The sequence below is a fragment of the Aquabacterium soli genome (assembly GCF_003933735.1).
Lineage (GTDB): Bacteria > Pseudomonadota > Gammaproteobacteria > Burkholderiales > Burkholderiaceae_C > Aquabacterium > Aquabacterium soli.
Window position 1 is genome coordinate 284,084 of record NZ_RSED01000005.1, and the last position, 51,794, is coordinate 335,877.

Here is a 51,794-nt window from a genome sequence, read left to right on the forward strand (position 1 = left end):
CGATCCGCAATGGGGCGGCCAGGGCATGCCCATGCTGGTCAACCAGGCCGTGTACGAGATGCTGAACTCGGCCAACCAGGCCTGGACCATGTACCCCGGCCTGAGCCATGGCGCCCACGCCGCCCTGGAAGCCCACGGCACCGACGAGCAGAAGAAGCTGTACCTGCCCAAGCTGACCAGCGGCGAGTGGACCGGCACCATGTGCCTGACCGAACCGCATTGCGGCACCGACCTGGGCCTGCTGCGCACCAAGGCCGTTCCGCAGGCCGACGGCACCTACAAGATCACCGGCGCCAAGATCTTCATCTCGGCCGGTGAACACGACATGGCCGAGAACATCGTCCACCTGGTGCTGGCCCGCCTGCCTGATGCCCCCGAAGGCTCGAAGGGCATCTCGCTGTTCGCCGTGCCCAAGTTCAACGTGAACGCCGATGGCTCGCTGGGTTCGCGCAATGGCATCCATTGCGGCGGCCTGGAGCACAAGATGGGCATCCACGGCAACGCCACCTGCCAGATGGTGCTGGAAGACGCCGTCGGCACCCTGGTGGGCAAGCCCCACCGCGGCCTGCCTGCCATGTTCGTGATGATGAACGGCGCCCGCCTGGGCGTGGGCAACCAGTCTCTGGGCCTGACGCAAGTCGCCTACGAGAACGCCGTCAACTACGCCAAGGACCGCGTGCAGATGCGTGCCCTGTCGGGTCCGAAGCGCCCTGACCTGGCCGCCGATCCGATCATCGTGCACCCCGATGTGCGCAAGATGCTGCTGACCGCCCGTGCCTACGCCGAAGGCGCCCGCGCCCTGATCTATTTCGTCGCCGTGGAACTGGACAAGGCCCACAACCACCCCGACGAAGCCGTCCGCAAGGCCTCCGACGACACCGTCGCCCTGCTGACCCCAATCGTCAAGGCCTTCATCACCGACAACGCCTACATCGCCACGACACACTGCCAGCAGGTGTACGGCGGCCACGGCTACATCCACGAGTGGGGCATGGAGCAGTTCGTGCGCGATGCGCGCATCAACATGATCTACGAAGGCACGAACACCGTGCAGTCGCTGGACCTGCTGGGCCGCAAGGTGCTGGGTGACGGCGGCGCCAAGCTGACCGCCTTTGGCAAGACCATCGCCCGCTTCGTCAAGGCCAACGCCGACAACGAAGCCCTGCAAGAGTTCACCAAGCCCCTGTCCGACCTGGGCCAGAAGGTGCAGGCCTTCACGATGGAAATCGGCATGAAGGGCATGCAGAACCCCGACGAAGTCGGCGCAGCCGCTGTCGATTACCTGCGCGTGGTCGGCCACCTGGTGTTCGCCTACATGTTTGCCCAGTCGGCCAAGATCGCCCTGGAAAAGCAGAGCGACAGCGACCCCTTCTACAAGGCCAAGCTGACCGTGGCCCGCTTCTACTTCGCCAAGCTGCTGCCTGAAGTGGAAACCGCCATGATCACCGCCAAGGCTGGTCTGAAGCCCCTGACCGAGCTGGACGAAGCCCTGTTCTGATCCGACAGACCGTGAAGGGAGGTGGCATGGCCGCCTCCCTTCGCTTCACGCCACACCCTTAGAGTTCCGCTAGGAGAGAACAATGAGTCGATTCAATGTCCGCAAGGTCGCCGTGCTCGGCGCCGGCGTGATGGGCGCGCAGATCGCTGCCCATCTGGTCAACTGCAAAGTGCCGGTCGTGCTGTTCGACCTGCCCGCCAAGGAAGGCCCCAAGAACGGGATCGTCACCAAGGCTGTCGAGAACCTCAAGAAGCTCAAGCCCTCGCCGCTGGGCGTGACCGATGACGCCGTGCTGATCCAGCAGGCCAACTACGAAGAGCACCTCGAAGAGTTGCGCGGTTGCGACCTGATCATCGAAGCCATCGCCGAACGCCTGGACTGGAAGGAAGATCTCTACAAGAAGATCGCTCCCTTCGTGAACGACCACGCCATCCTGGCGACCAACACGTCGGGTCTGTCCATCACGGCCATGGCCAACGTGCTGCCCGAGCAGCTGCGCTCGCGCTTCCTGGGCATTCACTTCTTCAACCCCCCGCGCTACATGTACCTGGTCGAGCTGATCCCGACCCAGTACACGGATGCCGTGGTGGTCGACCAGCTCGAAGCCTTCGTGACCACCGCCGTGGGCAAGGGCGTCGTGCGCTGCGAAGACAGCCCCAACTTCATCGCCAACCGCGTGGGCGTGGCCGGCCTGTTGTTCACCATGATCGAAGTGAAGAACTTCGGCCTGGGCTACGACGTGGTCGACGACCTGACCGGCAAGCGCATGGGCCGTGCCTCCTCGGGCACCTACCGCACCTGCGACGTGGTCGGCATCGACACGATGGCCCACGTGATCAAGACCCTGCAAGTGGGCTGCGCCAGCGACCCCTTCGCCGCCGCCTTCGCCACGCCTTCGGACGTGCAGGCGCTGCTGGACAAGGGCAACTTTGGCCAGAAGACCAAGGCCGGCTTCTTCAAGAAGGAAGGCAAGGTCATCAGCCAGTTCAACGAGAAGACTGGTGAGTACGTGCCCGCCGGCAACAAGGCCGACAAGGAAGTCACCGACATCCTGCGCAAGCCTGCCGCCGAGCGCCTGAAGGCCCTGCGCGAGTCGGGCAACCCGCAAGCCCAGTTCATCTGGGCGATGCTGCGCAACAGCTTCCACTACGCTGCCGTGACGGTCGAGAGCATCGCCGACACCTGCCGCGACGTGGACCTGGCCCTGCGCTGGGGCTACGGCATGAAGCAAGGCCCCTTCGAGATCTGGCAAGAAGCCGGCTGGAAGCAAGTGGCCGAGTGGGTCAAGGCCGACATCGATGCCGGCAAGGCCATCACCAGCACGCCGCTGCCCGCCTGGGTGTTCGACGGCCGTGACGGCGTGCACACGCCGCAAGGCTCGTGGAGCCCCGCCAAGAAGACCTACGTGCCCCAGCGCGAACTGCCCGTGTACAAGCGCCAGTTCTTCCGCGAAGACGTGGTCGGTTCGGGCGCTGTCTCTGCCGACACCGCCGGCAAGACCCTGTTCGAAGACGCCGCCATCCGCCTGTGGACGCTGGACGACGAAGTCGTCATCGCCTCGATCAAGTCCAAGATGCACACCATCTCGGGCGAAGTCACCGCCGGCCTGGCCAAGGGCCTGCAACTGGCAGAAGAAGGCTACAAGGGCCTGGTGATCTGGTCGCAGGACGGCCCGTTCTCGGCCGGCGCCGACCTGCAGTCCATGATGCCTGCCTTCATGTCCGGCGGCGGCAAGGCCATTGCCCCGTTCGAGAAGCAACTGCAGGACTTCATGCTGAGCCTGCGCTACAGCAACGTGCCGTCCGTGGCCGCCGTTCACGGCCTGGCCCTGGGGGGCGGTTGCGAGCTGGCCGTGCACGCCTCCAAGCGCGTCGCTGCCATGGAAAGCTATGTCGGTCTGGTCGAAGTCGGCGTGGGCCTGATCCCCGGCGGCGGTGGCCTGGCCTACCTGGCCCGCCGTGCCGCTGAGCAGCTGGAGCCGTCCAAGGGCGTGTCCGGCCAGGTCGGTGGCGACCTGATCGGTTTCGTCAAGGAAGGCTTCCAGGCCGCGGCCATGGCCAAGGTGGCCACCTCGGCCATCGAAGCCCGCAAGTTCGGCTACCTGCTGGACAGCGACGTGATCGTGCCCAACAAGGACGAGCTGCTGTACGTGGCGATCGCCCAGGTCAAGGCCATGTTCGATTCGGGCTACCGCGCCCCGGCCAAGCGCACCTTCCCGGTTGCCGGCCGCAACGTCAAGGCCACGCTGCAGTCCTCGCTGATCAACATGCGTGATGGTGGTTTCATCTCGCAGCACGACTACTACATCAGCTCGGCCATCGCCGATGTGCTGACCGGTGGCGACGTGGACTACGGCACCCTGGTGACCGAGGAATACCTGCACGCCCTGGAGCGCAAGCACTTCTGCACGCTGCTGGACAACCCCAAGACGCAAGAGCGCATCATGGGCATGCTGTCCACCGGCAAGCCTGTCCGCAACTGATCGATCGGAGCATTCAAATGACTCAACTTCGTGACGCCTACATCGTCGCCGCCACCCGCACCCCGATCGGCAAGTCTGGTCGTGGCGTGTTCAAGAACACCCGCCCGGACGACCTGCTGGTGGCCGTGATCAAGAGCGCGCTGTCGCAAGTGCCCTCGCTGGACCCCGCTGCCATCGAAGACGCCATCATCGGCTGCGCGATGCCCGAGGCCGAGCAAGGCATGAACGTGGCCAAGATCGCCGCGCTGCTGTCGGGCCTGCCCAAGACCGTGGCCGGTGCCACCGTCAACCGCTTCTGCGCCGCCGGCATCACCGCCGTGTCCATGGCCGCCGACCGCATCCGCGTGGGTGAGGCCGAGGTCATGATCGCCGGTGGTGTCGAGTCCATGTCCATGGTGCCGATGGGTGGCAACAAGCCGTCCTTCAACCCGGCCATCGTGAACCTGGAAGAGAACGTGGGCATCGCCTACGGCATGGGCATGACCGCCGAGAAGGTGGCCGAGCAGTGGAAGGTGACCCGCGAAGAGCAGGACGCCTTCGCTGTCGAATCGCACCGCCGTGCCATCGCTGCGCAGCAAGCCGGTTTCTTCAAGGCCGAAACCACCCCGATCGAGATCGAGGTGCGCACGCCCAACCTGGAAACAGGCGAAGTGACGGTCACCAAGAAGACCATCACGCAAGACGAAGGCGCCCGCCCGGACACCAGCCCTGAAGGCCTGGCCAAGCTGCGCCCCGTGTTCGCCGCCAAGGGCAGCGTCACGGCCGGCAACAGCTCGCAGACCTCCGACGGCGCTGGCTGCCTGATCCTGGCTTCGAAGGAAGCCTGCGAGAAGTACGGTCTGAAGCCCCTGGCCCGTTTCGTGAGCTTCGCCGTCAAGGGTGTGCCGCCCGAGATCATGGGCATCGGCCCGATCGAGGCCATCCCCCTGGCCCTGAAGTACGCCGGCCTGAAGGCGTCCGATCTGGACTGGATCGAGCTGAACGAAGCCTTCGCCGCGCAATCGCTGGCCGTGCTGAAGGACCTGGACGCCAAGGGCTACGTGCTCGACCGCGCCAAGGTGAACCCGATGGGCGGCGCGATCGCCCTGGGCCACCCGCTGGGCGCCACCGGTGCCATCCGCGCCGCCACTGTGGTGCACGGCCTGCAGCGCACCGGCGGCAAGTACGGCATGGTGACCATGTGCATCGGCACCGGCCAAGGCGCTGCCGGCATCATCGAACGTCTGTGAACGTTTGATCCGCGACGGCCATGAGCCTTGCCAGAAAGCCCGCCACCGTGCGGGCTTTTTTCTGGGCCATGGGTTGTGACGACAGACATTGCACGGAGCACACATGGGCTTTCAGGCACTGACGATCACCACCGACGACGGCGTGGCGCTGGCGGCCCGGGCCTACGAGCCTGACGGTCCGCCACGGCGCGCCGTGCTGATCTCGCCCGCGATGGGCGTGGGCCAGCGCTTCTATGAGGCCTTCGCCACCTGGCTGGCCTCGCAGGGCGTGGCGGTGCTGACCTTCGACTTCCGCGGCATGGGCGATTCGGCCCCGGCGCGGATGCGCGGCTTCAAGGCCAGCATCACTACCTGGGCCACCCAGGACCAGCCGGCCGTGGTGCGCGAACTGGTGCGGCGGTGGCCCGGCGTGCCGTACAGCTACCTGGGCCACAGCCTGGGCGGCCAGATCTTCGGCATGCTCGACGAGCAGGTGCATTTCGACCGCATGGTGACGGTGGCCAGCGGCAATGGCCATGTGGCGCTGAACAGCCCGCGGACACGCCGTGCCGCACCGTTGCTGTGGTGGGTGCTGGCACCGCTGGGCATCGCCGTGGCGGGCTACTTCCCGGGCAAGCGCCTGGGGGCCATTGGTGATCTGCCGGCCGGTGTGATGTGGCAATGGCGCCGCTGGTGCCTGCACCCCGAGTACCTGGCGGCCGAAGGCCAGGCCATGCGCGATCGTTATGCCCAGGTGCGCACGCCCATCCGTGCCGTGATCCTGGAAGACGACGAATTGCTCTCGCCCGAGGGCATTCGCCGCCTGTACCGCCTTTACAGCCAGGCACCGGTACAGTTCGAATCACTGGCGCCCAAGGCGATGGGCCTCAAGCGCATCGGCCATTTCGGCGTGTTCCAGTCGCACGCCAAGACCGTGTTGTGGCCGCGCGTGCTGCATTGGCTGGACGCCTGACACCCCGTGCCGCTGCCCATCACGATTCCCCACTGAATTTTCCCCGAGGAGTAACTCCATGTCCGACGACATCCTGGTCCACCGCGAAGGCGCGGTGCTGACACTGACCTTCAACCGCCTCGACAAGAAGAACGCCATCACGGCGGCCATGTACACGGCGCTGGCCGATGCGCTGGAATCGGCCGCCAAGGACGAGGCCGTGCGGGCCGTGGTCATCCAGGGCCACGAGCAGATTTTCACGGCCGGCAACGACCTGCAGGATTTCAAGGAGCGCCCGCCCGTCAACACCGACGCAGGCCCGGCACCGGTGTTCCGCTACCTGGAAGCCATGCGCACCTTCCCCAAGCCCATCGTGGCGGCCGTGGCCGGCCCCGCTGTGGGCATCGGCACGACCCTGCTGCTGCACTGCGACCTGGTCTACGCGGGCGACAACGCGGCCTTCAGCCTGCCTTTCGTGAACCTGGGCCTGTGCCCGGAGGCCGGCTCCAGCGAGCTGTTGCCGCGCCTGGTGGGCTACGCCCGCGCCGCCGAGAAGCTGATGCTGGGCGAGGCCTTCTACGCCGAAGAGGCGCTGGACATGGGCCTGGTCAGCCGCATCCTGCCCCCGCACGAGGTCAACGGCTTCGCCCAGGCGCAGGCCCGCAAGCTGGCCGACAAGCCTTCGGCCTCGCTGCGCGTCACCAAGATGCTGATGAAGCAGGGCAACGATGCCGCGCTCAAATCCATCATGGACGACGAACTGGTGCACTTCGGCCAGCTGCTGCGCGGCCCGGCCGCCAGGGAGGCCATCAGCGCCTTCATGGAGCGCCGAAAGCCCGACTTCTCCAAGTTCTGAGGCGTGAGCCCAGGCCCTGGTGCGTTCAGCCCAGGGCCGGCTCCGGCGCGGCCTGCGCCGAAGCACCTTCCTGGCCGCCACGGATGTGCGCCACCACGCGCGCCAGGCGATCCAGTTCGGCCGGCGCTGCGCGCTCCACCCTCACGGTCATCTCGCGCTCAAGTTCGCGCAGGCGCCAGTTGATCTCGCGCAGCACCACGGCCAGCTCCAGGTGCAGCCCCTGGTTGTTCTGCAGCTCGCTTTGGTCAAGCTGCTCGCGCAGATCCTGCGGCGCCCGTGCGTCCACGCCCGTGCTGGCCAGGGCCTTCTGGATGTTGTCGAAACGCACGAAGGCCTGCTGTGTGAGCGCCTTGAAGGGCTCGCTGGCGGTCTGAACTTCTTCGCGCAACAGCTCGCGGGCCTCCCCCAGACGCTGCACATAGGCCGCGGTGGCTTCTGCCTTGCGCAGGGTGTCGTCGACGCTGGGCAGGGGGCTCAGCGTCTGCACCAGTTCATGCGTCTCGCATTGCCGCACGGTGCGGTCGACCAGGCTGGTCAGCTCTCGGTCGTACTCGCCGGGGATCAGCTTGACCGCCACGTCGGCCCGCAGCAGCGGCGCGATGCGGCTGTCCTTCAAGCTGCCGAGCAGCTCGCCCATGGCCAGCACCTGGTGGTCCATCGGCAGATCGGGGCCCAGCCGCCCGCGCGGGTAGCCGAAACCGTCGAGCCGCTCGTGGTGGTCCATCACCATCTCGGCCACGACCTTGCCCACACCGGGCATGTCCTTGAGCACACGCCAGCCCACCACGGGGTGCGCGGCCACATGCTTCCATTGATCGGGCCGCAGCTGCTGGCCGCGTTGCAGGTAGCCAGGCTCGATGTAGAGCTCGCCCACGTCGTGGCACAGGCCCGCCTGCAGCAACTGTGTCCGGCTGGCGCGGCTCTGCGGTGACTCCAGCCGCAGGGACAGGCCCAGTGTGAGCAGGGCCACGCGCACGGCGTGGTCCAGCTTGTCGGCGCCCGAGCCGTGGTACACAGTCAACAGCGACTGCATGGGGGCGCCCATCGGCATCTGCCGCAGCGCCTGAAGCGCCTCGGCGCGCAGGCCCCTGGCGCTGAACAGCTCGCGCAGCAGGCTGCACTGTTCGATCATGCCCTCGGCCTCGCCCAGCAACTGGGCGATGGTGACGCCATGCGCCACCTGCATGCATTCTTCAAGGGGCTTGTTGAGCTTGTGCTCAAGCAGGCGCTCGCGCACGCTGGCGTCGATGCGCGCGCCCTTGGCCAACAGCTTCATGCCGTTGCGGGCGACGATGTCTTCACTGGCCTCGACCCCGTGGCTGTCGGCCACGGTCATCACATGGTCCAGATAATGAGGGTTCACCTCACTGGCAGGTACTTCGGTCACGGTGATGGCGTGTCTGATAACGAGAAACGATTCTCGTCAAAAAAACGGGGCGCCAGCGGGGCTGAAGGCTGTTTTCAGCCCGTTTGGTCGCGATTCGTCAACTATGCACGACGAAACTTCGGGATTGACCGAATACCCAAGGCAGCACGCCGCTGCCTGAAAAAAGCTGAAGCTCAGGCCTGGGCCGGCCCCTGGAAACCACGCTGGCGGAAGGTGAGCACCAGGGTGTCGCGCCAGCCGTGTTCGCCCAAGGGCTGGATGGGGGTGCTCTCGTGGATCACGCGGGTGTCGTCCAGCAGCAGCAGCGACCAGGGTTCGCTCAGCGTGAAGCGCACGCCATGCGGACCTTGGGCTTCAAAGACGCGGGTCTCGCCGCCCTTGATGCCGTGTCGCTCCAGCAGGATCACGGCCACGTAGTCGACGCCATCGCGGTGGGCGCCCTCAGGCGTGGGCCGGCCGATGCCGCCTTGCGTGTCAACGCGGAACTGGTGCGCTTCGATGTACCAGGTGGGCACGGTGCCGTCGCGGGCCAGGGCCTGGCCCAGGTGGGTGAGCAGGCTGCGCCAGGCCGGTGCCTGCGCCACCGCCGGTGCGATGGGCTCGAACCAGCGTTCGATGCCGCCGTGCAGGGCGTTGTACTCCACCGGCTGCCAGTGGGCGCGGTGGGGTGTCTGCGTCAGCTCGCCACTGCTGGTGTTCAGCACGTAGCAGCCGTGGCGGCGGAAGCGGTAACGCCCCCCGTCCTTGAGGTGCGCATCGGGCGGCAGGTCGGACCAACTGGCGTGCAGATCGTCCAGTTCGCGCATCGTCGCGCCGATCCAGGGCGCCAACTGGATCGGCGTCGTGAGGGCCCAGCCGTGGGCATCGAGGCGGGCCGGGAGGTCGGCGGGAGCGGTGGCGTTGACGATCTGCATGGGCGTGATCGTCTCATGAAGCGGGGCCCAGGAATCACGCCGGGGCCTTGCCGGCGCGTCGAGCGCTTGCGCCAGATCATGGCGCAAGCATGGGCGCCGTCACGCCCTTGGGCAGGCTGTCCGTGGCGATGCGGAAAACATTGTCTTCCGGGTCGGCCAGCACGGCCTGCCACTGACCGTAGTAGGTGGCGAACGGCCCCTTGACCAAGTGGCCGCCCTGCGCAAGGACAGCCTGGACGGCCGCATCGACGGCGGCTGGCGTTGCGAGCATGAAGGTGGCGTAGGCCACGGTGGCGCGGGGCGCCGTGTCAGGAGGCTGGCGGCCATCGAGCCCGAGCAGGCCGTAGGCGGCCCGGCCATCGTTGAAACCGAGCTGGAAATCGGCCGTTTCCAGGGCCCGGTAGATGAGTGAGCGCGAGGCCTCGGCCTCCGCAAGCCCAAGCACCTCGCGGTAGAAGTGGAACTGCGCCTGGATGTCGCGGCTCATCAGGTTGAACCAGAGCTTCATGCCGTGGCCTCCTCGCCATGGGGCTTGAGGGCGTAGCTGCGGCGGTACATCTCGACCAGGTGCTCGCCGGCCGTGCAGGGGGCGTAGCGGGGCACCTCACCATCGGGCACGGTGCCCGGCACGGCCTCGATGCGGGCAAGGTAGTCGGGCTCGTAGAAGAAGGGGATGGAGTAGCGGGGCGCCCCGCCGGAATGCAGGTTGCGCACGCGGTGCGGGTTCGAGTGGTACAGGCCGTTCGTCCAGCGCGGAATCATGTCGCCCAGGTTGACCACGAAGCAGCCGGGGATGGGCGTGGCGGGTACCCAATGGCCTTCGGGTGTCTGCACCTCCAGACCGCCATGGCTGTCCTGCGCGAGGATGGTGATGGCGCCCCAGTCGGTGTGCGCGCCAGCGCCGAAAGTGCGATCGTCTGCGCCTTCGGGGTGGGCCGGGTAGCAGATCATGCGCAGCGTCACCATGGGGCTGTCGCTGGTCGGGTCGAACCAGGTCTCGGGCAGGCCGAGCGACAGGGCCATCAGCTGCATCAGGCGACGCGACAGGCCCAGCATGGCCTGGATGTAGGCCTCGCATTGCGCGGGGGCGCGTGGCACCTCGGCTGGCCACTGGTTGTGGCCGTAGGTCTGGTAGCCGGCCTGCACATACGGGTGGTCTGGCGCGTAGGCCATGCCGCAGTAGAAGCTCTCCTTCAGGTCGGGGCGAGCCTCCTGGTCCAGCGTCTGGGCGCCCATCAGTTCGAAGCCGCGCATCGAGGGCGAAAGGTGCATGGCCAGACGCTCGCGCGCGGCCAGGGGCAAGTCTAGAAGCTCGCGTGCCAGGGCGAACTGCGCGTCCACCTGGGCGGCATCCACGCCATGGTGGCGCACGTAGAAAAAGCCCGAGGCCATGGCCGCGGCGCGCATTTCGCGGGCGACCTGGGCGCTGCGCGGCTCGCCCAAGGTCAGGGCGTCCTGGAGGTCAATGATCGGGATCATCATGCGCTCCCGGGCTCAGGCCTTGAGCTTGCGATCGGCAGCAAAGGGCAGGAATCGGTCGGTCCAGATGTCGGCCACCGAGGGCGTGCTCTTGAGGCCGAAGGCAGCCACCGTTTCGTCGATGGTGGCCTGCAGTCGCTCCGGCGTGGCCGCACCCCAGCCATGGGCGCGCGTGCCGGCGGTGTTCATGCTGCCGTCGATGATGAGCTTGAGCCGTTCGAATTCGATCTCTTCGTTGGCCAGCGGCTCGCGTGCCTTGATGGCGGCGGCGCCAGCCTTCGGGTCGGCCATGGCCTCGATCCAGCCGCGCGTGCTGGCCTTGATGAAGGCCTTCATGGCTTCGGTCTGCTCCATGCTCTTGGCGTTGGCCACCAGGCCATTGCCGTAGGACTTCATCCCGAAGTCGGAGTAGCGGAACATGGTGATCTGCTCAGGGCCCATGCCGCGCAGCTTGAGGTTGAGCAGTCCGGTGAAATAGAAGTAGCCCGCGCCATCGAAATCTCCCTTGACGAAGCGGGTGTCGCCGATGTCGGGCACGACGTTCTCCCAACGCACGCTGGCGGGATCGATGCCCTGCGCCTTGGCGAAGGCCGGGAACAGCTTGCGCGAGGCGTTGAAGGGCTGGCCCAGCAACGTCTTGCCGGCCAGGTCGGCGGGCTTCTTGATGGGGCCGTCCTTGCGCACCAGGATGGCATTGGGGTTGAGGTCGTACTGGATGGCCACGGCCCGCAAGCCGGCACTGGGGTTGTTGACGTTGAACTCCACCATGGTGGCCAGGTCGGCCGAGGCGCAGTCGTAGGCACCGCTGCCGACCAGGCTGATGGCCGCGGCCGAGCCGTTGCCCGTGTCGATGGTCACGTCCAGGCCGGCGTTCTTGTAGTAGCCACGCTGCTGCGCCAGCAGGAAGCCGGCGGCGGTGGCCTCGACCTTCCAGCCCAGGTTGAACTTGAACTTGTGCAGGGAGCCCTGCGCGCGGACGAAGGGCGTGGGGGACAGCAGGAGGGCGCCGGTGGCGGCCAGCAGGGAACGACGGTCAATCATGGTGCGAACAGGAAGGATGGCCATGGAGACTCCCTGCAGCCTGGGCGATGCACCCGGTTGCAGGAAGCGCATGGAGCAATTTCCGGGCGGCCTGCGGGCCGCTGAACGCTTCTACTCCTGAGGGTGTCCAAGCAGAACTCATGCCGCACCGGGAGAGGGCGGACCCGTCCGATTTTCTCCACGCGCCTCAGGTGCCCTGCGCAAAGTCCTGCAGCACGCGCGCGGCGGGTTCGCGCAGCAGCGGGCCTTCCACCTGGACCGTGGGCGAAGCGGTGGCCAGCAGTTGCTTGGAGCTCATCGCCAATGTGGGGTCGCCCAGTGACAGGATGATGTCGTCCAGCGTGGCGGCGTAGACCACGCGCGTGATGCCGGCCCAGAACATGGCGCCGCAGCACATGGCGCAGGGCTCGCCGCTGGCGTACATGGTGGCGCCACGCAGGGCTGCACGGCCATGCACGCGCACCGCGTCGCGCACGGCCACCACCTCGGCATGGGCCATGCAATCGCCCGAGGTGACCTGCTCGTTGCGTGACACCTGCAGGCGTTGGCCATCCTTCACCAGCGTGGCGCCGAAGGGCATGTTGCCCAGCGCAACGGCCTGGCGTGAGGCGTGGATGGCGGCCTGCATGTGGGCGGTGTCGTCGTCGGTGAAAGAGGTCATGGCTCAGATCTCGTCGATGGAGGTGCTGCGGCTGGAGTCTCCGGGTTGGCCGGCCTGGTCGGGCTCGTTCGGCTCGGGAATAGCGAAGCGCTCGCGGCTGTTGATGTAGAAACTGGCCCCGAAGCGCGCCACCGGAAAGTAGTGCTGCAGGTGCACCCGCCAGCGCTCGGTGTCGATCAGGCCTTCGCGCGCATGCATCCACAGCAGGCGGCCGATGAACACGTAGCGGCTGGGCGTTTCCAGCGTTTCGTGCAGCACGCACTCGAAGGACACGGGCGCCTCGGCGATGCGCGGCGGCTTGACGGCCAGCGAGGGCAGGGTGGTGAAGCCCACGTGGTCGATCTCGCTCTGCTGCGGCGGCAGGTGCTCGCCGCAGCGGTGCATCTGCGCGGCGATGGCCTCGTCGGCCATGTGCACCACGAACTCCTTCTCGCGCAGGATGTTGGCCGCCGTGTCCTTGAGGTGCCCGTCGTGCTGGCGGTTGATGCTGACCATCACGATGGGCGGGTCCTCGCCCAGCATGTTGAACATGCTGAAGGGTGCGGCGTTGACCACCCCGCCCGGGCTGAGCGTGGTGATCAGCGCGATGGGCCGGGGCACGATCAGGCTGGCCATCAGCTTGTAGCGCTGGTAGGCCGTGAGCTGCTCGAAATCGATGGCCTGGGTGGCCGTGGGGATGGGGATCATGGCAGTGCGCCTTCCACGCCTTCGATGTACCACTTCATGCCCCACAGCTCGGCATCGCTGATGACCTGACCCGGCGCGACCTTGATCTTGCCGGCCTGGTCCTTCACGGGGCCCTGGAAGGGGTGGAAGCTGCCGGCCACGATGGCGGCCTTCTTGTCGTTGAAGAGTTTGACCACATCGGCGGGGATCGCAGGGTTGAGCGCGGCCAGCTCGATCATGCCCTCCTTCATGCCCCACTTGGTGTCTTGGGCCTTCCACTGGCCGTCGAGCACCTGCTTGACCTTCATGCGGTAGTACACGCCCCAGTTCACGGTGTTGGCCGTCAGGTGGGCCTTGGGGCCGAAGCGGGTCATGTCCGAATCCTGGCCGAAGGCGTACAGGCCCTTCGCCTGGGCCAGCTGCACCACGGCGGGTGAATCGGTGTTCTGGTAGAGCACGTCCGCGCCCTGGCCGATCAGCGCGTCGGCGGCCTGGCGCTCGCGGGTCGGGTCGTACCAGCTGTTGATCCAGATCACCTTGGTCTTGATGGCCGGGTTCACGCTGCGCGCGCCGTGCGTGAAGGCGTTGATGTTGCGCAGCACCTCGGGGATCGGGTAGGAGGCGACGAAGCCCAGCGTGTTCTTCTTCGTCATCTTGCCGGCCAGCATGCCCAGCAGGTAGGCGCCTTCATAGAACTTGGTCTGGTACAGCCCCAAGTTCTTGGCCATCTTGTAGCCGGTGGCGTGCTCGAAGATCACCTCGGGGTGGTCCTTGGCGACCTTGACGGTCGACTCCATGAAGCCGAAGGAGGTGGTGAAGATCATCTTGCAGCCATCGGCCACCAGTTGGCGGATGACGCGCTCGGCATCGGTCGATTCGGGCACGTTCTCGACGAAGACGGTCTGGATGCGCGGGCCGAACTCCTTCTCGATCAGCTTGCGGCCGAGCTCGTGCTGGAAGGTCCACCCGACGTTGGCCACGGGGCCGGGGTAGATGAAGCCGATCTTGAGCGGGCCGCTGGCGGCATGGGCCCAGGGCGTGGCGAGCGTGGCGGCGGCAAGGGCGCCGAGGAGCAGGAAGCGGCGGTGCATGGCAAACATCCGGTGGTTGATTTAATTGTATACAAACAACAATCGTGCCAGCCTTCATGTTTAATTAAATTGTTGATTTAATTGATAAATTTCAAATAAAGTAAATTGTGCACAACAATGATTGGCATTGCGGTTGCGCTACTATGGGGCATGTGCGCCCCGTTCAGGGGCTGATGTTGGCGTTTCGTCGGGCATGGGGCTTGTGGCTTGACTGTCGCCTTCCGGTACCATCGAGCCCCTCCAATGACGCTCCGGCCTGGCATCACAAGTGCTTGGACCCAGCGTGAACCGAAGCGCGCCACATGCCCGTGATCCCGCCGTCCCATGAAGCGATGGCCCGTCCTGCCGGACGGGCGGATTCGCTCGGGTGCTCGGCAGACCGTCTGCATGGCAGCCAGGAATTGAGCGCCGGCGATCTGGTGTTCTATCGCAAGCAGGCGGGTGAGGCTGCCATCAGCCATGTGGAGACTCCCGCGTCGGGCCGGGGCTTCCTGGTCGGCGTGTCCATGAAGGAAGGGCATCGTCGGCGCCTGCTCAAGGGCGCGCGCTCCAGCCTGCACGATTTCGACAACAACGCCATCTATGTTCGCGACTTCGCCGAGGACTACCGGGCCGACCTTCATGGGTCGTTCGACTTCCTGCTGATCGAGGTGCCGCGCATCTTCGTGGCCCGGATGAATGACGAGCGGAGCGGGCGTGAGGTGCGGGACATGGCATGCGGCGCGGGGCTGCACGACCCCATCCTGGCACACCTTGCCCAGGCCGTGGCACCGGTGCTTGAGCAGCCCCAACTGGCCAGCCCTTTGTTCCTGGAGCAGCTCGGCATCGCCATCGGCACCCGGCTTTATGAGCACTACGGCCAGGCCGTGCCGGAGCGCCAGGCGCGGCGCACCGGCCTGTCGAAGGGCCACGAGGTGCTGGCCAAGGACATGCTCTTGTCCCAGGGCGACGAGCCGGCCACGATCGCGGACATCGCCAAGGCATGCCGGGTCTCGCGCAGCTACTTCATGCAGGCCTTTCGCGAGTCCACCGGGACGACACCCCACCAGTGGCTGATCAAGCAGCGCGTGGCGCAGGCGTGCCGGCTGCTGCGCGAGACCGGGCTGCCCCTGGCTGACATCGCGGCGGACTGCGGCTTCTCGGACCAGAGCCATTTCGGCCGCGTGTTCGCCCGTGCCGAAGGCATGGCCCCGGGCAAATGGCGGCGCCACGCGCACCGCTGAGCGCGCCAGGCCGATCCATGTACTTTTGTTCAAAGCCCGGGCGATTGTTCTAGATCGGCCGGGTCACGCCGCCTACCCTCAGGCCAGTCGCTCACCGGACACCGCCGGTGCGCTCCCACTGTCTCCTGGAGGTCGATCGACGTGCTGCCGTGGCTTGCCACCCCTCCCATGCCGGCCACGGCACCCGTGGCCGTGGGTGAGTACGTGGTTCAACCACGCGAGCGCAGGTTGCTGGACACGCGTGGTCAGGCCGTGCCCATTGGCGGACGCGCGTTTGAGCTGTTGCTCGCGCTCATAGAGCGTGCGGGCCAGGTGGTCAGCCTTGATGAGCTGAAAGAGCTGGCCTGGCCCGGCATCGTCATCGAGCAGAACACCTTGCGTGTCCACATGGCGAGCCTGCGCAAGGCGCTTCGCGACAACCAGAAGGAGGCTCGTTACATCGCGACGATCCCCGGGCGGGGCTACAGCCTGATCTGTGGCGCCTGCACGCTCGTGCCCCACGACGAAGGCACACCGCGCGGCCAGGTCCCCGTGTCATGGCACAGGATGAAAAGGACCTTGCCCTCCAACCATGATCCGGTGGTGGGGCGTGACGACGAACTCGCCGCGCTGGTCGGGACTGTCCAGCGCCATCGCGTGACCACGCTGGTGGCCGGTGGCGGCATGGGCAAGAGCACCTTGGCGCGGGAGCTTGCTCTGCGCGTGATGCAGGCCTTCGACGACGAGGTGCACTTCATCGACCTGGCAGATGGCCCGGACGCGGCAGTGGCCGAGGCCCTCCCGGCGCTCGCCGGACTGGCGGGCCTTGCTGGCAAGAGAAGCCTGTTGGTCCTGGACAACTGCGACAAGGCGCTGGATGCGGTCGCCTCGTCGGTGCTGCAATGGGCGGCGCATGGTGATCTGGTCCATGTGCTGGCGACGAGCCGCGAACCGCTGGGCTTGCCGCATGAGCAACTGCACTGGCTGCGGCCGCTCGAGATCCCTGACATCGGATCCTTGCGCCATGAAGGGACGCCGGCGCTGCATAGCCCGGCGGTTGCGTTGCTGGCCGACAGGATCAGGGCCCACGATGGTGGGCGGTTTCGCCTGACGCAGGACAACATGGCCGATGCCATCGCGCTGTGCCGCAGGGTCGAGGGCCTGCCCCTGGCCATCGAATTGATGGCGCAGAACGCGGCCCGGTTGGGCCTGCGCTCCACGAAGAGCCTGTCTGCCGAAGAGCTGCTCGCACTGCCGCATCCCCGACGCACAGCACCGAAGCGCCATGCGAGTCTGGAAGCCTTGTGCCGATCCAGCCTGGAGCTTCTGGGCGATGTGGACCTGGCCGTGTTGCGCCGCTGCAGTCGATTGGGCGAGTCGTTCACCTTCGATGCGGCCCGGCAGTCCCTGGCGTCGCTTGAGGGGGCATCCACCTCGATGCCGGGCCACCTGATCGGCTTGCTGGAAAAGTCCCACATCGAACCAGCGCTGGATGTGGGCCCCGGCCACTTTCGCGTGCCTGCGCTGATGCGGAGTTTCTTCGCAGCTGGAGCTGAACGCCAGGGCGCATGAACAGATGATCGTGCACCGTGCCTGGCTACAACTTCGCGAGCGGTGTCTCGGCCTGTATCCTGGCCATCCAGGCGTGTTGCCAAGGTCTTCTGCCCTGTGACCGCGTGGGGATTGGCGCCACGGATGGTGCTGATGGCGCCTTGGGGTGGGGCAGGCTGGAGGCGGTGATCAAGCCCCTGGACACGGCGAGGCTGGTGGCCTGCGTCCGGCTCGATGCGCCCAGCTTGTCCAGCAAGGCCTTCACATGGGCCTTCACGGTGCTCAGGGAGATGGCCAGGGCGGCCGAGATGTCCTTGTTCGAGCAACCTGCTGCGACCAGGCCGAGCACCTGCCGTTCACGTGCGGTGAGCGAGGCGCGTGTGAGGCTGTCGGCGACGCGTTGCGTGGCCTGGGCGCACAGATACCGCCCACCTGCGGCCACGGACCTGACGGCCTCGATCAGCTCCTGCACCGGACTGCCCAGGCCGATGTAGCCTTGGATGCCGGCGTCCAGCGCCGCCCTGACGTTCTCTTCCGTGTCGTGGGGGGTGATGACAAGCAGCCTGGCCGCAGGGGCACGGACGGTGCGTTCCAGTTGCCGGCGTTCGGCGGCGATCCTCAGCCCACAGGCCAGGTCGGCGATCACGACATCCACCAGCGGCTCGACATACCGCCCGTTGAGCATTGATGCACAGACCACCAAGATGTCTGCTCGCTCGTTGAAGACCGTGTGCAGGCCGATCGACACGAGTGGGTCTTCATACGCGATGAGGACTTTCAGGCAGGGGTGGTGCAGGGGCATCGGCTACGGCTCGGTTCTTGGTGTGTCCATGGTGCCTCTGGCCCCCGTGCTTGGCGAGTGATGAGTTGTGAAATCTTGTTCAGTGCATGTTCCCCTCTCTCGATCGGAGGATGTCAAGCCGCGCATCGCTGCGCACACTGCAGGGCTTCTCACCGATCGATGTCATGTGGGCTTTGGCATGAAACGCAAGACCTGTCCCCCTTCTTTGCACCCGACCTACCGGCCACCAGTGCTCATCTTGTGGGCCACGGGGCCCGTGGCCAGGTGGTTCATGATGCTGGCGCTGTGCGCGGCCTACATCCAGGGCGGCCTGGTCAAGGCGTTCGATGTCCCGGGCGCCACGGCGGAAATGGTGCATTTCGGGATCCAGCCGGCGGCGCCCATGGCCCTGGCCACCATCGTCCTGGAGCTGGGCGCGAGCGCCATGGTGCTGTCTGGCCGGTGGCGGTGGCTGGGCGCGCTGGCCCTGGCCGGCTTCACCTTGATGGCGAACTTCGTGGCCAACCGCTTTTGGGATGCCCCGGCCGCCGAGCGCATGATGCTCGCCAACGGTTTCTTCGAGCACATTGGCCTGGTGGGGGGCTTGTGCCTTGTCGCGTGGATGGACCTGCGTGAGCGGCTGGATGCCTGAGGGTCAGTGGGCGGGCCGTGGCTTGTTCAGCACAGCGCGGGCCAGCAGCAGATCGCGGGTGCCGTGCCCTTCGGTGAACTGCGCCAGCACGCTCGCCAGCAAGGCCTGGCCTTCTTCGGCTTTCGGGCCAACAGCCCACCGCTGCGCGAGGCTGGTGGCCGAACGCAAGGCCCAGGCCAGGGCGCCTTGCTGCCTGGCCTGCCGCAGGGATTGCTGCAGCTGGGTCTCTGCCCGGCCCAGCAGGCTGGGCGAGGCCTCTTCGGTCTCCAGCCAGGCCAGTGCCTGCGCGCGCATCACCTCTGGTGCGCACCAGCCCACCAGGCACTTGTGGGCCCTTTCCAGGCCGCGTTGGTCCAGGCTGTGGCGGCTGAACGTGGCGGCATGGTCCACCAGCACCAGGTTGCTGTTGGCATGGATGGCTCGCGCACACCGGGGGTTGTCGAGGCCCAGTTCGATGATCGTGTCGATCGCCTCCAGCCAGGCGGCCCATTCGAACATCAGGCCGCGACGCACGGCCTCCTCCCGCAGACGCCTGGAGAGTGTCCGCGCATGCGCCATGTCGCCACGCCACAGGGCCACGGGCAGGGCCGCGAGGCCGATCAACTGGGACAGTGCCATGTCGTCCTCGTCGGTGGCGGCTTGCACCAGTTCACGGCACAGGGCGTCTGCGCTGTCCGGCCTGCCTTGCAGCCAGGCCGTTCGCGCCAGCACGATCTGCGCCCCGGCCTGCTGTGACATCACGCTGGCAGGCAGGTCGAAAGAAGGCTTCCAGCCCTGGTGGGCCACCACCCGGCGGGCCAGCTCCTGGGCCGTGTCGTGATGGCCCAGCAGGTGATGCGACACCGCCAGCATGCGCTCGCAGGACGATGTGGCCTGGGCGTCGCTCGGGTGGATGCTGCGCGCCTGCAGATACAGGCCATTGTCCAGGCCGCCTTTGAAGTTCCCGTTGCTCACGTTCTCGAAAAAGTTGATGAGCAGGCACGAGATGAGCTGCTCTTGCGAGCCGATCTGCTTGGCCAGGGCCAGGGCTTTTTCGCCATGGAAGGTGTCGCGCGTGCGGGGGCTGATCTGGGGGCCATCCAGGAGCACGATGATGCGGTGCATGCGCAGCTCGGCCATCGGATCGCCGCCCCGGTCTTCCAGGGCCTCGAGGATCTGCCTGGCCAGCACGACATGGTCGGCCAACTGGTGCAGCTGAAAGCCCAGCACCCAGGCGTCGGACATCAGCGCCTCGGCCCGTGCCAGGCCGTCCGGCTGCGCAAGCGTGCGGCTGACCGCGGTTAGCACATCGACCGAGAACGGGGCGTATCGGGCCAGCCATGCCTCATGGTCGAGCCGTGGCCAGTCAAGCCTGGCTTCCTGCAGTTTGCGCTGCATGTGATCGGCATGGCGCCTGGCCGCGTGGTCCCACGCACCGCTGGCGCGCAGTTGCTCCTGCGCGAACGCGCGGGCCATGCCATGCATGTGGAAGCGGACGGGTTCGGCCAGGGCGTCCGCATACAGCCAGGACTTGTTGCCCAGGGCCGCAACGGTCAGGCGCACATCGGTTGGGCTCAACCCAAGGGCATCATCACCGGCGACAAGCACCGCGCAGTCCATGCTCATGCCGGTGGTGAACACGGACAGGTGGTGCAGAACGCGCTTTTCGACGGGCGACAGGAGCTGGTGGCTCCAATCGAGCATGGCATGCAGGGTCTGGTGGCGTGAGGCCGCCATCCGCCTGCCGCCGCTCAGCGCGAGCAGCTTCTCGGCCAGGCCATCCATCACGCCGCGCAGCGAGAACGCCCGCACCAGGGCCGCTGTGAACTCGATCGCCAACGGGATGCCATCGAGCTGGCGGCACACCTCGACCACCTCAGCGAGGTTCTCTTCGGTGAGCTCGAACCGGTCGTCTCCCGCACGGGCGCGCTCGGCGAAAAGCTGGACAGCGGAGAAGCGCAGCGCCTCCTGCACGTTCAACGGCACGGCGTCGGGTGGCACCGTCAGGGGGGTCAACAGGTGGACCCATTCGCCCGCCGCTCGCACCGGCTCACGGCTGGTGGCCAGGATGCGCACCTGAGGACATTCATCCAGGATGCGCTCGATCAGCAGGGCCAGTGGCGCCAGGACGTGTTCACAGTTGTCGACGACGATGAGCGCCTGCTGCGTGGCGATGTGCTTGAGCAGGCGTGATTCGAGGTGCCCGGCCACCGTCGGCACATTCAATGCGCTGGAGAAAGCCTCGGTGACCGAGCCCGACGTGGCCACGGTGGACAGGTCCACGAACCAGGCGCCTTGGGCATGTCGCGCAGACACCGCCTCGGCCACCATCAGGGCCACGCTGGTCTTGCCCAGGCCGCCGGCCCCGACGATGCTCACGAAGCGCTGCGTCAGCAGTTGCGCCGACAGCGTGGCGACCACGTCGCCCCGACCCACGATGCGCGCCAGCACGGGGGGCAGGCGCGTCGCGCTGGGCGGCACGGGTGGCAGGGCGACGGCGCTGTCGTGGTGCGTGAAGACCTCGGCAACGAAGCTGTAGCCGCGGCCTGGCACGTTCGCGATGCGGGGCCCCTGGTGCTGGTCCGACCCAAGGGCCTTGCGCAGCGCGGCCACGTGGACACGCAGGGTGTTCTCTTCGACGACTTCGCGGGGCCAGAGATGCCGCATCAGCTCATCGCGGCTGAGCACCTGGCCGGCATGCTCGACCAGGACGATGAGCAGGTCCAGGGCCCGGCTGCCGATGCGGACAGGCTGGCCGTTGTCGAGCAATCTGCGCTGCGTGCGATACAGCAGGAAGGGCCCGAAACCCAACGCCGGCTTGATGGGTTCCAGAGCCGGTGTCGCCTGGGGCGGGGCTGCGTTCAACGCGGGCTCCAGAAAACTGACGGGATGTGTCAGATTTTAGGATGCCTTTCCTTCCGGCATGGGCCTTCTGGACAGTTTTCTGGGCGAGTGCGGTGCACCATGGCCATCCCGGCGATAGGCGTCGTGGTGGAGGGGCGTGGATCCGGTTTCCTCAGGCCGTTCAGGCCGCGAACTGCAAGGCCTCGCTGCCGTGGTGCGGCGCGGCGCCCATCACGGCGTGGCTGGCCATGTGCTCTGTGGTTACCAGGCCGCGGCGTGTGGCGATGTTCGCCGCTTCGGTGCGCCGGCGCACACCCAGCTTCTCGAGGATGGCCTTCACGTGGGTCTTGATCGTTCCCTCGCTCACGCCCAGCCGGTTGGCAATCATCTTGTTGCTCCAGCCTGCCACCACGAAGTGCAGCACCTCGGTCTCGCGGTTGGTCAATGCCTGGTACGAGAACCGGTCGGCAATGCGCTGGGCCGCGGACGAAGTCAGGAAGCGCTGGCCTCGACTCAGGGCCATGAGGCCATCGGTCACTTCATCCAGCCGGCATCCCACCAGCACATAACCCAGGATGCCCTGTGAAAGGGCTTGCTGGACATCTGCCTCGCGGTCACGGGGCGTCACCACCATGACCCGTGGGGGAGTGCTGCGGCCCCAGGTGTGCCTGAGCAGGGCCATGCCGGTGTCGTAGTCGCACACAGTGACCTGGGTACTCCCGGCGGCATTGAACAGCGCTGGAGGATCGAGCGCAGGCCTGCCATCGTGGTGGAGTCTGAAGCGGATGTCATCACGCAGCACAGCGGTGATGCCGAGCCGAATCAATGGGTCACGGTGGCACACCGCGACGGTGATCCCGGCAGGATCGACGATTCTGGTGGCTGGCAGCATCATGCGCTCCTGAGGTCTTGATGCTGCCACGATAGTGAGAATGCGCCTTTCTGCCTATTGAGCCTTGGTACATCACTCCAATGGCCAGGTAAGGCCCTGCCAGACTAGAGCGACAGGTAGTGGTGAACCACCGGCTTGTCCGGGCCGATGTGGAACTTCAGCAGTTCGCCCTGCAGATCGGCGTCGGATTGGGACACCCGGTGGTGCTGCCGCAGGTGCTCTGCCCACGATTCGACCTGGAACCACTCCATCAACAGCTCGGGCTCCTTGGTGTGCTCGACGATGCCCCAGGCATACGCACCGTCGCGCCGGCGCTCTGCGGACAGCCGCTTCAAGGCGTCAATGAACGGAGGGCGATCCTGAGACCGGACACGGTATTCGATCTGGATCAGCACCGGGCCCCGGTCGTGCGCCACCGGCTCGGCCACCAGGGGCTCGGGCCAGTGCTGGGAGGGCTGAAGATCAGCCTCGCCCTTGGGCAGGCGCAGGCGGTGGAAGACGAAGGCCATCACGGTCAGCCCCACGGCCGAGATCAGCAGCGCACCTTGCAGACCCAGGGCCTGGGCCACCAGGCCCCAGCCTAGGCTGCCCGCGGCCATCGCGCCGTTGAACACCATCAGGTAGATGGCCAGCCCGCGGCCCCGCACCCAGTTGGGCAGGATGGCCTGCGCCACACCGTTCAAGGTGGTCAGGGCGATGATCCAGCCGGCACCCAGCACCAGGAGCAGCAGCACGGCCGCCCATTGAGGCGGCGCCAGGAGCAGGGCCGCCATGACGCTGGCGGTGAGGATCGCCGCCAGCAGCACCAGGCCATCGGTGTCCAGGCGGGTGCGCAGCCGGGGCAGCAGCAGGGCGCCACCGATGGCGCCGGCCCCCACCGCGCCCAGCAGCACGCCATAGAAGCTGGCCGAACCGCCCAGCATCTGGCGCGCCACCAGGGGCAGCAGGGCCCAGACCGCGCTGGCAAACAGGAAGAACACTGCCGCGCGCACCAGCACGACATGCAGCTCCTTGCTGGCACGCGTGTAGCGCAACCCCGCACGGAAGGCGCTCAGAAAGTCTTCAGACAGGGCGTTCTGCGTGGCCGGCGGCCGCTTCCACAGCAGCAGGGCCGTGATGACGAAGGCGTAGCTCAGCAGGTCGACACCATAGGTGGTGGCGGCGCCCAGGCTGGCGAGCACCAGGCCCCCGGCGGCGGGTCCGATGGCTCGCGCGATGTTGATGCCCAGGGAGTTCAGGGCCACCGCGTTCTTGAGGTCGGCGCGCGGCACCAGCTCCGGCACGATCGATTGCCAGGTCGGCCCCATCAGCGCAGCGCCGATGCCGCCGATGAAGGTGAGGGCGATCAGCGATTCGACGGATTGCAGGCCCATGGCCGACAGGGTCAGCAAGGTGCCGCTGACCCCGGCCAGCAGGATCTGCACGCCGATCAGGAAGCGGCGGCGGTCCAGGATGTCCGACAGCACGCCGGCCGGGATGGCCAGCAGGAAGATGGGCAGGGTGGCGGCCGTCTGGATCAGGGCGACGGCGGTCGGGCTGGCCGACAGGTCGGTCACCAGCCAGGCGCTGGCCACATCGCGCATGAAACTGCCGATGTTGCCCAGCACGGTGGCCACCCACAGCATGGCGAAGACGGGCTGGCGCAGGGGGNCACCCACAGCATGGCGAAGACGGGCTGGCGCAGGGGGGCAAAGCTCCCCGATGGATTGGCTTGTTGGGTCATAAAGGTGTGTTCAAGCCCTCCACCCTGTGCGCAGGGTGGAGGGCATCATCGGGAGGCGGATGAGCTCAGACCGCCCAGCAGGCGCAACCGAGCGAGCCCCAGAAGCTCTTGAAGTCGGACACGGGCGCATCGCCACCCCACGACTTGGCGTGGTTGTGGCCGTGCACCTGGCACGACGTGGCGCAGGCACAGGCCACGCTCATCGCGGCCTGCAGCGGCTTGCCTTCGTTCTCGCCCCAGGCGCCATAGCCCTTGAAGGTGCGCACGGGCGACCAGTCGGGCATGGCCGGTGGCGGTGAGGATTCATCGTGCGTGGCGAAATCGCCCGCGCCCCACACCACCTTGCCGCCGACCACGGTCAGCACCGAGGTGGTATCGATGATCTCGCTCTCGGCACAGGCGAAGAAGTCGCGGTCGGGCACCACCAGGTCGGCGAGCATGCCTTCCTCGATCCGGCCCTTCTTGCCGACCTCGTTGCTGAACCAGGTCACGTTCTCGGTCCACATGCGCAGGGCGGTTTCGCGGTCCAGGCAGTTGCGCTGGGGGTAGAGCTGCATGCCGCCCACGGTCTTGCCGGTGATCAGCCACGACAGCGACACCCATGGGTTGTACGAGGCCACGCGCGTGGCGTCGGTGCCTGCCGAGACCTTCATGCCCTTCTCCAGCATCTTGGCCACCGGCGGCGTGGCTTCTGCCGCGCCATGGCCGTAACGCTCGACGAAGTACTCGCCCTGGTAGGCCATGCGGTGCTGCACGGCCACACCGCCGCCCAGGGCTGCGATGCGGTCCATCGACTTCTCGGAGATGGTCTCGGCGTGGTCGAAGAACCAGTTCAGGCCTTCGAGCGGCACGTCCTGGTTGACGCGCTCGAACACGTCCAGCGCGCGGCTGATGGTCTCGTCGTAGGTGGCGTGCATGCGCCAGGGCCAGCGGTTCTGCGCCAGGATGCGCACCACCTCTTCCAGGTCGTCTTCCATCTCCGGGCCCATGTCGGGGCGTGGCTCGCGGAAATCCTCGAAGTCGGCCGCCGAGAACACCAGCATCTCGCCGGCGCCGTTGTGGCGGAAGTAGTCATCGCCCTGCTTGTAGGTGGAGCCGGCCGTCCAGCGCAGGAAATCTTCCTTCTCCTGCTTGGGCTTCTGGGTGAACAGGTTGTAGGCCAGGCGGATGGTGAGCTGCTGGTCCTTGGACAGCTGCTCGATCACCTGGTAATCCTCGGGGTAGTTCTGGAAACCACCGCCGGCATCGATGGCACCGGTGACGCCAAGGCGGTTCAGATCCCGCATGAAATGCCGGGTCGAGTTGATCTGGTACTCGAGCGGCAGCTTCGGGCCGCGGGCCAGCGTGGCGTACAGGATGGCCGCATTGGGCTTGGCCAGCAGCAGGCCCGTGGGGTTGCCGGCGGCATCGCGCAGGATCTGCCCGCCCGGCGGCTCGGGCGTGTCCTTGGTGTAGCCCACGGCGCGCAGCGCGGCGCCGTTGAGCAGCGCGCGGTCGTACAGGTGCAGGATGAAGACGGGCGTGTCGGGGGCGACGGCGTTGAGCTCTTCCAGCGTGGGCAGGCGCTTCTCTGCGAACTGGTGCTCCGTGAAGCCGCCGACCACGCGCACCCATTGCGGTGCGGGCGTCACGTCGACCTGGCGCTTGAGCATGCCCATGGCATCGGCCAGCGAGCGCACGCCGTCCCAGCGCAGCTCCATGTTGAAGTTGAGGCCGCCGCGGATGATGTGCAGGTGGTTGTCGATCAGGCCGGGCAGCACGCGGCGGCCACGCAGGTCGATGACCTTGGTGTTCGGGCCCGCCAGCGCCATGACCTCCTGGTCGTGGCCCACGCGCAGGAAGCGGCCATCCTTGATCGCCACGGCCTGGGCGGTGGGCTGGGCACGGTTCAACGTGGTGAACAGGCCGCGGTGCAGGATGAGGTCAGCGGTTTCAGCCATGGTGGATTTCCTTCGAGGGTTGCGTGCCGGCGCACTTGGGCATCTCGCCAAACACGTGCGGCTTGACGTGATGATGCAGCCAGGAGACCTGGGCCGATTCGTGGCCGAGCACTTTCTTGACCAGCGGTGGCAGCTGCTCGCCGACCAGGATGCCGAGCAGCCCCACCAGGGCGATCACGGGGGGCGCCGGAGAGCGCACGTTGAACAGGGCGTAGATGACGCCCACGAGCAGGCCGATGGCCAGCGAGACGAGGTAGGGTTTCATGGCTGCATCCAGGCAAGGCGTTGAAATGAAAGAACCGCGGAGCGGCACGGCGCCGGTCCGCGGTTCCGATCCGTCGTGGTTCAGCCTTCGTGGGCGCCGAACATGGTCTTGGCGTAGATGATGCCCAGGCCATAGGCGCCACCGAACTTCTTGGCGATGCCCGTGGTCAGGTCATAGGTCTCGGTGCGGGCCCAGTCGCGTTGCAGCTCGAGCATGTACTGCAGCGAAGTGACGGGACGTGCGCCGGCCTGGATCATGCGTTCCACAGCGCGCTCATGCGCTTCGGTGGACACATCGCCGCAGGCATCGGTGATGATGTAGACCTCGAAGCCTTGCTCCAGGGCGGACAAGGTGGGGCCGACGATGCAGACCGAGGTCCACAGGCCGGCGAACACGATGCGTGGCTTGCCGATGGCATTGATCACCTTGATGACGTTGGCGTCTTCCCAGGTGTTCATCGACGTGCGGTCCAGCAGCTCCTGGCCAGGAAAAGCCTCGGTGATCTCGCTGAACATCGGGCCCGAGAAGCTCTTCTCGGCCACGGTCGTCAGGATGGTGGGCACCTTGAAGCCGGCGGCGGCGTTCGAGATCAGCGCCGCATTGTTGCGCAGCTGGACGGCGTCGATGGACTTGGTCGCAAAGGCCATCTGCGACTGGAAGTCGATCAGCACCAGGGCGTGGTTGGTGGGGTTCAGCAGCTGGCTGCCGGGCGTGGGGGTGGCGGTGATGTTGCTCATGATGATGTACCTTCAGGTGAATGGGCCGGCGGACTGGGCTCAGCCCTTCAGGAAGGCCAGCAGGTCGGCGTTCAGCTTGTCCTTGTGGGTGTCCGTCAGGCCGTGGGGCGCGCCGGGGTAGACCACCAGCTTCGAGTTCTTGACCAACTTGGCCGAGGCCTGGCCGGCGGCGGCGATGGGCACGATCTGATCGTCATCGCCATGCACCACCAGCGTGGGGATGTCGAACTTCTTGAGGTCTTCGGTGAAGTCGGTTTCAGAGAAGGCCTTGATGCAGTCGAATGTGGCCTTGTGGCTGGCCTGCATGCCCTGCACGTAGAACCAATCGACCAGGCCTTGTGAAACCTTGGCGCCCGGGCGATTGAAGCCGAAGAAGGGGCCGGAGGCGATGTCCTTGTACAGCTGGGCACGGTTGGCGCGCTCACCGGCACGGATGCCGTCGAACACCTCGATGGGCAGGCCGCCGGGGTTCTTGTCGGTCTTGAGCATCTGTGGGGGCACGGCGGAGATCAAGCCTGCCTTGGCAACGCGCTTGGTGCCATGGCGGCCGATGTAGCGCGCCACTTCACCACCGCCGGTCGAAAAGCCGAACAGCGCGGCGCCCTTGAGGTCCAGCTTGTCGATCACGGTGGCCAGGTCGTCGGCGTAGGTGTTCATCTCGTGACCGCCCCAGGGCTGGCTCGAGCGGCCGTGGCCGCGGCGGTCATGGGCGATGACACGGTAGCCGCGTTCGGCCAGGAACAGCATCTGCCCTTCCCAGCTGTCCGAGTTGAGCGGCCAGCCGTGGCTGAACACGACGGGCTGGCCGTCGCGAGGACCCCAGTCCTTGTAGTAGATCTGGGTGCCGTCTTTGGTGGTGATGTAGCTCATGTCGGGTCCGTTTGGTGAGGTGGGTGAAGAAGCGGGGGTGGCTGCCGAGGCAGAACCTGCGGCGCCTGCCAAGGGCAGGGCCAGTGCGGCGGTCAGGCCGGCGCCCTTGATCAGGGCATCCCGGCGGGCGGGGTTGGTGGGATCGGTGGATGGGGAGGGCATGGCCCAGGCTCCTGAGGCTTGGTGAACAGAAGAAAGCTTAGGTCTGCAGGCCGCCATGCAGGAGTGCAGGAAGGCGGGCGCCGGCCCCTCTCGTAAGAGAGAGGAGCGCACTTGCTGCGGGCGGGGGCTGCTGGGGTCTGACGGCTCAGTACGCAGGCAGCTCCCGGGGGCGCAGGTCGAACACCAGCACCTCTGCCTGCTCGCCATGGTCAAAGCGCAGCGCCCCGGCGTGGCGGATGCGTGCGCCGTCGCCTTCGGCGAGGGGTTCCCCATTGACCTGCAGGCTGCCGCGGGCGACGTGCACGTACACATGGCGGTCGGCGCCCACGTCCAGTTCGGCGGCTTCATCGCCATCGAACAGGCCGGCGTAGACCCGGGCATCCTGGCGCACGGACAGCGAACCATCGATGCCATCTGGGGTGATGATGGCGCGCAGGCGGCCGCGCTTGTCGGCCTGGTCGATGTGCACCTGCTGGTAGCGGGGCTCGGCGCCACGTTCGTTGGGCACGATCCAGATCTGCAGGAAGTGCACCGGATCAACTCCCGAGTGGTTGAACTCGCTGTGCTGCACACCGCTGCCGGCGCTCATCATCTGCACGTCGCCGGGGCGGATCACCGAGCCGGTGCCCATCGAGTCCTTGTGTTCCAGCGCGCCGTCGAGCACATAGGAAAAGATCTCCATGTCGCTGTGGCCGTGGGTGCCGAAGCCCTTGGCTGGCTGCACGCGGTCGTCGTTGATCACCAGCAGGTCCGAAAAGCCTTGCTGCTTCAGATCGCGGTAGTGGCCGAACGAGAAGGTGTGGCGGGATTGGAGCCAGCCATGGTTGGCGCGGCCACGCTGGTCTGCTTTGCGGATGTCGATCATGGTGCTGGTCCTGGTAGGTGATTCGATGAAATTCACACTGAGGTGTTGGGGTTTAGTGGTGGGATGGATGAAGTATCTGGCGCCATTGAAGCGTCCAGGTTGAAGGTTTGATGGCGTCATCATCGAAAAAATCGATGATTGATGCGGGGGCCGATGGACCTGCCTGTAGCGCGTGGTCCCTATCTCTTCCGGGCGATGCGGCCAGGCGGCCGGGGCTCTACGGTGATCGCCCTGAACAGCGACGCATTGAAGACGCCCCATGAGCCTCACCGAACAGAAGCAGCCTTCCCGTGCGTACGCCGTGCATGCCATGCTGGGGGCCGCGGCGTGCACCCTCTCGTCGACCGTGGCGATGGCCCAGTCCGACAGAAGCCTGACCATCTACGGACGGCTCAACACGGGCCTGGAGGTGGTGCGTGCCAGTGCAGGCGACAGCGTCACCAGGCTGAGCAACTACCGCTCGGTGCTGGGCTTTCGGGGCGAAGAGGCGCTGGGCGGGGGGCTGCGCGCGCTGTGGCAGCTGGAGGGTTCGCTGGCGCTGGACACGGGGGCGGGCTCATCGTTCACGAACCGGGACACCCGTGTCGGGCTGGCCGGTCCCTGGGGCACGGCGTTCGCAGGCGTGTGGACGCTGCCCTACAACGCGGCCACCTCGGGCTTCGATCCCTTCTACCCGACCACCGCAGGCTACATGGCGATCATGGGCAATGGCTCGGCGTCCATCTCGGACAACGTGCAGAACACCAGCTCGTTCGACCGGCGGCAGGTCAACCAGCTCCAGTACTGGTCGCCCAGGCTGGGCGGCGTCACCGTCAAGCTGGGCTATGCGCTCCCTGAGGAAACCGTGGCCGGCAGCGGCGCCAGGCCCTGGCTCGCGTCCGGTTCGCTCGTGTACGAGGCGGAGGGACTCGTGCTCGCGGCTGCGGTGGAGCATCACGAGGCCTACCAGGCCAGGGACACGGCCGACATCGGGGTCAAGCTGGGGGCGGCCTACCAATGGGCCGGTGCACGCCTGGCGGCTGTGGTGGAACGACTGAACTATGAAACGACCAGTGGCGACCTCACACGCCAGGCCTGGTATGTCTCAGGCACGTATCGAATCGGCCAGGGAACCCTCAAGGCGGGCTATGCCCGCGCGGGCAATGGGTCGGGCCGCTCACGGGCGCGCGTCGGCGCCATCCACAGTGGCCCGTCGACAGGCGCGTCGCAGCTCACGGTGGGCTATGACCACGAACTGTCCAGGCGCACGACACTGCAGGCCTTTGTCAGCCAGATCGACAACCAGCGCCAGGGGCTTCATGACTTCGCGATCAACGAGGCCGGCCTGTCGGCAGGCCAGCGCGCCGGTGTCTTCACCGTGGGCATGCGGCACAGCTTCTAGGCCGATGCGCGCGTGCTGGCCGGTGCCGAGGCCGCGCGGTCTTCTTCACGCATCTCCTGCGTCAAGAAGAAGTTCAGCGCGGTCCGGATGACGGCGATCGCGGCCAGCTTGCCGATCTGGTCCCAACTGGGCGACACGGACGTCGACAGGATGTCTGCCGCCAGCTGAAGCTCGAGCGCCAGCGTCAGGTACCGGGCGAAGGTGATGCGCACCTCACCGAAGCCGGTGTCCCGGTCGATGGTGATTTTTTTCCACAAGACACGGAGCGTGGCCAGCAAGCCCACGCAGATGACCGCCGCCCCGAATGCCTCGACAAACAGGCGAAGCCATTGGACGCTGGAAAGGACAAGGTGCTCGGCGTGCTCAAACATGGTGCTGGCGAACGCCCTGATCGGGCGAACGGTAGAGGGCGACAGCGCGCATCTTCATCCGGTGGCGCGCCTGGCGCCTCTCTCTTTCGAGAGGGAGGACGGGCGGCTAGTGCACCGCCAGCGCCGGGATGGTCACGCAAAAGACCGTGCCCTGATCGCCCGACGACACCTCGATGCTGCCCTGGTGGGCCTGCACCACCTGAGAACAGATGAAGAGCCCCAGGCCCAGGCGTTCGGCATCGTTCTTCGCCGTGGTCGAGAACGCGTCGAACAGCTTGGGAATCAAGGCGGCCGGGATCGGGTTGCCCTGGTTGGCCACCTGGATGTGCAGGGCATCCTGGGACAGGTGGGCGGTGACCGAGACAGGGTGCCCAGGCGAACCATGCACCAGGGCGTTGCTGACCAGGTTGGAAACCACCTGCTGCAGCCGTGCCTTGTTGCCCCGAACCGGCCGCGGGATGTGGACATCGACGGTGATCTCGCGCGCGGGGTGGCTCTCCTGCAGTTCCTCGACGGCGTGGCCCAGGGCGTCTCCCAGGTCGTGGATGCTGGACATCTCCAGTTCCACGCCCTCTCCCAGCCGGCCACGCGCGTAGTCGACCAGGTCCTCGATCAGCTGGCGCATGCGCCGTGAGCTGCGCGCCAGCCTGGCCATGACCGCTTCGCGCACAGGCGGGCTGTCGCCCATCTGCCTGAGCACCGCCATGCCCGCATCGATGGCCGCGAGCGGGTTGCGCAGGTCATGCGCCAGCACCGCGATGAACTGCTCCCTGAGCAGCCCCGTCTCGCGCTCCTGCCGTGCCTCGCTTTCAGCCAGCCGGACGCGGCGGATCCGGCTCAGCTGGTCGGCGATGAGCTGCGCGTAGATCTCGAACATCTCGACGATGTGGCGCTGGGACACATTGAAGGGCCGGGCATCGAGCGCGCACAGGTTGCCGAAGTAGCTGTCGTCGCTGAGGATGATGGGCACGGAGATGTAGCTCTCGATGCCGTACAGGCGGGGCGTGTGGTGGCTGGCGTAGACCGGGTCCTGGCTGGCATGGTCGATGACGATGGCCTGGCGTGCCGCCCGGGATTCCGTGCACAGCGTGGTGTCGAGCACCAGGGACTGGCCTGCAACCAGGCCGAAGCCCACGTCGTCCTGCACGGCCATGGCTGTCCAGTGGGCGTCTGTCACGCGGGCGACGGCTGAAAAGCCCAGGCCGGTGGTCTTGCAGACGACGGACAGCAGCGACTGGACCGCCCGGATGCTCTCGACATCTGCGCGGTCCTGCTCGGCCCGCAAGTGCTCTTGTGCGTCAGCGATGGTGGTAATCGACATCTTGGCCTTCTCGCTCGGGACGCGTTCCAGTCTGACCGAGCATAACCGACGCGGTCACGCCGGCCGTCAGCCAGTCGGGGGCGGGACCGCGTGTCAGCGGCCCATCAGGGCGGCGGCCAGGTCGTTGTCGGCCGAAGGCGGCACGATGCGCAGCCGCGTCTGCAGTGCGGTGAGGTGCCGGTCCATCACGGCGATGGCCTCGGCGTCCTTGCCCAGGGCCAGCAGCTCGATCAACTCGGCATGCTCGTCGTGTTCGCAGGCGGCGTCGCCCGGGGCCTCGTACAGGGCCACGATCAGCGAGCAGCGCGACATCAGCTCGCTCAGCATGCGCGTGAGGTGGCGGTTGCCTGCCAGTTCGGCCAGCGCCAAGTGGAAATCGCCCGCCAGGCGCACCCAGCGGCTGTGGTCCTGCGCGTGCAGGGCTTCGTGCTCGGCCGCCAGCCGCTGGCGGAACTGGGCCAGCCGGCTGGGCGTGAGGCGCTTCATGGCCAGGGGCACGATGGCAGCCTCCAGCGCGCGGCGCGCCTCGAACACCTCGTGCGTTTCCTGCGGGGTGGGGGCGGCCACCGAGGCGCCCTTGTTGGGCACGATGTCCACCAGGCCCGTGAGGGCCAGCCGCTGCAGGGCCTTGCGCACCACGGTGCGGCTGACATTGAACACCTCGCACAGCGCGGCTTCGCCCAGGCGCGCGCCCGGAGCCAGCCGGCGTGACATCACCGCGTCGAACAGCGCATCGTGGACGGGTTCATCCAGGGCGACCTCGCCACGCTTGAGGCGTGCGCCATCAGGGCGTTCCAGCGGAGCGGGCGCGCGGCGTGGTGGCATCGATGGATCAGGGCTCGCGACGGCGCACCTTGCCGTTGTCCACGGTGACCTTGGCGCCCACGGCGTGCTGGGTGTTCAGTGTGTAGGTGTTCACCCGGCCGTTGTCCATGCGCACCGTGGTCTTGTAGACGGTGTGCTTCTTGGCGTGCTTTTCGATCTCGTTGCCCGCGAAGCCGCCGGCCACGGCACCGCCCACGGTGGTGATCGTGTTGCCGGTGCCCTTGCCCACCTGGTTGCCCAGCAGCCCGCCGACCACCGCACCGGCGGCAATGCCCAGGCCGCTGCCCTCGCCCTTCTGGGTGACGGCACGCACCTCGGTGACGGTGCCGCAGGTCTTGCAGGCGGCCTGTGCCAGACCGGCCTGGGCACCCAGGGTGAGGGTGGCGGCGGCCAGCAGGGCGCGGGTGAGGGGGCTGTGCTTGTTCATGGGTGTCTCCTTCGGAATGATAGGGCCACTGGGTGGGCCCTGTTCCTCTCAACGCGCGGCCAGGGCCGTGCGTGGACACGCAAATGAGGGGGCAGGCTCAGTCGCGTGGCACGGTGCGCGGCTTGCCGTGCTCGTCGATGGCCACGTAAGTGATGTTGGCCTCGGTGACCTTGACCAGGTGCGGGTTGACCGGGTTGCGCTCGGCCCAGACCTCCACATGCACCGTCATCGACGTGTTGCCAACGCGCACGATGCGGGCATAGATGGACAGCAGATCACCCACCGACACGGACGAGCGGAACACGAACTCGTTGACGGCGATGGTGGCCACGCGGCCGCGCGAGATGCGCACCGGCAGGGCCGAGCCTGCCAGATCGACCTGGGCCATGATCCAGCCGCCGAAGATGTCGCCGTTGCCGTTGGCATCCTTGGGCAGGGGCATCACCCGTGTGACGAGCTCCATGTCGGGGTGGAGTTCGGGCGGGGTCAGCAGGGTAGGGGGTGTGGACATAGGGAACAGCAAGCGAACGACGGTCATGTCACGGCCGACAATGCGAGGTCTTCCGTGACACGCTATTGTGAACGCATGCGCCGTTTTGCACAGTCCCCCCCCGCCGAGTCTCCCGCTTCGCCCTCATCCCAGACGCCCCAGGCGCCACAAACCGCACGCTCCGACCGCCAGACGCTGTCGCGCCTGTGGCCCTACCTGTGGGCTTACCGGGGCCGCGTGCTGCTGGCGCTGGCCTTCATGGTGGGCGCCAAGCTGGCCAACGTGGGCGTGCCGGTGCTGCTCAAGACCCTGGTCGACCGCCTCGCGCCGAACGCCACCTCGGCCCAGGCCCTGATGGTGGTGCCGGTGGGCCTGCTGCTGGCCTACGGCCTGCTGCGCCTGTCCACCTCGGTGTTCACCGAGCTGCGCGAGCTGGTGTTCGCCAAGGCCACCGAGGGCGCGTCGCGCTCCATCGCCTTGCAGGTGTTCTCGCACCTGCATGCCTTGAGCCTGCGTTTTCACCTTGAGCGCCAGACCGGCGGCATGACGCGCGACATCGAGCGCGGCACGCGCGGCGTGCACTCGCTGATCTCGTACTCGCTCTACAGCATCATCCCTACGCTGATCGAGGTGGTGCTGGTGCTGGGCTTCCTGGGCACGAAGTTCGACATGGGCTTCGTGTGGATCACCCTGGGGGCCCTGACGGTGTACATCGGCTTCACCGTGACGGTGACCAGCTGGCGCACGCGCTTTCGCAAGGAGCAGAACGAGCTCGATTCCAAGGCCCACACGCGCGCCGTCGATTCGCTGCTGAACTACGAGACGGTGAAGTACTTCAACAACGAAGGCTTCGAGACCCAGCGCTACGACGAGAGCCTGGAGCGCCTGCGCCGCGTGGCCGTCAAGAGCCAGCACAGCCTGTCGCTGCTCAACGCAGGGCAGCAGACCATCATCGCGCTCGGTCTGATCTCGATGTTGTGGCGCGCCACGCAGGGCGTGGTCGACGGCCGCATGACGGTGGGCGACCTGGTGATGGTCAACGCCTTCATGATCCAGCTGTACATCCCGCTGAACTTCCTGGGCGTGATCTACCGCGAGATCAAGCAGGCGCTGACCGACCTGGACAAGATGTTCACCCTGATGGAGCGTGACCAGGAGGTGGGCGACGCGCCCGATGCGCGCCCGCTGCTGCTCAAGAGCCCGCCGTCGGTGCGCTTCGACCATGTCAATTTTGCCTATGAGCCGGCCAGGCCCATCCTGCACGATGTGAGCTTCGAGATCCCCGCTGGCCAGACGGTGGCGGTGGTGGGGCCTTCGGGCTCGGGCAAGTCCACGCTGGGCCGCCTGCTCTACCGCTTCTACGATGTGCAGGAGGGCCGCATCCTGGTCAACGGCCACGACGTGAAGAGCCTGACGCAGGACAGCCTGCGCCGCAGCATCGGCATCGTGCCGCAGGACACGGTGCTGTTCAACGACACGGTGGCCTACAACATCGGCTATGGCCGCACGGGTGCCACGCAGGCCGAGATAGAGCAGGCCGCGCGTGCCGCCCGCATCCATGACTTCATCACCAACACGCCGCTGGGCTACGGCACGATGGTGGGCGAGCGCGGGCTCAAGCTGTCGGGCGGCGAGAAACAGCGCGTCGCCATCGCGCGCACCTTGCTGAAGGATCCGCCCATCCTGGTGTTCGACGAGGCGACCTCGGCACTGGATTCGGCCAACGAGCGCGCCATCCAGGCCGAGCTGACGGCCGTGGGCCAGGGCAAGACGGTGCTGGTGATCGCACACCGCCTCTCCACGGTGGTGAATGCGCACGAGATCCTGGTGATGGATGCGGGCCGCATCATCGAGCGGGGCACGCATGTGCAACTGCTCAACGCCAACGGGCGCTATGCCCAGATGTGGCGGCTGCAGCAGCACGAGGCTTGAGCGCTGCAGGCCTCAGTTCTTCCAGTTGATTTCCGAGCTGGTCGCACATTCCGCATCACCGGGCTCCACCTTGCATCGGATGCGCTTGAGCAGCTTGAGCCCCTGCTTGTCGTACAGCCCCTGCTCGGCCAGCTCCATGCGTGATTCGCGCATGTATTCGGCGTAGCGAGGCGCCTGCTCGGGTGGCAGCTCCATCCACAGCGCGGCGGGGATGTCGGACTCGGCCTTGCGCACCACGGCCAGGGCGTCGTCGAAGTGCGCCAGCCAGTAGCGGCGCGACGCATCGCCAAAACCCGCGGGCAGGCTGGCGCGCTCGATGATGAGCTGGTAGCTCAGGATCATGAAGGGAAAGCGCGAGATCGCACCCTTGCTGCCAATGCCCTTGTGCAGCTCCAGGGGCCTGAAGGCCACGGCCGGCGCGGCGGCCATGTCGGCCATGCCGTTGTTGAACTTGGTGGCGAAGTTGGTCACGTCGGCCGACACGGCCTGTGCACCGGCCTTCTGGATCAGGTAGGCCTGCGCCTTGTCGTGGTCGAAGGCCAGCATGCGCTTGCCGGCCAGGGCCTCGGGCGAATTGATGCGCCGGTCGTTGACCAGGCTGTAGACCGCGCCCACGTCGATCAGGCCGGCCATCTCGTACCTGCCCTGCACCACCAGGGCCGCGGCGCCTGGCGCGTTGAAGGTCTGGCTGGCCAGGCGCATCACCTGGTGGCCGGCGGCCATGTCGACCTTGCCCTGGCGCAGGATGAGCGTGGCACCGAAGGCATCGGTGGCGGCGGTGATGGGGCTGTAGGCCCGGGTGCGGAAGCTGGTGGCCAGCAGGGCCTGGCACTGGCCGGTGCGGAAGTCTTCGGCGGCGACGCGTTCGTCGGTGTAGGCCCGTGCGGTCAAGGTGACCCCGGTGGCCGCCTGCATCGCCAACACGTAATCCTTGGTGGCGTTGTACATGTCGCCGCTGGTGCCCAGCAGATCGAACACGCACAGTCGGGGGGCTCCCGGTGCGGCCAGGCAGGCTTGTGAGACCAGTGCCGCGAGCGCGGCGGCCATCCATGGGCGGGCGAAGGCGTGGGGGGGCTTGGGCATGGCAGGTGGGTGTGCTGCAGGGATCGCCAGCCTAGATCAGATGCCATCTATCGCGGTGCGTTTGCGATGAAAAAGGGGCTTCGCAGCGCGAAGCCCCTGAAACGCGGCGTGAGCCGCCGGTGGCTTGAATGCTCAGCCGCGTGCACGCCGCAGCCGCATCGCCACCAGGCCCAGTCCGGCCAGCACCATGGCCACCGACGTGGGTTCCGGCACGGCCGCCACCGTGCCGTTCTTGAAGGCCACAGCCACTTCACCGTTGTCATCCGCAAAGGGCCATAGCGGCGAAGCGCTCAGCGTGATCGCCGAGGTGCCGCCAGCCAGCGCGGTGAACGTGAGCGTGGCCGTGACGAAGTCGCCCTGCTTGCCGGCCAGGGTGTTGAAGTTCACCCCTTGCGCCAAACCCGCGACGTTGTCGATGGGGCCGGGCACCGAACCCAGTTCCCAGAAGGCGGGCACCTTCACGTTGTCCAGGCGCAGGATGCTGGCGTCGAAGCCGACGTCATAGCCGCCGCCGTAGATGATGTTCGGGAAGCCCGAGCCGACGATGTCGATCGTGAAGGTGGCGCCGATGTCCACGGGGGCCACGGGCGACTTGACCTCGATGGTCTGGGCCTGGGTCCACAGGGCGGTGGTGGCGAGCACGGCGGCGATGAGGTGTTGTTGCAGTGTCATGGTGAAGCCTTGTCAGGTTGATGGTGGTTGAACAAGAAGGAGAAACGCAAGTGGGATGCGCCAGCGGCGGGGCGATGGACGATCCGCCAGCCGCTGTTCGTGGTGCGCTGATCAGCGCTCGGTGCTGCCCAGGTGCCAGGCCGAGGGGCCAGGGGCCTTGCCCAGCAGCTTGCTGAAGCGGGCGGTGTCCAGCGCGTTGACGATGCCGTCGCCGTTGAGGTCACCCGGCAGGCCGCGCTTGCCCAGTTGTGACCGGAAGGCCGCGGTGTCCAGCGCATTCGTGAAGCCGTCGTTGTTCAGGTCGGCATCACAGGCGTTGCCGAAGCCATCGCCATCGGTGTCTTGCTGCTCCTTGTTGGCCACGCCCACGCAGTTGTCGCGGCTGTCGGGCACGCCGTCGCCATCGGTGTCGGTTTCCTTGACGGCGGCCTGGGCGCTGGCGCCATCGGGCGAGGCCACGCGCACCACCACGTTGTCGCCCTTGAAATCACCCAGGTCGATGCTGCCGTTGCCCTCGTTGTCCACGATGCCGCGGCCCAGTTCCAGGCCTGTCCTGGGGTCGTAGGCCACGGCGGTGATCCACTCCGGGGGCGGGCAGGTGCGGCAGCCGGGTTCCACCGGCACCTTGATGGTGGCGAGGGACGCCTTCAGCGTGATCCAGGGCAGGCCGAACTTCCACGGTGCGCTCACGCGCAGCTTGACGGTCGGATCACCCAGCAGGTTGTAGATGTTGAGCTCTTGCCGAAGGTTGACGATGCCGGGCCGTGTGCCGCCGCTGTTCAGCGGATGGCGGTTGGCCTGCGAGCCGGCCGCCACTTCCGAGATGTAGGACTTGGCGTAGTTCAGCAGGTCGCCCAGGCGCTGCACGGGGCTGCCGGTGCCGAAGGTGTTGATCAGGCCTGGGAACACACCATCGAACAGGCCCAGCGTGAGCTGGTTGTTGTCGGTGGTGCTGCTCTGGCGCGAATCGCCGATCACGGCCAGTGCGCCGTCCGACTTGCGCAGGAAGGCCTCGGCCCAGTAGGTGCTGGCGCTGTTGATCAGCGGGCCGCCGCCTGGTGTCACGTAGCTGGCATTGACCGTCTCGTTGTCGAAGATGCCGCTGGCGCAGTTGATGCTGAACACCACCGGGAACTGGTTGTTGGTGACGGAGATGCCACCCAGGTTGCCGGTGCTGAAGGCGGGGTCGCCCCAGCCGGTCCACCAGCCGTGGTCGCGGTGGTAGAGGATGGAGGTGCCCTGGTTGACGGCGGCCACGATGTCGGCACTGTCGGCATCCCATGCGAAGGTGGGCTTCTTCAATGCGGCCGGGATGGATGCTCCGCCGGCGTAGAACAGCGGGTTGGCATCGGAGTCGGCGTTGTACAGGCGGGCCACGCTGTAGCCCTTGCCCACGGCATGGTTGCGCACGATCTCGGAGGTTTCCACGAACCAGCGCTTGTCGCGGGTGGGTGTGTGGCTGCCGCTTTGCCGTGTCTGGAAGTAGGCGGCGAAGGTCAGCCGGCTGTAGTAATCCTGGCCGAAGATGGGGTTGGCCGGCGGGCTGTTCTCGAACGCCACCACCTTGGAGACGATGGTGTTGGCCTGGGCCAGCGTGTCCACCGGGAAGCGGCCGATGCCGAAGGGCGGGATCGTGGTGGCCGTGGCACCGGGCAGGAACTGGCCGTACCACATGTCACCGGCGTTCAGGGCGTTGTCCCACAGGTTGTTCTGGTCGTAGTGCGTGGGCACGAACTCCGAGTCACCCACGAACAGCACCCACTTCGGGCGCACCAGGTGCGTGTTGTAGTAGTTGGCGATCCAGTTGCGGATCTGCGTCTTGCTGGCGGCGGCGCCGCCGCCCGTGATCTGCGCGGTGGTGACCACGCGGGTGCTGATGCCCAGGGCCTGCTTGTGCGCCTTGAGCGCGTTGGCGGCGGCCAGGAAATTGGGGTGGGTGACGATCAGGTAGCGGGCGCCAAAGATGGCGGGGTTGATCACGATCGGAGGGGCGCAGCGCAGCTTGGCGACCAGGTCCTTGTTGACCGCGAACTGCAGCGCGGGCAGGGGCAGGGCCTCGATGCGCTGGTCGATGGGGTCGAAGCCGGCCTTCTGCGTGGTGCCGATCACGCCCTTGAGCTGCAGGCGGTCGTACGCGAAGCAGCGGCCCGGGTGCTTGATGGTGACCAGGTAGCTGGGGTAGTAGGTGATGGCCTGGCGATCGGGCGCGTAGCCGTAAGGGGCCAGGCGGTAGCCCTGCACGCTGGCATCGCCGCGGAACACGGGCAGTTCGCCCAGGCCTTGGCCGGGGGCCTTCACGCCCTTGGCGTAGACATCGGGGTCGTAGGTGAACTCGGACTGGTCGAGTTTGGAGCTGAGCGGCGTGGCATCGGGCGGCTGGATCGGGTACAGGCGGGCCTTGACCTCGGTGGGGCGCCCCTCGGGCTGGATCTCGACCGTGCCGCCATCGCCATCGACGGGCAGGGCCACCGAGAAGCCGGTGATCGGCAGTTCGGCGAAGCCCACTTCGCGGCTGTCGCTGATGGAGGTGTTGGCACCGCCGCGCTGGACGAAGCGCTGGAACACGCCCTGCGGTGTTTCCACGTTCTGCAGTTCGGGTGTGGGCACCGTGATGCGCATCACCGTGGCGCCGGCATCGCTCGAGACGGTTTCGATGCGGATGGCGGGGGCGGTCTGTGCCTGGGCGTGGGATGCGCTCAGGGCAAGCAACGAGAGGATGCAGGCAGCGTGCAGGGCACGCGGCGTGAAGTGGTGTCCTTGGGGACGGGGTTGGTGCATGTCAGCCTCCGGTGTGGTGGGGGGATTTGCGTGACACCGAACGTTCGGAAGCACACGCGGACCGGAGGTTATGGACGAGACAGGCTGGGCGAAAGCCCTCGGCCCCTAGGCTTGGGGAGGCTGGGGCGGGCCCTCCCTACAAGGAGGGCCCCAGGACTAGGGAGGGCTCCCCCAAGGCTAGGGCCCTATGGTTAGGGAGAGGTTTAACTTTGTGGGGGGCGCTTGTCCGGCGCCCCCGACGACTCAAGGGGCGATGGCCATGCCGCGCACGATCTGGCCGGCGGCGATGGCGCCGATCAGACGCGCCTGGCCGCTGGAGAGGTTGACCTCGTACAAGCGCGACTCCGGAGAACCCACGCGCGTGGCCACCAGGTATGCGGCACGCCCGGAGGCGGTGATGTCGAGTGTGGCGCGGTCGAAGTGGTCGATGCCCAATGGCCCGATGGACTGCAGATGACCGGTGTCGGGCGAGACTGGCGGACTGGCGCTTTCCGGCGAGCCGATGAGCGCCAGGTAGCCCGTGGCCGCGTCGACGGCGTAGTGGGTGGCCGTGCCGGAGCCTTTGCGGGTCTGGACCGAGGCCGTGGCCACGATGCGGGGACGGTTGCCGGCGAGCAGATCCCCGGCCTGGTAGGCCAGGGGCGTGTCGGGCTGAACGCCCGCTGCCTTGGGGTCGCCGTCGATGATCGCGCCCGAAGCCGGGTGCAGGCGCAGGTTGCCGCCCTGGTCGGACACCACCCGAAGCTGATCGGTGGCTGGGTCGAAGTCGATGCCGAAGGCGTCTCCCGGTGGCAGGCGGATGCCGCTTCCCACCGCGGTCATGCCGGCTGTGGCCGGGTCGATGCGCAGCAGACGGCCGGCGTTGCTCAGGCCGTACAGCTGGCCCAGCGCGGCCCGGTAGTCGATGGCCAGCAGTTGTTCGCCGGGCTTGAGCCCCTTGAGCGGCGCCCGGCTGTCCACCTGGCCAGGGGTGCCGGCGTTGAAGCTGATCAGCACATTGCCATCGGTGACGGCCAGCAGTGTTTCTTCACGTTCCTGGACGGGGGCCATGGCCTCCAGCGCCACGGCCGGCGCCACGGGCTTGGCAAACTTTTCCTTCACCGCCTGCACCTGCGGGATCGACGTGTGGGCGCAGGCACCCAGCAGCAAGGGCAGGGCAGCCAGGGCGGTGCGGCGAAGGAGCGGCATGGTCGTGCGGGGCATGGTCATCGTGGTGAGGAGTATGCCTGGGCAGTGCAAAGTCCTCGTGAACGGAGGGCACGCTGTCTGGCGGTGCGCGGGCGGAACGAGGGACAATCGAGGTTTGTTTCCTTGCCCGCCCGCCCCAGGACCTCGCCATGACCGACCTGACCCTGATCCGCCCCGATGACTGGCACCTGCACGTGCGCGATGGTGCCGCCATGCAGGCCGTGGTGCCCGCCACCGCCCGCCAGTTTGCCCGCGCCATCATCATGCCCAACCTGCGCCCGCCGGTGACCACGGCCGAGCAGGCCCGGGCCTACCGCGAGCGCATCCAGGCGGCCGTGCCCGAGGGCGTGTCCTTCGAGCCCCTGATGGTGCTCTACCTGACCAACAACACCCCGGCCGACGAGGTGGCGCGTGCCCGCGAGGCCGGCGTGGTGGCGTTCAAGCTCTACCCGGCCGGCGCCACCACCAACAGCGATGCGGGCGTGACCGACCTGCGCCTGACCTACAAGACGCTGGAGGCCATGCAGCGCGAAGGCCTGGTGCTGTGCGTGCACGGTGAGGTGACGGATGGCGATGTCGATGTGTTCGACCGCGAGAAGGCTTTCATCGACGACAAGCTGATCCCGCTGCGCCGCGACTTCCCTGAGCTGAAGATCGTGTTCGAGCACATCACCACCAGGGAGGCAGCGCAGTACGTGAGCGAGGCCGACCGCTTCGTGGGCGCCACGATCACGCCGCAGCACCTGCTGTACAACCGCAACGCCATCTTCATGGGCGGTGTGCGCCCGCACTACTACTGCCTGCCCATCCTCAAGCGCGAGGAGCACCGCCTGGCGCTGGTGCAGGCGGCCATCGGCGGCAGCCCGAAGTTTTTCCTGGGCACCGACAGCGCGCCGCATGCATCGCACCTGAAGGAGCACGCCAGCGGTTGCGCCGGCTGCTATACCGCGCCGCTGGCGATGGAGCTGTACGCCGAGGCCTTCGAGGTCGCTGGCGCGCTGGACAAGCTCGAAGCCTTCGCCAGCTTCCACGGCCCTGATTACTACGGCCTGCCTCGCAACACCGAGCGCGTCACCCTGCGCCGCGAGGCGTGGACCGTGCCTGAATCGCTGCCTTTCGGCGAGACCGAGATCAAGCCCCTGCGCGGCGGCGAGACGCTGAACTGGCGTTTCGTGGGCTGACGGCCGGGGGCCGCCAGCCTCAGGCCGGCAGGAAGCCTTCGACCGACAGGTAGCGCTCGCCCGTGTCGTAGCAAAAACCCAGCACGCGGGCCTTCGGGCCCAGCTCCGGCAGCTTCTGGCCGATGGCCTGCAAGGTGGCGCCTGAGGAGATGCCCACCAGCAGCCCTTCTTCGCGCGCGGCGCGGCGCGCCATCTCGCGCGAGGCCTCGGCATCGACCTGGATGGTGCCGTCCAGCAAGGTGGTGTCCAGGTTGGCCGGCACGAAGCCCGCGCCGATGCCCTGGATGGGGTGCGGCCCGGGTGCACCGCCCGAGATCACGGGTGATGCCGTGGGCTCCACGGCGAACACCTTGAGCTGTGGCCAGGCCTTTTTCAGCACGCGGGCGCAGCCGGTGATGTGGCCGCCCGTGCCCACGCCGGTGATCAGCACGTCCAGGCCCTCCGGGAAATCCTTGAGGATCTCCTGCGCGGTGGTGCGCTCGTGCACCTCGACGTTGGCCGGGTTCTCGAACTGCTGAGGCATCCAGGCGCCGGGCGTGGCGGCCACGATCTCCTGCGCACGGGCGATCGAGCCCTTCATGCCTTTTTCGCGCGGTGTCAGGTCGAAGCTGGCGCCATAGGCCAGCATCAGGCGGCGGCGCTCGACCGACATGCTGTCCGGCATCACCAGCACCAGCTTGTAGCCCTTGACGGCGGCCACCATGGCCAGACCGATGCCGGTGTTGCCCGAGGTGGGCTCGACGATGGTGCCGCCGGCCTTGAGCAGGCCCTGGCGCTCGGCGTCTTCCACCATGGCCAGCGCGATGCGGTCCTTGATGGAGCCGCCCGGGTTGGCGCGCTCGGCCTTGATCCACACCTCGGCGCCGCCGAATAGCCGGTTGACGCGGATGTGCGGCGTCTGGCCGATGGTGTCCAGGATGTTCTGTGCTTTCATGCGGGGCTCCTGCGCTGGTGAGGGCGATCAAAGGGAACGATCGTGCCGGGCACGGTCCAACGGCAAGGATAAGGGCGCCGGGCGCAGAATCGCAGCATGAGATCAACAATCCTGAGTGGGGTGCTTTCGCGGGCACCGTGGCTGTTCTATGGCTGGCTGGCCCTGGCGGCGGCCTTGCTGCCGGCGCGTTCTGCCACTGCGCAAGAGTTCCTGCCTGTGGACCAGGCCTTCCAGGTGGAGGCGCGCGTGGTGCAGCCCGGCCAGGTGGCGGTCGATTTCAAGGTGGCGCCGGGCACCTACCTGTACCGCGAGCGCCTGGAGGCGCGGCTGGAGGGGCAGCCCCCCGTGGCGCTCACCCTGGCCACGCCCGAGGGCGAGCGCAAGCACGATCCCACCTTCGACAAGGTGATGGAGGTCTACCATCACGACGTGGCGGCCACCGTGGTGGTGCCCTCCGCGCAGGGCGCAGAGGGTCCGAGCCCTGACACGCTGGCCGTGGTCTACCAGGGCTGTGCCGATGCCGGCCTGTGCTATCCGCCGCAGACCCGTCAGTGGCGCCTGACGAGGGACCCGCAAGGCCGCGTGACGGCGCTGCAATGGATACCGCCCGAGACGCTGGCACCGAAGGCTGGCGGCGGTCTGTTTGGCGGCGGGCCACGGTCGGGGGGCTTGTTTGGAGGAGGTCAGGCGGGCGCCTCCGGCACCGACGGATCCACCGTGACAGCACCCGCGACAACCGCGGTGGACATCGGGCCAGCGGACACGGGTGACCGCATCCAGCAGGCCCTGTCCACCGGGCGATGGCTGGTTGTGCTACCAGCCTTTCTGCTGGCCGGTGTGCTGCTCTCGCTCACGCCCTGCGTGCTGCCCATGGTGCCCATCCTGTCGTCGATCATCGTCGGGCAGCAGGGCACCGCCCGCCAAACGGCCCGGCCGCGTGGCCTGGCGCTGGCGCTGAGCTATTCCCAGGGCATGGCGCTGGTCTACACCCTGCTGGGTGTGGCGGCGGGCCTGCTGGGCCAGGGCCTGGCAGCCTACCTGCAGCACCCTTACGTGGTGCTGGCCTTCGCTGCGCTGATGGTGCTGCTGTCGCTGTCCATGTTCGGCCTGTACGAGTTGCGCTTGCCCGTGTCGGTGCAAAGCTGGCTGGGCCAGCGCAGCCATGGGCTGCCGGGCGGGCGTTTTGTCAGTGTGTTCGTGATGGGCGCGGTGTCGGCCCTGATCGTCAGCCCCTGCGTGTCCGCGCCGCTGGCCGGCGCGCTGCTCTACATCAGCCAGACGCGCGACGTGTGGCTGGGCGGTGCGGCGCTCTACGCCATGGCCTGGGGCATGAGCGTGCCACTGCTTGTGGTGGGTGTGGCAGGCGGGCGCCTGCTGCCGCGTGCGGGGCGCTGGATGAACGCCGTGAAAGTGGTGTTCGGTGTGCTGATGCTGGCCATGGCGGCCTGGGTGGCGCGCCCGGCCTGGCCTGCCCTGGTGGCGGCGGTCACGGGGCAGCCGGTGGCCTCCATCCACCAGAGCGCCTTGCCCTTTCAGCGTGTGGCCAGCGTGGCCGCGCTGGAGCAGGCCGTGGCCCAGGCCACACGTCAGGGCCGCCCGGTGATGCTGGATTTCTACGCCGACTGGTGCGTGTCCTGCATCGAGATGGAGCGTTTCACCTTCACCGACTCAGCCGTGCGCGAGAAGCTGGCTGGGGCCGTGCTGCTGCAGGCCGATGTCACCGCCAACACGCCGGACGACCGTGCCTTGCTGGAGCGTTTCGGCCTGTTCGGCCCACCCGGCATCGTCTTCTTCGATGCACAAGGGCGGGAGCTGTCGACCCCGCGTGTGATCGGGTTCCAGAAGCCGGTGCCGTTCCTGCAGAGCCTGGCGGCCGCCGGGCTCTGACCCTGGAACAGGCCTGTCCCTGAGCGCCTGCGTGGGTGATTGGGCCTACATGGCACGGCGGGCTTGGGGTTTCCGCTATGGTGTCGGGTTGCGCTGAGGAACCCCATGAACCCTGATGCCCGGAGCCTGTGGCGGGCTCCCCCCTGGACGCTGTCCGTGCTGCTGGCAGCGCTCGGCATGCTGGGGCCCTTCTCCATCGACACCTACCTGCCAGCCTTCGCGGGCATCGCGCAGTCCCTGAACGCGACCCCGGTCGAGATCCAGCAGACCTTGTCGGCCTACTTGTTCGCCTTCGCGTTCATGAGCCTGTTCCATGGCTCGCTGTCTGACAGTTTCGGGCGCCGGCCAGTGGTGCTGGTCGGTGTCGCCATGTTCACGCTGGCCTCGGTCGGCTGCGCCATGGCCACCTCCATCGGGCAGCTGATCTTCTTTCGTGCGTTGCAGGGACTGTCCACCGGGGCGGGCATCGTGGTGTCACGCGCCGTGATCCGCGACATGTTCCCGCCTGACGCGGCCCAGCGGGTGATGGCGCAGGTCACGCTGTTCTTCGGGGTGGCGCCGGCCATTGCGCCCATCGTGGGCGGATTCCTGTTCGTGCAGGCGGGCTGGCAGGCGGTGTTCTGGTTCTTGTCGGGGGTGGGCGTGGTGCTGTGGCTGGCCAACTGGTGGCTGCTGCCCGAAACGCTGCATGCAGAGCACCGGCAGTCTTTCGCGCCAAAGCACCTGCTCAAGGGCTACCTGGAGCTGGGCCTGAACCGCAAGTTCATTTTGCTGGCACTGGCCAGCGGCGTGCCCTTCAACGGCATGTTCCTGTATGTGCTGTCGGCGCCGGCCTTCCTCGGCGAGCAACTGCACCTGGCGCCCACGCAGTTCTTCTGGTTCTTCCTGTGCACCATCGCCGGCATCATGGGGGGGGCTTTCTGCAGTGGCCGCTTGGCGGGCCGCATCGAGCCGGCGCGGCAGATCCGCCTGGGCTTCGGGGTGATGGCGGTCACTTCCGTGCTCAACCTGGCGGCCAACCTGCTGTTCACGGCCGAGGCCTGGTGGGCGCTTCCCCCGGTGGGCCTGTTCGCCTTCGGCTGGGCCCTGGTCACGCCCATCGTCACGTTGATGGTGCTGGACCTGTTCCCGCACCGGCGCGGCATGGCGGCCTCGCTGCAGGCCTTCGTGTCCAGCACGGCCAACGGGCTGGTGGCTGGCGTCGTCTCTCCGCTGGTCATGCACGACACGGCCTTGCTGGCGCTGGCGTCCTTGTTGCTGATGTCGATCGGCCTGGTGTCGTGGACCGTGCTGCAGCGGCGATAATGCGTGGGTGAAGTCGGCCAGACCGCCGCTGGTGCAATCGCTGAAAGGCCGCACTGGAGGAAGGTCCGGACTGCACAGGGCAGCGTAGGAGGTAACACCTCTCCACCGCAAGGTGAGGATCAGAGCAACAGAGACGAGCCGATTCAGTTCGGGTGAAACGGGCAATCTCTACGCGCAGCAACACCAAATAGGCACACATTGAGCGGCATGGCTTGCCATGCCGTTCTACCCCTGGCCCGGGGGCTGTGTGCGGGTAGGTGGCATCGAGCCGTTCTGGCGACAGGCGGCCCAGAGGAATGGCGGTCACGGTTCAGTGTCGCGAGACACGGAGCTGCACAGAATCCGGCCTATCGGCTGACTTCACACTTTTCACTTTTTTCACGTCGTGCTCAAGTTGCCTCTCCAGGCGGCCGAAATGCCGGGGGCTGACTCCCGTAAAAGCCGATGATGAAAACCTCCTCGCGTTTCGCTTTCCAGGCCTTGGCCCTGCTGATGGCCGTGACCTTGTCGCTGGCCGCGCAGGCCGCCGAACGTGCCGCGGCCACCTCGTCGGCACCGGAGATCGTCGAGAAGGCCGACAGCAAGCCGGCCAAGGCGGAAGCGCCAGCGCCGCGCGGCACGGCCCGCAGTGCCATTGCGCCCAGCTCTCCAGCCCGCACGCGGCAGGCTGAACCCGCCGCCGAGGCCGCATCGGGCGTGTCCATGACCGAACTGCGTGACCTGATCGACCAGAAGATCGCCGAAGTGCGCGCCAAGCAGGAGACCGCGCCCGTTGTTCGCCTGAACAGCAACGCGGCCCCTGCGCGCAAGGCGCCTGTCAAGAAAAAGGCAGTCTCAGCCACGACCCTTGCTGCCCCCGATGTCAACGGCGCACAAGCCGCGGCCCTGGCGGCCGCTGTAAGGGCTGGTCAGATGCCGACTGCGGATGCGAGCGAGCCTGCCTGGGCCTACAGCGGCCCTCAGGGCCCTGAGCAATGGGGCAAGATCAAGCCCGAGTACAGCCTGTGCGGCAGCGGTAAACGTCAGAGCCCCATCGACATCCGTGAGGGCATCAAGGTCACGCTCGACCCGATCCAGTTCGATTACCACCCCACGGCGTTCCGCGTGCTGGACACGGGGCGCACGGTGCAGGTGAACGTGGGGGCTGGCAACAGCATCACCGTCAATGGCCGCCGCTACGATCTGCAGCGCATCGAGTTCCGCCGTCCCAGCGAAGAGCGCGTCAACGGACGCCAGTTCGAGATGTCGGCCCACTTGGTGCACAAGGACATGGAGGGACGCCTGGCCGTGATCGCCGTGCTGATGGACCAGGGCGCAGATCATCCGATGGTGCAGCTGGTGTGGAACAGCCTGCCGCTGGAAAAGCACACCGACCAGGCCTCGTCGGCATTGATCGACATGGCTCAGATGCTGCCTGATCAGAAGCAGTACCAGACCTACATGGGCTCCCTGACCGCGCCGCCCTGCACTGAAGGAGTGCTGTGGATGGTCATGAAGCAACCGGCCACGCTCTCGCGTGAGCAGATCGGCGTGTTCAGCCGCCTCTACCCGATGAACGCACGCCCGATACAGCCCACCTCCGGCCGCCTCATCAAGGACGGCCAGTAAGCGGGGCTGCCAGGGTTGTCGGGCTCAGGCCTGGGTGGAGCGGCGACGTGCTGCCACCACGCCTGCCACGCCCAGACCGCAAGCGAACATCGCCCAGGTCGCGGGTTCCGGCACGGGAGACAGGGAGGCGACCACATCGGGCGTACCCACCACCTGGGCAAACTTGCCCGTGAAAGTGCCGCCCGAGGTCACTGCGGTGACGGTGGCGTTGAGGAAGTCCAGGCCCGTGGCGCCGTAGTCGCTGTCCAGCGTCGTGTCGGGATCCCACTTGAAGGTCACGACCTTGAAGGTGTCAAAGCCCGCGAAGTTGAAGCCGAAGACCGCGCCGCTACCGAAGAAGGTGGCGGTGGTTCCGGCCGGTGTGGACACAGCCAGAGGGCTGCCGTCGATCACCAGGTTGCCGCCATCCAGGCCCAGGATGCCCGAGAAATCGAAGGTCAGCGACTGGATGTCATAACTCGATCCGTTGAAGATGCCGGTTTCGATGGTGAAAGGGTCGGATCCGGGCTCGGACACCAGGATGGAACCTGCCGCGTGCGCGCCCGCGGTGGCTGCCAGGGCTGCTGCCGCCAGCAAGGTCTTGAAGTGCTTCATGTGTTTACTCCTCCTCGTCGGTCCCGCATGACATCCATGAGGGTGGTTCAGACTAGTGGATTGCCCTAGGGCCTGTCTGTCAGCGCTGTCTGACGTATCCCCCCAGAACTAGGGGGTGTCTGGCTGGTTCCAGGCACCCAGCAGCGCAGGATTTTCAGTAGACGCGACCGCCCTTGATCTGGGCGTGGGTGCGGCGTGTCAGCGAGGTGGCCTTGGCCATCTGCGCCATGGCGTGGCCGGCGTGTGCGTGGCAGATCGCCAGGCCCAGGGCATCGGCCGCGTCATTGTGCGGCTCGCGCGGCAGGTCCAGCAGACGCATCACCATGTGGCGAATCTGGGCCTTGGCCGCGTGGCCATGGCCGACGACGGCTTTCTTCATCTGCAAGGCGGTGTATTCGGACACCGCAGGCGATGCCGTCGTGCTCAGCAGACCGGCGATGGCCGCGCCGCGCGCCTGTCCCAGCAACAAGGTGGACTGGGGGTTCACGTTGACGAAGACGATTTCGACCGAGGCCTGCTCCGGTTGGTAGGTGCCCACCACTTCGCGCACGCCGTCAAAGATCAGCTTCAGGCGGCCGGGCAGGTCGCCCAGAGCCGCCTCGCGGGTTTTGATGGTGCCGCTGGCCACGTAGTGCAGGCGGGGGCCGTCCGTGTCGATCACGCCGAAGCCGGTGGTCTGCAAGCCGGGGTCGATGCCGAGGATTCTCATGTCGGGGCAAGCATACCTGCGGCTTCGGGGCGATGCGGCCGCAGGCCATGAAAAGAGCCACGCAAAAACAAAAACGGGTTGAGGTGAACCCAACCCGTTCGGGAGGCAGGCTGGCTGAACGATGTCAGGCCATGCCGCGCTTGGCTGCTGTCGCAGCCTGTCTTGCAACTTTACTGAGCCTTGCGGCGGCGGGCCAGGGCACCCACGGCCAGCAGACCGGCCAGCGTCATGGCATAGGTGCTGGCTTCGGGCACGGGCGTCAGCACGGCAAACACGTCAAGCGAATTGCCGGACCGGCCGAACACACCGCTGTAGGTGCCGTTGCTGGTCACTGCCGTGATCTTGGCGCCGATGAAGTCCAGGCCGGTGGCGCCGTACTCGTCGTCGATGGCCGAGTCCGGATCCCAGCGGAACTTGAACAGGTCAGCCGTGTTGAAGCTGGTGAAGTTGAAGCCGAACACCGCGCCGCTGCCGAAGTAGGTGGCGGTGCCACCGGCGGGCGTGGTGAAGCTCTGGGGGCCTGCGCCGTCGATGACGACGTGGCTGTCATCCAGGGTCAGGGTGTTGGTGAAGTCGAAGGTGATCTTCGTGATGTCGAAGCTCGTTCCGTTGAAGATCGAGGTCTCGACATTGAAGCCGTTGCTGCCCGGCTCGCTGATGAAGATCTGCGCCTGAGCCAGGCTGGTCATGGCCAAGCCTGCGGCCAGTGCGAGAGTTTGACGATATTTCATGTTGGTTTCCCCCAGTGATATGGAGTTGTTGTCCGTTGAGTGAACCAAGGACCACCCGAACAGTCTGTGACTTAACTTACAGAATAGACGAGTGACCCTGGTCGGGCAAGGCCCGGAGGCGAGGTTTTCCCTTGTTCAAGGGGTGCTTTCCACCCTCCTGATCAGGAATACCGGCCAAACCAGGCCTGCTGCGTCAATGCCGGAAGTGGCGCGTGCCGGTGAACACCATGGCAATGCCACGCTCATCGGCAGCGGCGATCACTTCTTCATCGCGCATGCTGCCACCCGGGTGGATCACGCTGGTGGCGCCTGCGTCGACCACCACGTCCAGGCCGTCGCGGAACGGGAAGAAGGCGTCCGACGCCACGGCAGTGCCTTGGAGGCTGAGCGTGGCATGCCCGGCCTTGATCGAGGCGATGCGGGCCGAATCCAGGCGGCTCATCTGGCCGGCGCCCACGCCCATGGTCATGCCGTCCTTGCAGAACACGATGGCGTTGCTCTTGACAAAGCGGGCCACGGTCCAGGCGAACAGCAGGTCCTTGAGCTGCTGCTCGGTGGGCTGCACCTTGGAGACCACCTTGATGTCGCCCACCAGGTCGATGTTGTCGGCCGACTGCAGCAGCATGCCGCCGCCCACGCGCTTGAAGTCCAGCGCGTTGCCCAGCTGGCGGGATGCGTCGTCCAGCGGCACCTCCAGCAGGCGCACGTTCTGCTTGGCGGCGTAGGCCGCGCGTGCTGCGTCGGTGAACTTGGGCGCGATCACCACTTCCACGAACTGCTTGTTGGCGTTGATGGCCTCGATCACGTCGGCATCGACCGTGCGGTTGAAAGCCATGATGCCGCCGAAGGCCGAGGTCGGGTCGGTCTTCAGGGCCTTTTGATAAGCCTCCAGGGGGCCGGCGCCGATGGCCACGCCGCACGGGTTGGCGTGCTTGATGATCACGCAGGCGGGCACCTCGAAGGCCTTGACGCATTCCCACGCCGCATCGGCATCGGCGATGTTGTTGAAGGACAGCTCCTTGCCCTGGATCTGCGTCCAGCTGGCCAAGGTGCTGGCCACGGGGCTGGCTTCGCGGTAGAAGGCCGCGCTCTGGTGCGGGTTCTCGCCGTAGCGCATGCCCTGCACCTTGTGCAGCTGCAGGTTGAACACGGCGGGATAGTCGGCCTTGGCGGGCACGGCTTCCGTCTTGAGTTCGCTGCCGGCGTCAAGGCTGGTCAGGTAGTTGGTGATCATGCCGTCGTAGGCGGCGGTGTGCGCGAACACCTTCTTGGCCAGCATGAACTTGGTCGTGCGGGTGATCTGGCCGGCCTTCATCTCCGACAGCACCTGCTCGTAATCAACCGGGTCGATGATCACGGCCACGTCCTGCCAGTTCTTGGCGGCGGCGCGCAGCATGGTCGGGCCGCCGATGTCGATGTTCTCGATGGCGTTCTCGAGCGTGCAGTCGGCCTTGGCCGTGGCCTGCGCGAACGGGTACAGGTTGACCACCAGCAGGTCGATCGTGTCGATGCCGTGTTCCTTCAGAGCGGCCATGTGCTCTGGCAGGTCGCGGCGGGCCAGGATGCCACCGTGCACACGCGGATGCAGTGTCTTCACGCGGCCGTCGAGCATCTCGGGGAAACCTGTGATTTCAGCCACCTCGGTCACGGGCAGGCCCTTGTCGGCCAGCAGCTTGGCG

The 51,794-nt window shown here is 66.9% G+C and carries 45 protein-coding genes and 1 other RNA gene (1 of these 46 cut by a window edge); 15 read left to right on the top strand and 31 right to left on the bottom strand.

What is annotated here, in order from left to right; all coding sequences use genetic code 11:
• The 5 genes from EIP75_RS08405 to EIP75_RS08425 form a co-directional block, all read left to right on the top strand.
• Positions 1–1,498, top strand: partial view of an acyl-CoA dehydrogenase C-terminal domain-containing protein gene (locus EIP75_RS08405; protein WP_125242796.1) — the 3' portion only. 293 nt of this gene lie to the left of the window's left edge; 1,498 of the gene's 1,791 nt are visible here — the last part of the coding sequence; its start codon lies off the left edge, out of view; its stop codon occupies positions 1,496–1,498.
• Between the two features lie 82 nt (positions 1,499–1,580).
• On the top strand, positions 1,581–3,980 hold the full coding sequence (locus tag EIP75_RS08410; protein ID WP_125242797.1) for a 3-hydroxyacyl-CoA dehydrogenase/enoyl-CoA hydratase family protein: 2,400 nt from the start codon (positions 1,581–1,583) through the stop codon (positions 3,978–3,980).
• A 17-nt stretch (positions 3,981–3,997) separates the two neighbouring features.
• Complete coding sequence (locus EIP75_RS08415; protein WP_125242798.1) at positions 3,998–5,209, top strand: acetyl-CoA C-acyltransferase; 1,212 nt, start codon at positions 3,998–4,000, stop codon at positions 5,207–5,209.
• 103 nt (positions 5,210–5,312) lie between these two features.
• Entirely contained in the window at positions 5,313–6,161 is an 849-nt protein-coding gene (locus tag EIP75_RS08420; RefSeq protein ID WP_125242799.1) for an alpha/beta hydrolase family protein, read from the top strand.
• Positions 6,162–6,219: 58 nt separating this feature from the next.
• Positions 6,220–6,996, top strand: a complete 777-nt coding sequence (locus EIP75_RS08425) for an enoyl-CoA hydratase (protein WP_125242800.1) — start codon at positions 6,220–6,222, stop codon at positions 6,994–6,996.
• A gap of 25 nt (positions 6,997–7,021) precedes the next feature.
• On the opposite strand, the gene EIP75_RS08430 is transcribed toward EIP75_RS08425, so the two are convergent.
• From EIP75_RS08430 to EIP75_RS08465, 8 genes are all read right to left on the bottom strand, one after another.
• Positions 7,022–8,383: an HD-GYP domain-containing protein gene (locus tag EIP75_RS08430; RefSeq protein WP_125242801.1), complete on the bottom strand. Its 1,362-nt coding sequence runs from the start codon at positions 8,381–8,383 to the stop codon at positions 7,022–7,024.
• 173 nt (positions 8,384–8,556) lie between these two features.
• Positions 8,557–9,297: a 2OG-Fe dioxygenase family protein gene (locus EIP75_RS08435; RefSeq protein ID WP_125242802.1), complete on the bottom strand. Its 741-nt coding sequence runs from the start codon at positions 9,295–9,297 to the stop codon at positions 8,557–8,559.
• A 76-nt stretch (positions 9,298–9,373) separates the two neighbouring features.
• Positions 9,374–9,805 (bottom strand): VOC family protein, encoded by a 432-nt coding sequence (locus EIP75_RS08440; protein WP_125242803.1) that lies wholly within the window; start codon positions 9,803–9,805, stop codon positions 9,374–9,376.
• Complete coding sequence (locus EIP75_RS08445) at positions 9,802–10,779, bottom strand: isopenicillin N synthase family dioxygenase (protein ID WP_125242804.1); 978 nt, start codon at positions 10,777–10,779, stop codon at positions 9,802–9,804. The genes EIP75_RS08440 and EIP75_RS08445 overlap by 4 nt, the downstream gene beginning before the upstream one ends.
• Positions 10,780–10,791: 12 nt before the next feature.
• A complete protein-coding gene (locus tag EIP75_RS08450) occupies positions 10,792–11,841 on the bottom strand; it encodes an ABC transporter substrate-binding protein (protein WP_233584751.1) in 1,050 nt (349 codons plus the stop codon).
• Positions 11,842–12,004: 163 nt separating this feature from the next.
• The gene (locus tag EIP75_RS08455; protein WP_125242806.1) at positions 12,005–12,478 is read right to left on the bottom strand and encodes a nucleoside deaminase; all 474 of its coding nucleotides are present in this window, start codon (positions 12,476–12,478) and stop codon (positions 12,005–12,007) included.
• Positions 12,479–12,481: 3 nt separating this feature from the next.
• Positions 12,482–13,165 (bottom strand): flavin reductase family protein, encoded by a 684-nt coding sequence (locus EIP75_RS08460; protein ID WP_125242807.1) that lies wholly within the window; start codon positions 13,163–13,165, stop codon positions 12,482–12,484.
• Positions 13,162–14,235: a BMP family ABC transporter substrate-binding protein gene (locus EIP75_RS08465; protein WP_125242808.1), complete on the bottom strand. Its 1,074-nt coding sequence runs from the start codon at positions 14,233–14,235 to the stop codon at positions 13,162–13,164. The genes EIP75_RS08460 and EIP75_RS08465 overlap by 4 nt, the downstream gene beginning before the upstream one ends.
• Before the next feature lie 332 nt (positions 14,236–14,567).
• On the opposite strand from EIP75_RS08465, the gene EIP75_RS08470 reads away from it, so the two are divergent.
• Positions 14,568–15,458, top strand: a complete 891-nt coding sequence (locus EIP75_RS08470) for a helix-turn-helix transcriptional regulator (RefSeq protein WP_125242809.1) — start codon at positions 14,568–14,570, stop codon at positions 15,456–15,458.
• Positions 15,459–15,599: 141 nt separating this feature from the next.
• Positions 15,600–17,009 (top strand): ATP-binding protein, encoded by a 1,410-nt coding sequence (locus EIP75_RS08475; protein ID WP_125242810.1) that lies wholly within the window; start codon positions 15,600–15,602, stop codon positions 17,007–17,009.
• Positions 17,010–17,034: 25 nt separating this feature from the next.
• Here EIP75_RS08475 and EIP75_RS08480 read toward each other — a convergent pair whose 3' ends face one another.
• Positions 17,035–17,790 (bottom strand): LuxR C-terminal-related transcriptional regulator, encoded by a 756-nt coding sequence (locus EIP75_RS08480; protein WP_125242811.1) that lies wholly within the window; start codon positions 17,788–17,790, stop codon positions 17,035–17,037.
• Positions 17,791–18,061: 271 nt separating this feature from the next.
• On the opposite strand from EIP75_RS08480, the gene EIP75_RS08485 reads away from it, so the two are divergent.
• Positions 18,062–18,421: a DoxX family protein gene (locus EIP75_RS08485; protein WP_233584761.1), complete on the top strand. Its 360-nt coding sequence runs from the start codon at positions 18,062–18,064 to the stop codon at positions 18,419–18,421.
• A 3-nt stretch (positions 18,422–18,424) separates the two neighbouring features.
• On the opposite strand, the gene EIP75_RS08490 is transcribed toward EIP75_RS08485, so the two are convergent.
• The 8 genes from EIP75_RS08490 to EIP75_RS08525 all read right to left on the bottom strand — a co-directional run bounded on the left by EIP75_RS08490 (position 18,425) and on the right by EIP75_RS08525 (position 28,698).
• Positions 18,425–21,265: an ATP-binding protein gene (locus EIP75_RS08490; RefSeq protein WP_158622782.1), complete on the bottom strand. Its 2,841-nt coding sequence runs from the start codon at positions 21,263–21,265 to the stop codon at positions 18,425–18,427.
• A gap of 160 nt (positions 21,266–21,425) precedes the next feature.
• The gene (locus tag EIP75_RS08495; RefSeq protein WP_125242814.1) at positions 21,426–22,139 is read right to left on the bottom strand and encodes a response regulator transcription factor; all 714 of its coding nucleotides are present in this window, start codon (positions 22,137–22,139) and stop codon (positions 21,426–21,428) included.
• Positions 22,140–22,240: 101 nt separating this feature from the next.
• Positions 22,241–23,839: an MFS transporter gene (locus tag EIP75_RS08500; RefSeq protein WP_476561139.1), complete on the bottom strand. Its 1,599-nt coding sequence runs from the start codon at positions 23,837–23,839 to the stop codon at positions 22,241–22,243.
• Between the two features lie 85 nt (positions 23,840–23,924).
• A complete protein-coding gene (locus EIP75_RS08505) occupies positions 23,925–25,799 on the bottom strand; it encodes an amidohydrolase (protein WP_125242815.1) in 1,875 nt (624 codons plus the stop codon).
• Positions 25,792–26,064, bottom strand: coding sequence for a XapX domain-containing protein (locus EIP75_RS08510; RefSeq protein ID WP_125242816.1), 273 nt, complete (start codon positions 26,062–26,064; stop codon positions 25,792–25,794). The genes EIP75_RS08505 and EIP75_RS08510 overlap by 8 nt, the downstream gene beginning before the upstream one ends.
• An 80-nt stretch (positions 26,065–26,144) precedes the next feature.
• Entirely contained in the window at positions 26,145–26,801 is a 657-nt protein-coding gene (locus tag EIP75_RS08515) for a hydrolase (RefSeq protein ID WP_125242817.1), read from the bottom strand.
• Positions 26,802–26,840: 39 nt separating this feature from the next.
• Complete coding sequence (locus tag EIP75_RS08520) at positions 26,841–27,833, bottom strand: alpha/beta fold hydrolase (RefSeq protein WP_199758534.1); 993 nt, start codon at positions 27,831–27,833, stop codon at positions 26,841–26,843.
• A 145-nt stretch (positions 27,834–27,978) separates the two neighbouring features.
• Positions 27,979–28,698, bottom strand: coding sequence for a pirin family protein (locus EIP75_RS08525; protein ID WP_125242818.1), 720 nt, complete (start codon positions 28,696–28,698; stop codon positions 27,979–27,981).
• 259 nt (positions 28,699–28,957) lie between these two features.
• Between EIP75_RS08525 and EIP75_RS08530 the strand changes: the two genes are divergently transcribed.
• Entirely contained in the window at positions 28,958–30,079 is a 1,122-nt protein-coding gene (locus tag EIP75_RS08530; RefSeq protein ID WP_233584752.1) for a porin, read from the top strand.
• Here the strand turns inward: EIP75_RS08530 and EIP75_RS08535 are convergent.
• The 5 genes from EIP75_RS08535 to EIP75_RS08555 all read right to left on the bottom strand — a co-directional run bounded on the left by EIP75_RS08535 (position 30,076) and on the right by EIP75_RS08555 (position 33,534).
• Positions 30,076–30,450, bottom strand: coding sequence for a DUF1622 domain-containing protein (locus EIP75_RS08535; protein WP_125242819.1), 375 nt, complete (start codon positions 30,448–30,450; stop codon positions 30,076–30,078). The two genes, EIP75_RS08530 and EIP75_RS08535, sit on opposite strands and share 4 nt — an antisense overlap.
• 106 nt (positions 30,451–30,556) lie before the next feature.
• Positions 30,557–31,771 (bottom strand): GAF domain-containing sensor histidine kinase, encoded by a 1,215-nt coding sequence (locus tag EIP75_RS08540; protein ID WP_125242820.1) that lies wholly within the window; start codon positions 31,769–31,771, stop codon positions 30,557–30,559.
• A 93-nt stretch (positions 31,772–31,864) separates the two neighbouring features.
• Positions 31,865–32,596, bottom strand: a complete 732-nt coding sequence (locus tag EIP75_RS08545; RefSeq protein WP_125242821.1) for a GntR family transcriptional regulator — start codon at positions 32,594–32,596, stop codon at positions 31,865–31,867.
• Between the two features lie 7 nt (positions 32,597–32,603).
• Positions 32,604–33,023, bottom strand: a complete 420-nt coding sequence (locus tag EIP75_RS08550) for an outer membrane lipoprotein (RefSeq protein WP_125242822.1) — start codon at positions 33,021–33,023, stop codon at positions 32,604–32,606.
• 97 nt (positions 33,024–33,120) lie between these two features.
• Positions 33,121–33,534 carry an acyl-CoA thioesterase gene (locus EIP75_RS08555; protein WP_233584753.1) on the bottom strand — a complete coding sequence of 138 codons (414 nt, stop codon included), beginning with the start codon at positions 33,532–33,534 and terminating at the stop codon, positions 33,121–33,123.
• Positions 33,535–33,609: 75 nt separating this feature from the next.
• Here EIP75_RS08555 and EIP75_RS08560 point away from each other — a divergent pair, with 75 nt between their 5' ends.
• On the top strand, positions 33,610–35,445 hold the full coding sequence (locus EIP75_RS08560; RefSeq protein ID WP_125242823.1) for an ABCB family ABC transporter ATP-binding protein/permease: 1,836 nt from the start codon (positions 33,610–33,612) through the stop codon (positions 35,443–35,445).
• Between the two features lie 12 nt (positions 35,446–35,457).
• On the opposite strand, the gene EIP75_RS08565 is transcribed toward EIP75_RS08560, so the two are convergent.
• From EIP75_RS08565 to EIP75_RS08580, 4 genes are all read right to left on the bottom strand, one after another.
• Positions 35,458–36,528, bottom strand: coding sequence for a putative solute-binding protein (locus EIP75_RS08565; RefSeq protein ID WP_125242824.1), 1,071 nt, complete (start codon positions 36,526–36,528; stop codon positions 35,458–35,460).
• Between the two features lie 132 nt (positions 36,529–36,660).
• Positions 36,661–37,200 (bottom strand): cohesin domain-containing protein, encoded by a 540-nt coding sequence (locus tag EIP75_RS08570; protein WP_125242825.1) that lies wholly within the window; start codon positions 37,198–37,200, stop codon positions 36,661–36,663.
• Positions 37,201–37,311: 111 nt separating this feature from the next.
• On the bottom strand, positions 37,312–39,978 hold the full coding sequence (locus EIP75_RS08575; RefSeq protein WP_125242826.1) for a C25 family cysteine peptidase: 2,667 nt from the start codon (positions 39,976–39,978) through the stop codon (positions 37,312–37,314).
• 243 nt (positions 39,979–40,221) lie between these two features.
• Complete coding sequence (locus EIP75_RS08580; protein WP_158622783.1) at positions 40,222–41,181, bottom strand: DUF4394 domain-containing protein; 960 nt, start codon at positions 41,179–41,181, stop codon at positions 40,222–40,224.
• A gap of 134 nt (positions 41,182–41,315) precedes the next feature.
• Here EIP75_RS08580 and pyrC point away from each other — a divergent pair, with 134 nt between their 5' ends.
• On the top strand, positions 41,316–42,347 hold the full coding sequence (gene pyrC / locus EIP75_RS08585; protein ID WP_125242828.1) for a dihydroorotase: 1,032 nt from the start codon (positions 41,316–41,318) through the stop codon (positions 42,345–42,347).
• A 19-nt stretch (positions 42,348–42,366) separates the two neighbouring features.
• Here the strand turns inward: pyrC and cysK are convergent, their stop codons facing one another.
• Positions 42,367–43,281 carry a cysteine synthase A gene (gene cysK / locus EIP75_RS08590; protein WP_125242829.1) on the bottom strand — a complete coding sequence of 305 codons (915 nt, stop codon included), beginning with the start codon at positions 43,279–43,281 and terminating at the stop codon, positions 42,367–42,369.
• A gap of 96 nt (positions 43,282–43,377) precedes the next feature.
• Here cysK and dsbD point away from each other — a divergent pair, with 96 nt between their 5' ends.
• The 4 genes from dsbD to EIP75_RS08610 all read left to right on the top strand — a co-directional run bounded on the left by dsbD (position 43,378) and on the right by EIP75_RS08610 (position 48,081).
• Positions 43,378–45,168: a protein-disulfide reductase DsbD gene (gene dsbD, locus EIP75_RS08595; RefSeq protein WP_125242830.1), complete on the top strand. Its 1,791-nt coding sequence runs from the start codon at positions 43,378–43,380 to the stop codon at positions 45,166–45,168.
• Positions 45,169–45,273: 105 nt separating this feature from the next.
• Positions 45,274–46,473, top strand: a complete 1,200-nt coding sequence (locus EIP75_RS08600; RefSeq protein ID WP_125242831.1) for a multidrug effflux MFS transporter — start codon at positions 45,274–45,276, stop codon at positions 46,471–46,473.
• Between the two features lie 9 nt (positions 46,474–46,482).
• An RNA gene (gene rnpB / locus EIP75_RS08605) (RNase P RNA component class A) lies at positions 46,483–46,839 on the top strand.
• Between the two features lie 78 nt (positions 46,840–46,917).
• Positions 46,918–48,081 carry a carbonic anhydrase gene (locus EIP75_RS08610; protein ID WP_233584754.1) on the top strand — a complete coding sequence of 388 codons (1,164 nt, stop codon included), beginning with the start codon at positions 46,918–46,920 and terminating at the stop codon, positions 48,079–48,081.
• A gap of 24 nt (positions 48,082–48,105) precedes the next feature.
• Here the strand turns inward: EIP75_RS08610 and EIP75_RS08615 are convergent, their stop codons facing one another.
• The 4 genes from EIP75_RS08615 to purH form a co-directional block, all read right to left on the bottom strand.
• Positions 48,106–48,675, bottom strand: coding sequence for a PEP-CTERM sorting domain-containing protein (locus EIP75_RS08615; protein WP_125242832.1), 570 nt, complete (start codon positions 48,673–48,675; stop codon positions 48,106–48,108).
• Positions 48,676–48,829: 154 nt separating this feature from the next.
• Entirely contained in the window at positions 48,830–49,384 is a 555-nt protein-coding gene (gene ruvC, locus EIP75_RS08620) for a crossover junction endodeoxyribonuclease RuvC (protein ID WP_125242833.1), read from the bottom strand.
• Between the two features lie 170 nt (positions 49,385–49,554).
• Positions 49,555–50,115, bottom strand: a complete 561-nt coding sequence (locus tag EIP75_RS08625; protein WP_125242834.1) for a PEP-CTERM sorting domain-containing protein — start codon at positions 50,113–50,115, stop codon at positions 49,555–49,557.
• A 193-nt stretch (positions 50,116–50,308) separates the two neighbouring features.
• Positions 50,309–51,794 (bottom strand): bifunctional phosphoribosylaminoimidazolecarboxamide formyltransferase/IMP cyclohydrolase (gene purH, locus EIP75_RS08630; RefSeq protein ID WP_125242835.1); only part of this gene is annotated, 1,486 nt, incomplete at its 5' end.

Excerpts from the sequence above, each read along its gene's own strand:
- EIP75_RS08410 (WP_125242797.1), top strand. The coding sequence starts at position 1,581 with ATGAGTCGATTCAATGTCCGCAAGGTCGCCGTGCTCGGCGCCGGCGTG.
- EIP75_RS08415 (WP_125242798.1), top strand. The coding sequence starts at position 3,998 with ATGACTCAACTTCGTGACGCCTACATCGTCGCCGCCACCCGCACCCCG.
- EIP75_RS08420 (WP_125242799.1), top strand. The coding sequence starts at position 5,313 with ATGGGCTTTCAGGCACTGACGATCACCACCGACGACGGCGTGGCGCTG.
- EIP75_RS08425 (WP_125242800.1), top strand. The coding sequence starts at position 6,220 with ATGTCCGACGACATCCTGGTCCACCGCGAAGGCGCGGTGCTGACACTG.
- EIP75_RS08435 (WP_125242802.1), bottom strand. The coding sequence starts at position 9,297 with ATGCAGATCGTCAACGCCACCGCTCCCGCCGACCTCCCGGCCCGCCTC.
- EIP75_RS08440 (WP_125242803.1), bottom strand. The coding sequence starts at position 9,805 with ATGAAGCTCTGGTTCAACCTGATGAGCCGCGACATCCAGGCGCAGTTC.
- EIP75_RS08445 (WP_125242804.1), bottom strand. The coding sequence starts at position 10,779 with ATGATGATCCCGATCATTGACCTCCAGGACGCCCTGACCTTGGGCGAG.
- EIP75_RS08450 (WP_233584751.1), bottom strand. The coding sequence starts at position 11,841 with ATGGCCATCCTTCCTGTTCGCACCATGATTGACCGTCGTTCCCTGCTG.
- EIP75_RS08455 (WP_125242806.1), bottom strand. The coding sequence starts at position 12,478 with ATGACCTCTTTCACCGACGACGACACCGCCCACATGCAGGCCGCCATC.
- EIP75_RS08460 (WP_125242807.1), bottom strand. The coding sequence starts at position 13,165 with ATGATCCCCATCCCCACGGCCACCCAGGCCATCGATTTCGAGCAGCTC.
- EIP75_RS08465 (WP_125242808.1), bottom strand. The coding sequence starts at position 14,235 with ATGCACCGCCGCTTCCTGCTCCTCGGCGCCCTTGCCGCCGCCACGCTC.
- EIP75_RS08470 (WP_125242809.1), top strand. The coding sequence starts at position 14,568 with ATGGCCCGTCCTGCCGGACGGGCGGATTCGCTCGGGTGCTCGGCAGAC.
- EIP75_RS08480 (WP_125242811.1), bottom strand. The coding sequence starts at position 17,790 with ATGCCCCTGCACCACCCCTGCCTGAAAGTCCTCATCGCGTATGAAGAC.
- EIP75_RS08485 (WP_233584761.1), top strand. The coding sequence starts at position 18,062 with ATGATGCTGGCGCTGTGCGCGGCCTACATCCAGGGCGGCCTGGTCAAG.
- EIP75_RS08495 (WP_125242814.1), bottom strand. The coding sequence starts at position 22,139 with ATGATGCTGCCAGCCACCAGAATCGTCGATCCTGCCGGGATCACCGTC.
- EIP75_RS08505 (WP_125242815.1), bottom strand. The coding sequence starts at position 25,799 with ATGGCTGAAACCGCTGACCTCATCCTGCACCGCGGCCTGTTCACCACG.
- EIP75_RS08510 (WP_125242816.1), bottom strand. The coding sequence starts at position 26,064 with ATGAAACCCTACCTCGTCTCGCTGGCCATCGGCCTGCTCGTGGGCGTC.
- EIP75_RS08515 (WP_125242817.1), bottom strand. The coding sequence starts at position 26,801 with ATGAGCAACATCACCGCCACCCCCACGCCCGGCAGCCAGCTGCTGAAC.
- EIP75_RS08520 (WP_199758534.1), bottom strand. The coding sequence starts at position 27,833 with ATGCCCTCCCCATCCACCGATCCCACCAACCCCGCCCGCCGGGATGCC.
- EIP75_RS08525 (WP_125242818.1), bottom strand. The coding sequence starts at position 28,698 with ATGATCGACATCCGCAAAGCAGACCAGCGTGGCCGCGCCAACCATGGC.
- EIP75_RS08530 (WP_233584752.1), top strand. The coding sequence starts at position 28,958 with ATGAGCCTCACCGAACAGAAGCAGCCTTCCCGTGCGTACGCCGTGCAT.
- EIP75_RS08535 (WP_125242819.1), bottom strand. The coding sequence starts at position 30,450 with ATGTTTGAGCACGCCGAGCACCTTGTCCTTTCCAGCGTCCAATGGCTT.
- EIP75_RS08540 (WP_125242820.1), bottom strand. The coding sequence starts at position 31,771 with ATGTCGATTACCACCATCGCTGACGCACAAGAGCACTTGCGGGCCGAG.
- EIP75_RS08545 (WP_125242821.1), bottom strand. The coding sequence starts at position 32,596 with ATGCCACCACGCCGCGCGCCCGCTCCGCTGGAACGCCCTGATGGCGCA.
- EIP75_RS08550 (WP_125242822.1), bottom strand. The coding sequence starts at position 33,023 with ATGAACAAGCACAGCCCCCTCACCCGCGCCCTGCTGGCCGCCGCCACC.
- EIP75_RS08555 (WP_233584753.1), bottom strand. The coding sequence starts at position 33,534 with ATGTCCACACCCCCTACCCTGCTGACCCCGCCCGAACTCCACCCCGAC.
- EIP75_RS08560 (WP_125242823.1), top strand. The coding sequence starts at position 33,610 with ATGCGCCGTTTTGCACAGTCCCCCCCCGCCGAGTCTCCCGCTTCGCCC.
- EIP75_RS08565 (WP_125242824.1), bottom strand. The coding sequence starts at position 36,528 with ATGCCCAAGCCCCCCCACGCCTTCGCCCGCCCATGGATGGCCGCCGCG.
- EIP75_RS08570 (WP_125242825.1), bottom strand. The coding sequence starts at position 37,200 with ATGACACTGCAACAACACCTCATCGCCGCCGTGCTCGCCACCACCGCC.
- EIP75_RS08575 (WP_125242826.1), bottom strand. The coding sequence starts at position 39,978 with ATGCACCAACCCCGTCCCCAAGGACACCACTTCACGCCGCGTGCCCTG.
- EIP75_RS08580 (WP_158622783.1), bottom strand. The coding sequence starts at position 41,181 with ATGCCCCGCACGACCATGCCGCTCCTTCGCCGCACCGCCCTGGCTGCC.
- pyrC (WP_125242828.1), top strand. The coding sequence starts at position 41,316 with ATGACCGACCTGACCCTGATCCGCCCCGATGACTGGCACCTGCACGTG.
- cysK (WP_125242829.1), bottom strand. The coding sequence starts at position 43,281 with ATGAAAGCACAGAACATCCTGGACACCATCGGCCAGACGCCGCACATC.
- dsbD (WP_125242830.1), top strand. The coding sequence starts at position 43,378 with ATGAGATCAACAATCCTGAGTGGGGTGCTTTCGCGGGCACCGTGGCTG.
- EIP75_RS08600 (WP_125242831.1), top strand. The coding sequence starts at position 45,274 with ATGAACCCTGATGCCCGGAGCCTGTGGCGGGCTCCCCCCTGGACGCTG.
- EIP75_RS08610 (WP_233584754.1), top strand. The coding sequence starts at position 46,918 with ATGATGAAAACCTCCTCGCGTTTCGCTTTCCAGGCCTTGGCCCTGCTG.
- EIP75_RS08615 (WP_125242832.1), bottom strand. The coding sequence starts at position 48,675 with ATGAAGCACTTCAAGACCTTGCTGGCGGCAGCAGCCCTGGCAGCCACC.
- ruvC (WP_125242833.1), bottom strand. The coding sequence starts at position 49,384 with ATGAGAATCCTCGGCATCGACCCCGGCTTGCAGACCACCGGCTTCGGC.
- EIP75_RS08625 (WP_125242834.1), bottom strand. The coding sequence starts at position 50,115 with ATGAAATATCGTCAAACTCTCGCACTGGCCGCAGGCTTGGCCATGACC.